The organism is Streptomyces sp. RLA131 (assembly GCF_056270125.1).
Map to the genome: position 1 here is coordinate 3941281 of NZ_JBWDOQ010000002.1, position 57671 is coordinate 3998951.

Annotated in this window: 49 protein-coding genes and 4 pseudogenes (2 of these 53 only partly in view); 25 read left to right on the plus strand and 28 right to left on the minus strand. The window is 69.8% G+C overall.

The window, feature by feature from the left end; translation table 11 throughout:
• The 8 genes from RWE79_RS18815 to RWE79_RS18850 form a co-directional block, all read left to right on the plus strand.
• On the plus strand, nucleotides 1-104 hold the final stretch of the coding sequence (locus RWE79_RS18815) for a radical SAM protein (RefSeq protein WP_475941242.1). It extends 1789 nt beyond the left edge of the window; only the last 104 of its 1893 coding nucleotides appear in the window; the start codon falls outside the window, past its left edge; its stop codon occupies nucleotides 102-104.
• Nucleotides 101-733, plus strand: a complete 633-nt coding sequence (locus tag RWE79_RS18820; RefSeq protein ID WP_475941243.1) for a hypothetical protein — start codon at nucleotides 101-103, stop codon at nucleotides 731-733. The genes RWE79_RS18815 and RWE79_RS18820 overlap by 4 nt, the downstream gene beginning before the upstream one ends.
• Nucleotides 730-1482, plus strand: coding sequence for a hypothetical protein (locus RWE79_RS18825; protein ID WP_475941244.1), 753 nt, complete (start codon nucleotides 730-732; stop codon nucleotides 1480-1482). Before RWE79_RS18820 ends, RWE79_RS18825 begins: the two co-directional genes overlap by 4 nt.
• 5 nt (nucleotides 1483-1487) lie before the next feature.
• The gene (locus RWE79_RS18830) at nucleotides 1488-2123 is read left to right on the plus strand and encodes a hypothetical protein (RefSeq protein WP_475941245.1); all 636 of its coding nucleotides are present in this window, start codon (nucleotides 1488-1490) and stop codon (nucleotides 2121-2123) included.
• A gap of 10 nt (nucleotides 2124-2133) precedes the next feature.
• A complete protein-coding gene (locus RWE79_RS18835) occupies nucleotides 2134-3033 on the plus strand; it encodes a protein kinase domain-containing protein (RefSeq protein ID WP_475941246.1) in 900 nt (299 codons plus the stop codon).
• 110 nt (nucleotides 3034-3143) lie between these two features.
• Nucleotides 3144-3287 carry a hypothetical protein gene (locus tag RWE79_RS18840; RefSeq protein ID WP_475941247.1) on the plus strand — a complete coding sequence of 48 codons (144 nt, stop codon included), beginning with the start codon at nucleotides 3144-3146 and terminating at the stop codon, nucleotides 3285-3287.
• 102 nt (nucleotides 3288-3389) lie between these two features.
• A complete protein-coding gene (locus RWE79_RS18845) occupies nucleotides 3390-4310 on the plus strand; it encodes an aKG-HExxH-type peptide beta-hydroxylase (RefSeq protein ID WP_475941248.1) in 921 nt (306 codons plus the stop codon).
• On the plus strand, nucleotides 4307-5635 hold the full coding sequence (locus RWE79_RS18850; RefSeq protein ID WP_475941249.1) for a serine hydrolase domain-containing protein: 1329 nt from the start codon (nucleotides 4307-4309) through the stop codon (nucleotides 5633-5635). Before RWE79_RS18845 ends, RWE79_RS18850 begins: the two co-directional genes overlap by 4 nt.
• Nucleotides 5636-6177: 542 nt before the next feature.
• Here the strand turns inward: RWE79_RS18850 and RWE79_RS18855 are convergent.
• Both RWE79_RS18855 and RWE79_RS18860 read right to left on the minus strand, forming a co-directional pair.
• On the minus strand, nucleotides 6178-7290 hold the full coding sequence (locus tag RWE79_RS18855) for a hypothetical protein (protein WP_475941250.1): 1113 nt from the start codon (nucleotides 7288-7290) through the stop codon (nucleotides 6178-6180).
• Nucleotides 7291-8027: 737 nt separating this feature from the next.
• Nucleotides 8028-9424, minus strand: a pseudogene (locus RWE79_RS18860) (ISNCY family transposase).
• A 214-nt stretch (nucleotides 9425-9638) separates the two neighbouring features.
• On the opposite strand from RWE79_RS18860, the gene RWE79_RS18865 reads away from it, so the two are divergent.
• Nucleotides 9639-10268, plus strand: a complete 630-nt coding sequence (locus tag RWE79_RS18865; protein ID WP_475941251.1) for a hypothetical protein — start codon at nucleotides 9639-9641, stop codon at nucleotides 10266-10268.
• On the opposite strand, the gene RWE79_RS18870 is transcribed toward RWE79_RS18865, so the two are convergent.
• From RWE79_RS18870 to RWE79_RS18890, 5 genes and pseudogenes are all read right to left on the minus strand, one after another.
• On the minus strand, nucleotides 10207-11172 hold the full coding sequence (locus RWE79_RS18870) for a DNA-methyltransferase (RefSeq protein ID WP_475941252.1): 966 nt from the start codon (nucleotides 11170-11172) through the stop codon (nucleotides 10207-10209). The two genes, RWE79_RS18865 and RWE79_RS18870, sit on opposite strands and share 62 nt — an antisense overlap.
• Before the next feature lie 1050 nt (nucleotides 11173-12222).
• The gene (locus tag RWE79_RS18875) at nucleotides 12223-13644 is read right to left on the minus strand and encodes an ATP-binding protein (protein WP_475941253.1); all 1422 of its coding nucleotides are present in this window, start codon (nucleotides 13642-13644) and stop codon (nucleotides 12223-12225) included.
• A gap of 434 nt (nucleotides 13645-14078) precedes the next feature.
• Nucleotides 14079-14246 (minus strand): annotated as a pseudogene (locus tag RWE79_RS18880) (LacI family transcriptional regulator); the annotation flags it as partial.
• A gap of 70 nt (nucleotides 14247-14316) precedes the next feature.
• Nucleotides 14317-14817, minus strand: a complete 501-nt coding sequence (locus RWE79_RS18885) for a hypothetical protein (protein ID WP_475941254.1) — start codon at nucleotides 14815-14817, stop codon at nucleotides 14317-14319.
• A gap of 20 nt (nucleotides 14818-14837) precedes the next feature.
• A complete protein-coding gene (locus RWE79_RS18890; RefSeq protein ID WP_475941255.1) occupies nucleotides 14838-15482 on the minus strand; it encodes a hypothetical protein in 645 nt (214 codons plus the stop codon).
• Between the two features lie 309 nt (nucleotides 15483-15791).
• Here RWE79_RS18890 and RWE79_RS18895 point away from each other — a divergent pair, with 309 nt between their 5' ends.
• From RWE79_RS18895 to RWE79_RS18910, 4 genes are all read left to right on the plus strand, one after another.
• The gene (locus tag RWE79_RS18895) at nucleotides 15792-16100 is read left to right on the plus strand and encodes a DUF7677 family protein (protein WP_475941256.1); all 309 of its coding nucleotides are present in this window, start codon (nucleotides 15792-15794) and stop codon (nucleotides 16098-16100) included.
• A gap of 158 nt (nucleotides 16101-16258) precedes the next feature.
• Nucleotides 16259-16831: a DUF6083 domain-containing protein gene (locus RWE79_RS18900; protein ID WP_475941257.1), complete on the plus strand. Its 573-nt coding sequence runs from the start codon at nucleotides 16259-16261 to the stop codon at nucleotides 16829-16831.
• Nucleotides 16832-17130: 299 nt separating this feature from the next.
• Nucleotides 17131-18090, plus strand: coding sequence for an ATP-binding cassette domain-containing protein (locus RWE79_RS18905; RefSeq protein ID WP_475941258.1), 960 nt, complete (start codon nucleotides 17131-17133; stop codon nucleotides 18088-18090).
• A gap of 90 nt (nucleotides 18091-18180) precedes the next feature.
• Nucleotides 18181-18996: an ABC transporter permease gene (locus RWE79_RS18910; RefSeq protein ID WP_475941259.1), complete on the plus strand. Its 816-nt coding sequence runs from the start codon at nucleotides 18181-18183 to the stop codon at nucleotides 18994-18996.
• 85 nt (nucleotides 18997-19081) lie between these two features.
• On the opposite strand, the gene RWE79_RS18915 is transcribed toward RWE79_RS18910, so the two are convergent.
• Complete coding sequence (locus RWE79_RS18915) at nucleotides 19082-22240, minus strand: AfsR/SARP family transcriptional regulator (protein ID WP_475941260.1); 3159 nt, start codon at nucleotides 22238-22240, stop codon at nucleotides 19082-19084.
• A 137-nt stretch (nucleotides 22241-22377) separates the two neighbouring features.
• Nucleotides 22378-22668, minus strand: a pseudogene (locus RWE79_RS18920) (ATP-binding protein); the annotation flags it as partial.
• 491 nt (nucleotides 22669-23159) lie between these two features.
• On the opposite strand from RWE79_RS18920, the gene RWE79_RS18925 reads away from it, so the two are divergent.
• Complete coding sequence (locus tag RWE79_RS18925; protein WP_475941261.1) at nucleotides 23160-24545, plus strand: prolyl oligopeptidase family serine peptidase; 1386 nt, start codon at nucleotides 23160-23162, stop codon at nucleotides 24543-24545.
• A gap of 169 nt (nucleotides 24546-24714) precedes the next feature.
• Here the strand turns inward: RWE79_RS18925 and RWE79_RS18930 are convergent, their stop codons facing one another.
• Nucleotides 24715-25521, minus strand: coding sequence for a hypothetical protein (locus RWE79_RS18930; RefSeq protein ID WP_475941262.1), 807 nt, complete (start codon nucleotides 25519-25521; stop codon nucleotides 24715-24717).
• Between the two features lie 309 nt (nucleotides 25522-25830).
• On the opposite strand from RWE79_RS18930, the gene RWE79_RS18935 reads away from it, so the two are divergent.
• The 4 genes from RWE79_RS18935 (at nucleotide 25831) to RWE79_RS18950 (ending at nucleotide 30764) form a co-directional block, all read left to right on the plus strand.
• The gene (locus RWE79_RS18935; protein WP_475941263.1) at nucleotides 25831-26706 is read left to right on the plus strand and encodes a hypothetical protein; all 876 of its coding nucleotides are present in this window, start codon (nucleotides 25831-25833) and stop codon (nucleotides 26704-26706) included.
• A 59-nt stretch (nucleotides 26707-26765) separates the two neighbouring features.
• Nucleotides 26766-26999, plus strand: coding sequence for a hypothetical protein (locus RWE79_RS18940; protein ID WP_475941264.1), 234 nt, complete (start codon nucleotides 26766-26768; stop codon nucleotides 26997-26999).
• Nucleotides 27000-27304: 305 nt separating this feature from the next.
• Nucleotides 27305-28804, plus strand: coding sequence for a methionine--tRNA ligase (gene metG, locus RWE79_RS18945; protein ID WP_475941265.1), 1500 nt, complete (start codon nucleotides 27305-27307; stop codon nucleotides 28802-28804).
• 148 nt (nucleotides 28805-28952) lie between these two features.
• On the plus strand, nucleotides 28953-30764 hold the full coding sequence (locus RWE79_RS18950) for a S9 family peptidase (RefSeq protein ID WP_475945918.1): 1812 nt from the start codon (nucleotides 28953-28955) through the stop codon (nucleotides 30762-30764).
• On the opposite strand, the gene RWE79_RS18955 is transcribed toward RWE79_RS18950, so the two are convergent.
• From RWE79_RS18955 to RWE79_RS18995, 9 genes are all read right to left on the minus strand, one after another.
• Complete coding sequence (locus RWE79_RS18955; protein WP_475941266.1) at nucleotides 30720-31547, minus strand: SURF1 family protein; 828 nt, start codon at nucleotides 31545-31547, stop codon at nucleotides 30720-30722. The genes RWE79_RS18950 and RWE79_RS18955 overlap by 45 nt on opposite strands.
• A 95-nt stretch (nucleotides 31548-31642) precedes the next feature.
• The gene (locus RWE79_RS18960; RefSeq protein WP_475941267.1) at nucleotides 31643-32674 is read right to left on the minus strand and encodes a hypothetical protein; all 1032 of its coding nucleotides are present in this window, start codon (nucleotides 32672-32674) and stop codon (nucleotides 31643-31645) included.
• The gene (locus tag RWE79_RS18965) at nucleotides 32671-33255 is read right to left on the minus strand and encodes a SigE family RNA polymerase sigma factor (RefSeq protein WP_475941268.1); all 585 of its coding nucleotides are present in this window, start codon (nucleotides 33253-33255) and stop codon (nucleotides 32671-32673) included. Before RWE79_RS18965 ends, RWE79_RS18960 begins: the two co-directional genes overlap by 4 nt.
• A gap of 403 nt (nucleotides 33256-33658) precedes the next feature.
• Complete coding sequence (locus RWE79_RS18970; RefSeq protein WP_475941269.1) at nucleotides 33659-34930, minus strand: aspartate kinase; 1272 nt, start codon at nucleotides 34928-34930, stop codon at nucleotides 33659-33661.
• Nucleotides 34931-35065: 135 nt separating this feature from the next.
• Nucleotides 35066-35716 carry a DUF5063 domain-containing protein gene (locus RWE79_RS18975; protein WP_475941270.1) on the minus strand — a complete coding sequence of 217 codons (651 nt, stop codon included), beginning with the start codon at nucleotides 35714-35716 and terminating at the stop codon, nucleotides 35066-35068.
• Nucleotides 35709-36308, minus strand: a complete 600-nt coding sequence (recR, locus tag RWE79_RS18980) for a recombination mediator RecR (protein WP_475941271.1) — start codon at nucleotides 36306-36308, stop codon at nucleotides 35709-35711. Before recR ends, RWE79_RS18975 begins: the two co-directional genes overlap by 8 nt.
• Nucleotides 36309-36324: 16 nt before the next feature.
• The gene (locus RWE79_RS18985; RefSeq protein WP_475941272.1) at nucleotides 36325-36660 is read right to left on the minus strand and encodes a YbaB/EbfC family nucleoid-associated protein; all 336 of its coding nucleotides are present in this window, start codon (nucleotides 36658-36660) and stop codon (nucleotides 36325-36327) included.
• 124 nt (nucleotides 36661-36784) lie between these two features.
• On the minus strand, nucleotides 36785-38857 hold the full coding sequence (locus tag RWE79_RS18990) for a DNA polymerase III subunit gamma and tau (RefSeq protein ID WP_475941273.1): 2073 nt from the start codon (nucleotides 38855-38857) through the stop codon (nucleotides 36785-36787).
• A 75-nt stretch (nucleotides 38858-38932) separates the two neighbouring features.
• Nucleotides 38933-39520 (minus strand): HhH-GPD-type base excision DNA repair protein, encoded by a 588-nt coding sequence (locus RWE79_RS18995; protein ID WP_475941274.1) that lies wholly within the window; start codon nucleotides 39518-39520, stop codon nucleotides 38933-38935.
• Nucleotides 39521-39615: 95 nt separating this feature from the next.
• On the opposite strand from RWE79_RS18995, the gene RWE79_RS19000 reads away from it, so the two are divergent.
• The gene (locus tag RWE79_RS19000; RefSeq protein WP_475941275.1) at nucleotides 39616-40176 is read left to right on the plus strand and encodes a helix-turn-helix domain-containing protein; all 561 of its coding nucleotides are present in this window, start codon (nucleotides 39616-39618) and stop codon (nucleotides 40174-40176) included.
• On the plus strand, nucleotides 40173-40712 hold the full coding sequence (locus tag RWE79_RS19005; RefSeq protein ID WP_475941276.1) for an N-acetyltransferase family protein: 540 nt from the start codon (nucleotides 40173-40175) through the stop codon (nucleotides 40710-40712). Before RWE79_RS19000 ends, RWE79_RS19005 begins: the two co-directional genes overlap by 4 nt.
• On the opposite strand, the gene RWE79_RS19010 is transcribed toward RWE79_RS19005, so the two are convergent.
• Nucleotides 40682-41953 carry an FAD-binding protein gene (locus RWE79_RS19010; protein ID WP_475941277.1) on the minus strand — a complete coding sequence of 424 codons (1272 nt, stop codon included), beginning with the start codon at nucleotides 41951-41953 and terminating at the stop codon, nucleotides 40682-40684. The genes RWE79_RS19005 and RWE79_RS19010 overlap by 31 nt on opposite strands.
• A gap of 10 nt (nucleotides 41954-41963) precedes the next feature.
• On the minus strand, nucleotides 41964-42296 hold the full coding sequence (locus RWE79_RS19015; protein ID WP_475941278.1) for a DUF1330 domain-containing protein: 333 nt from the start codon (nucleotides 42294-42296) through the stop codon (nucleotides 41964-41966).
• 212 nt (nucleotides 42297-42508) lie between these two features.
• On the opposite strand from RWE79_RS19015, the gene RWE79_RS19020 reads away from it, so the two are divergent.
• The gene (locus RWE79_RS19020; protein ID WP_475945920.1) at nucleotides 42509-44674 is read left to right on the plus strand and encodes a terpene synthase family protein; all 2166 of its coding nucleotides are present in this window, start codon (nucleotides 42509-42511) and stop codon (nucleotides 44672-44674) included.
• Between the two features lie 70 nt (nucleotides 44675-44744).
• Here the strand turns inward: RWE79_RS19020 and RWE79_RS19025 are convergent, their stop codons facing one another.
• A complete protein-coding gene (locus RWE79_RS19025) occupies nucleotides 44745-46775 on the minus strand; it encodes a phosphocholine-specific phospholipase C (RefSeq protein ID WP_475941279.1) in 2031 nt (676 codons plus the stop codon).
• Between the two features lie 129 nt (nucleotides 46776-46904).
• On the opposite strand from RWE79_RS19025, the gene RWE79_RS19030 reads away from it, so the two are divergent.
• Complete coding sequence (locus tag RWE79_RS19030; RefSeq protein WP_475941280.1) at nucleotides 46905-48053, plus strand: serine hydrolase domain-containing protein; 1149 nt, start codon at nucleotides 46905-46907, stop codon at nucleotides 48051-48053.
• Nucleotides 48054-48226: 173 nt separating this feature from the next.
• Here the strand turns inward: RWE79_RS19030 and RWE79_RS19035 are convergent, their stop codons facing one another.
• From RWE79_RS19035 to RWE79_RS19060, 6 genes are all read right to left on the minus strand, one after another.
• Complete coding sequence (locus RWE79_RS19035) at nucleotides 48227-48697, minus strand: hypothetical protein (protein ID WP_475941281.1); 471 nt, start codon at nucleotides 48695-48697, stop codon at nucleotides 48227-48229.
• A 69-nt stretch (nucleotides 48698-48766) separates the two neighbouring features.
• A complete protein-coding gene (locus RWE79_RS19040; RefSeq protein ID WP_475941282.1) occupies nucleotides 48767-50842 on the minus strand; it encodes a putative Ig domain-containing protein in 2076 nt (691 codons plus the stop codon).
• Between the two features lie 232 nt (nucleotides 50843-51074).
• A complete protein-coding gene (locus RWE79_RS19045; RefSeq protein WP_475941283.1) occupies nucleotides 51075-52211 on the minus strand; it encodes an SPFH domain-containing protein in 1137 nt (378 codons plus the stop codon).
• Nucleotides 52212-52222: 11 nt separating this feature from the next.
• Nucleotides 52223-52447, minus strand: a complete 225-nt coding sequence (locus RWE79_RS19050) for a hypothetical protein (RefSeq protein WP_475941284.1) — start codon at nucleotides 52445-52447, stop codon at nucleotides 52223-52225.
• Between the two features lie 155 nt (nucleotides 52448-52602).
• The gene (locus RWE79_RS19055) at nucleotides 52603-52968 is read right to left on the minus strand and encodes a DUF488 domain-containing protein (RefSeq protein WP_475941285.1); all 366 of its coding nucleotides are present in this window, start codon (nucleotides 52966-52968) and stop codon (nucleotides 52603-52605) included.
• Between the two features lie 92 nt (nucleotides 52969-53060).
• Nucleotides 53061-54542: an FG-GAP-like repeat-containing protein gene (locus tag RWE79_RS19060; protein WP_475941286.1), complete on the minus strand. Its 1482-nt coding sequence runs from the start codon at nucleotides 54540-54542 to the stop codon at nucleotides 53061-53063.
• A 595-nt stretch (nucleotides 54543-55137) separates the two neighbouring features.
• On the opposite strand from RWE79_RS19060, the gene RWE79_RS19065 reads away from it, so the two are divergent.
• The 3 genes and pseudogenes from RWE79_RS19065 to RWE79_RS19075 form a co-directional block, all read left to right on the plus strand.
• Entirely contained in the window at nucleotides 55138-55485 is a 348-nt protein-coding gene (locus RWE79_RS19065) for a helix-turn-helix domain-containing protein (RefSeq protein WP_475941287.1), read from the plus strand.
• A 320-nt stretch (nucleotides 55486-55805) separates the two neighbouring features.
• Nucleotides 55806-56009, plus strand: a complete 204-nt coding sequence (locus RWE79_RS19070) for a cold-shock protein (RefSeq protein ID WP_381780643.1) — start codon at nucleotides 55806-55808, stop codon at nucleotides 56007-56009.
• Between the two features lie 160 nt (nucleotides 56010-56169).
• Nucleotides 56170-57671: pseudogene (locus RWE79_RS19075) on the plus strand (DEAD/DEAH box helicase); it runs 29 nt beyond the window's last position.

The window sequence follows — 57671 nt, forward strand, 5'->3', positions numbered from 1 at the left end:
TTCTCACCGCGTTGCGCCGGGAGCGGCCGACGCCCGGCTCGGGCTGCGCCTGCCCCACACCCCCGGCCGCCGCCGACCGGGCGGCTCGGGAGGTGCTGGTATGACCGGCGCAGCCGACGCGCTGACGATTCACCAGTTGCTCGGGCGAATCGTGTACTTCCACACGCTGTTCATCGAACCCGCGCTCCGGCCTGCCACCGGGCACCCGCAGACCGGGTACATGTGCTGCAACCACAGCGCGGCCCTCAACACCCGCACAGTCGGGCAACTCCTGGTGGGCACCGCGTGGACGGCCGTCGTCGAGGTCGCCGCCACCGTACCGGCTCATCTGCGAGTCTGCCTCCGGCGGACGGCGGACTGCTGCGCGACCTGCCGCGTGATCGACTCCGGCGCCGCCATAGCGAAGGCCTGGGCGGAGACCGAATACCGCGCCTATCACGGCACCAGGCCCGCCGAAACGCTGCGCCGTGACTGCGGCCAGGCGGCAGCCGCGCGCCTGGGCCGCACCTTCGCCGCCCAGCACAACGCCCCCTGCGTAGTCCTGGATGTTGCCACTGCCGACCTCTTCCCGGACCTTCCGACCCGGGAAGAGCTGCCGCTGACCGGAGAGCTCCTGGGCCTGTGGGACGACCCGACCGCGACCACCCGCCACCCTGTGGCCAGCTGGCTCAATCACTGCACCGGCCTGGAGGACATCCGCCGCGTGCTGGAGACGAGGAGGACCAGTACGTGATCCACATCGCTGAGACCGTCGCCGTCGGCAGCGTCGAAGAGTTCCTCGACACCGACGAAAGGACCCGCCTCGCCACGATCATGGCGGACTTCTTCACCGCCGGAACACCGTCCGACTTCGGTGACGCCCGCACCACCTCCATCCACGAAATCCCCGGCCACACCGCCGAAGAAGCGATGGGCGTCTACGAACCGGCCGGACGCGTGGAGGTCCCGCACATTCCGGACGAGGCCGAGAAACTCCTGCAGCACGCCTTCGACCGCGCCCGCCCCGCCCTGGCACGCGTCATGCCCTCCATCACCACCTGCCGCCCCTGGACCTACGTCGAGTACGGCCCCGGCCAGCACATCACCGGCCACCTCGACGGCATCGCCCCCGACCCACTCGCCTGGCCACGGCAGATCGCCGGGATCAGCGTCGTGATCAACGAGGCCGTAACCGGCGGTGCCTTCCACGTCGAGACCACCTCCAGCGACCGTCTGTGGAACACCCGCCCCGAGGACACCACAGCGCACGGCTACGCGGACGGCATGTGGCTTGCCCACGACGGCGCAGACCACTCCGCCGACTGGTTCACCCAGATGCCCCGCACCCGCTGGACCGTGACCCCCGCCCCCGGCACGGCCCTGCTCTACGGCTCCCAGCTCACCCACGGCACCGAACCGGTGACCCATGGCCGGGTTGCCAAATTCATCAGCTGGCTGATCGCCGAGCCCGACCAGCCCACGACCCCACCCCCGCAGGAGTGAGCCCGGTGCTACTGGCCATCGAAGGAATTGCCGGCGCCGGGAAAAGCACCGTACGTGACCGCATCCTGGCCGCTGCCACAGCCGAGGACATCCCGGTCGGACACATCGGCCAGTTCTCCTGGCTGTCGCTGGACGCCACCCGCACCATCGTCGGCTTACGCGCCGGCCGCCCGGCCCCCGAACCCCGCGACGCCGTCGACGCGGTCCGCCGCGACCTGGAACTGCACGCCCGCTACAACCTCGCCCCCGCCCTGACCCTCGGCCCGGTGATCGCCGACCGACTCACCCTCTCCACGGCCTGCCTGCTGGCTCTGCTGCACCACCAACCGGTCGACTATTACATCCGGCACCTGGCCGACATCACCGTCCTGCGCCCGCAGCTCACCGTTCTGCTGAACACCCCGCCCGAAATCTGCGACACGCGGCTCGCCCGCCGGGCCAGCGGGCGGCGCTTCGCCGAAGACCCGGCCACCGCTGCCCGCCTCGCCGATCTCTACCAGCAAGCCGCAACGGCCTGGACACAGGCGACCGGCCTGCCGGTACTCCGGCATCCCTGCACCACCGAGCACGACATCGACCCGGTGGCCGGGGCCTGCCTGGACCAACTGCGTAAAGCCACCCGACCGCAGTCCCGAATATGAGGAGCTGGACATGGATCTGCATCCGCTGCACCCCGCCGCCTGGGTCCTTGACCAGGTCCGCGACACCGGGTGGCACGTGCACGACCTGCTCGCCTTCACCCGCGCCAGCACTCTGATCCTGGCCAGCCGCAGCGAAGAGCCCCCGGTCGTGCTCAAGGCTGGCTTCGGCAGCAACCACGTCCTGGCCGAACTCGACAATGACACCAGGCGGGCCGCCTACGGCTTCTACTGGTACGCCGAACTCACCGAGCAAGAGCGGGCCCTGACCCGCGAAGACTTCCGCCACGAGGTCGCCGTCACCCGCGACGCGTCGGCCGCCCGCAACGTCGTGCCCCTGCTGGAGCAGGGCAGCACCGACCGCTTCGACTGGTACACCATGCCGTACTGCTCCGGCGGCAACTTCCGGCCCCTGCTCACCAGCCCACCCGGCGCCAACTCCGAAGCCCAGAGCACCGGGCTCGGCATCCTCGCCGACGTAGCCGACGGACTCCAGGCCCTCCACGAGCACGGAATCGTGCACCGCGACGTCTACCAGGAGAACATCCTCATCCGCGACGGCCGGGGATTGATCACCGACCTGGGAGCGGCTCGCCGCACCGGCAAACGCCGAGGGCCCGCCGGACGCGGCCCCGAGGTTCACTGGCCCCCGGAGTACGCCACCGCCTACGACATGGCCACCGAAGCGGCCGACGTCTTCAGCCTTGCCGTCCTTGCCTACCGCTTCCTCTGCGCGGACATCCCCCGCCTCAGCGGCCACCACCGCCTGGCCGCCACCCCGGCGACCTTGCGCCCCCTGATCGTCGCAGCCCTCGCCCCGGCGCCGGGAGACCGGCCTCCGATGGGCGACCTGCGCGACGCGCTGCGGCAGGCGGCCTTCCCGGCCGCCGCGCCGGCCCAGCGCGGACGCTGACCCACCCGAACGGAAGGTACGCGGCGATGCCGACCGCACGCTCACCCCCGCACCCGGAAGCACTCGGGCACGTGCACGACCCCAACCGTCAACTGGAAGGACGAGCACCCATGGACACCAACGACCGGATCACCGACTTCCTCGCCGCCGTCGACGACCTGCGCGGCGACGACGACACCGTCCGCACCACCGCCCACACCTCCAGCGTCTCGGCCGAAGGCTGGCCGACCGCCGAGGCCGGCACCGTCGCGTAACACCGCACCGCCGGAGCGGCGCCAGCGCCGCCCGTGACAACCACCTGGGGCCGGACCACCCGGCCCGGCCCCAGGCCCACCCTCAACCCAGGAGGCCCACCCGTGGACGCACCGGCCGCCTTCCGCTTCGCCCCCATCCAGCACCTGCACCGATCCCGCACCCGCCGGATCCGAACCATCACCAGCCCCACCGCCCCGCCACCGGTCACCGCCTCCATCACCGGAGTGCCAGAAGCCGCCGAATACGCCTTGTCCCACCACGTCCTCGAAGGCGCCGAAGCTGCCGCCCGAAGCCGCGACACCGCCGCCTTCGACTGGTACGCCACCCACCCCGACGCGAACGCCTCAGCCCTGTCCACACCCACCACGGCCGGCCCCCGCGTCATCCTCGCTCCCGACCTCGCCCGACTGCCCCGCTCGGCAATCTCGGAGACGCCCTACTACGTGCTCGGCCCCGACACCGCCGCCGCCACGCGCGAGCTACAGGCCCTGGCCGACACCGCGTTCACCACAGCTGCTGAGACCGGCTTCGCCGACCTGCTCGCCGCCCACGCCATCGTCGTCTGCCTGCTGCGGCACAAATCCCTCGGCGACACCCTCGACAGCTGGACCATCACCCGGCTACCCGGCACCATCTTCTGCGACCACGTCGGCGCCCCGGTCGTCCTCGCCCGCGACCTCATCCACGAGGCCGGCCACAACTGGCTCAACGACGCCCTCACCGCCACCGGAAGCAAGATCAGCGAAGAGGCACAGTTCTTCTCTCCGTGGAAGAAGACCATGCGCCCGGCCTTCGGCTTCCTGCACGCCTGCTGGGCCTTCCCCCTCACCATGATCTACACCGCGCGCATCCTGGACTCCACCACCGGAGACCTCCAGCGATTCCTGGCCGCCTACCTCAAACAGCAGCGCGACCTCCTCGCCAGCACGTCTGAAGACCACGCCCAAGCCCTCACACTGGTCTCCGACACCGACCTTCGGAACCGCCTGCGCGCAGTCCACCAGGAGGCTCTCCGCCAATGAGCATCCCCCAGACTCCCCAGACCCCGCCGGCCAACAGCCCCGGAATATCCCTGCTCGTCCACCCGGCCGACCAGCCCCCGGTGCACCTGCACACGGGCAACGCCAATCTCGAACTGGCCGTCCCCATCGGGGAGACCACCGCCTTCAACGTCGGCTCGGTCGGCAAGCAGATCACCGCCCACCTCGTCATGCACACCGCCCGCCATGGCCTGCTCTCCCTCGACCAACCCGCAGCGCGCTTCCTTCCACGCCTCCGCGTTCCCGACGTCACCATCGCCGACCTCCTGCTCCACCACGGCGGCGTCCGAGACGCCGAGTCCCTGCTCTCCCTCGCCGGATTCCGCGACCTGGACCACTACACCGCCAACGACCTCGTCGAACTCGCCTACCGGCAGAGCGGCCGGGCCGTCCCGCCCGGACGCTTCCTCTACAGCAACACCGGCTACCTCCTGCTCGCCGAGATCCTGCGCTCCGTCCACGGCACCGACCTCGACGAACTCGCACGGCACATGGTCTTCACCCCCTTGGGCATGACCTCCGCCCATTTCAGGACCGACCCCGGCCAGGTCATCCCCGGCGCCGCCGCCAGCTACATCACGACGCACCACGGATGGAAGCACTGTGCCCGGCCCGTGACTCTTTCCGGTCCTGGTTCCCTGTGGTGTACCGCCGCCGACCTGGACCGCTGGCTCAGCCATGTCCACCGCGACTGGGCTGAGAAGCCGCAGACCCTGCCGTTCGCGAGCGAACTCCCCTACCAGCTCAGCGATCACGAGCCCTACCTGTACGGGCCCGGCCTGTACGCAGACCCCCGCCCCACACACACGGCCGTCTTCCACTACGGCCACGAACAGGGCTTCTCCGCAGCCACCCACCTCACCGAACAGGGCCTGCGGGTCATCAGCCTGTCCAACCACGCCGCCATCGCCGCCGACCACATCGCCGCCACCGTCCTCACCGCTCTTCACCGCGACCCCGGCCAGGACCTCGACAGCCTCCTCGCCCACGCGGTCGGCGCTCACCACCCGATACCTCCGGCTGCCCAGCCTCCCGCCCCGGACACCGACAGAGCCAGCGAGATTCCGCATACCATGCTCGGCACCTATACCTGCGACCAGGTCCCCGGCACGCTCCGGCTCTCCAGCCAGAACGGCGCACTGTACGTGTGGCGCCGAGGCACGCCTGACCGCCTCACTCCAACCAGCAGCACGACCTACAAAGCCGACGGCTACACCCTCACCCTGCAGGGACAATGGGGTACCCGACCCAACAGTTTCATCTTGGACCTCGAACGGGCGCCCGACCTTCTCTACCAGTCAATATGACGATCACGTCGACGGTGCCCGGAGGGGGATGCCGCAGCGAGCGGGATGAGACCCGCGTGTCCAGCAGCAGCGGATCGTCAGTCAACGGGAACTCGCCGGCCAGTCCTGTCCGTGTCGGCGACGGCTCAATTTGGGTTCACCCGTCGCCGTCAGCCCGCAGCCTGCGCCCTCCGGCCTCCGGCAACGGGAAGGAACCGATGCGACAGCCGGGCCACCAGCATTCCCATGGCCAGCCCGCAACAGCGAAACGGCCCGCTGGAAGAACCGACGGACCGTCATGAAGGATCGAGGTTTAGACGCTCTGCGGCTCCTGCACCAGACGTAAACCTGAATCGATTCTGCGGGAACATTGACAGAACCTCTCCCTTCAGATGGACCAAGTGAAATATTGATCGCAGACAGGCACTTGCCTTCCGCCAGAGTTCAACTAACTTGACCTTCTCGGGGCGCCAAGGAACTACTGGTCGGATGAATGCATAGTCAGCCAAACAGCGGCGTGATTAGTCAGGCTCGAACTGCCGGACTATCTATACTCAACCAACCTACTCACCACTGCCTCCAATGACCTCTTCACCATCAGATTTAGCAACATCGACAAGGCTTTGCAAGAAGAGGTCTACTCGTTCAATTAGCGCGGCGCTACGCTGGATCTGCCCGAGGAAGAAACGTACGGCACGCACGGCATTTTCCTGCTTAGGAACATCCCATAGGCTTACCGTTCTTATCATCAGATCAAGCGGAAATGTGCGCACTTGTACAGAATTGAGATGATCCTCGAGTGCAGGATCGAAGCTTCTGGCGAATACCACCGCATCCATATCAGGAAAAGCAGAGGATTCATTGATGAAGGTCGTCAGCTCGCTAATATCGCCCCCGTCAAGGTCCTTGTCCTTAGCCTCCGCTGCCAACACCACATGCTCCCCGAGGTATCCGCTAACATCCCCAACGACACCAGCCCGACGCGATCCGGTGTTAACGCGCTGAGAAATGACAGTTAGAGTCGGCGAGTCGGCATAGAGGTACGCATAAACAAGTGCCTGAAAAATGGCGCCCCCCGTACGCCCAGAACCCCGGTCAAGATGCTTCAGCATCTCCAGAAATGGGCGCGGCTGGCGAGTCCTACTAGCTGTACTGATCGTCAGAGGCTGCGCAAGTACTCCTGTCTCCCAAATCCAATTTGCAATTTTCAGGCGCCCACTCGGAAGCGCAGAGAACATTTCTTCAATGAACTGTCTGTACATCTCCCACTTTGACGTGGCATGAGCCGCAGCCGAGGGGTGCTCTCGATGCATATCGCCAATAATTACCCGCTCCGCCGCATTGTAATAGGGCCTTGTGGAAAATTCTATCTCCCCCACGAGCCATACTAGTTGATCAATCGCCCTATTGGCCGATGTACTTTTGCGCACGACCGACACGAAGGGGTTATCAACACGCGGTCTTTCTGTGGCCTTCAATACTGCTTCAGCTTGCCCAATAAAAGCAAGGCAGAGCGCCGGCCAAAAGCTTTGCCTCCGCGGCCGCTGGTATTCCAGCCATTCAATAGCAGCGTCCGCATGGGGATCTACAGATCCATTGGGGCGAGTCGTAAATCCCGCGGGCAGACAGAGAGTACTTTCATAATCCGAAAGCGGGTTCTGGAACTGTTCAGGCATGGCAAGCATGTTACCCGGCCTGAGCATGGCTGTCCGTTCGCCTGTGGCCATCGCAGCCAGCAAGTAGGGGCGGGCACGCTGCCGTAGCGGTGGCCACTGGCGGCCTTGCTGTCAACGGCCACCGACTCATCGTCGGCAGGATCGGTCACCAGCCAAGTCGGATCGGGCCGCCGGGACAAGCTAGGCCGAGGAGCCCCTGGATCCTAGGGGTACTGGGCGCGACGCCCACGGTCATCGCGTCTCACGGCAGGGCATCGAGCCGGACCGGGGGACGCTCCAGGACCGCTGGCCTACGGCCGTACAAGACCGTGCGCTGGCGGCCGAGACAGCGACCAGCAGCAGCACTACGAATGGGTATCACACCCGACGGCACCGACGCGGGTCGGGTAGCACCTGTACCCGCTCCGCCAGCGACTACCACGCCACGCCATCCAGGACGGGCGACTTGACCGGGCACACGATGGCAGGCTGACGGCGCATCGAAGTACCCGTGCTTCAGGGAGACTTCGGGAAGTCTCCCTGTGCAACCGGAGCTTCATCGCGTTCGTGGCGCCCTCTCTCACACCCCTCGTACCACTATGCCCAGCGTAGCCACGCGGTCACCCGGCTGTTGAGTGCCCTGGCTGCACCATGCCCTCGGGCGCAGCTAGCTACTTGCCCCTGAAAAGGGATTTGGCCTGGTGGGCGGGCTGTTGCTGACACCTGCTCCCGGGCGGGGCTGAGTTGTCCTTCCTTGTTCACCGGCCGAGGACTGTCATCCGGTGCAGGTTGTAGGCGAAGATCCCGAGTCCGGCCCAGGTCTGGGCGCCGGCCAGGCGGCGCAGTCGGGTGCGGCGGAAGCCGAAACTGCGCTTGAGGTGGCTGATGCGGGCTTCGATACCGACTCTCCAGTTGCGCATCCGTCGGAACGGGCGGCTGCGTTCGTACTCCCGGCGGGCCTTTCCCGGGGTGCCGGTGCGTTGGAGGCCGATCCGCCGGACCCGAATTCGGCCAATGCCCGGTCGTTGGCCGCAGTGCCGAAGCCGCGGTCGGCGACCACGGTTGCCGGAACACGACCGGTCAGAGCGGTCACCCGTTCGATCGCGGGCACCAACTGCGGGGCATCGGCCGGGTTCCCGCGGTTGACCTGGTGGTCGGCGACGAAGCCGTCTTCGTCCTCGGCCACCAGCGCGGTGTAGCCGAACTGGTGGGGTGCTGGGGCTTGCCCTTGCGGATCGGCCGGGCATCGGGCTCGGCTAACGACACCAGCCGGTCGGGGATCGTGCGGATCCCCGCCAGCCGTAGCGCGGTCTGTTCCAGCAGGCGCCAGGTGCCCGCCACCGTCTCGGCCAGCTCACCGACCAGGTGCGCCAGCCGCCCCGAGGGCCGCCTGCGCAGCGCGCGCCGCACGGTGCGCTCCACGGCGGCCACATTCCGCAGCGTCGCATTGGCGATGACGGCGACCTCGCCGGTGAGCCGGTCGATCTCGCCCAGGGCCTGGCCGGTGCTGCGACGCTGCACCGCCCAGGGCCTGGCCGGTGCAGCGTCGCAGCGTCTGGGAGATCTGCTTCAGGCGGCGTCCCGCTGATCGGCTGCGGTCCCGGAAAGGAGTGCGCCCGGCGGCGCCGGCGGCCTTGATCCGACGCACCAGCCTGCCCAGCTTGCAGACCCCGTGCTCCAGCAGGTCGGCGTCCGTGGGGTGGTCGATGTCGGCCTCGATCACCGTGGTGTCGATGCGCAGCTTGCGGCACCGCAGCAGCTTGTCCTCCACCAGCTTGCCCAGCAGTGCGGCGTTGAGCTGCTCGATGATCTGGGGGCCGCTGCGGCGCACGAGCTTGACCAGCGTGGTCGGGTGCGGCACCGGGGAGGTCAGCGGGATCCGGCAGAACCGCCGCCAGCTCAGCGAGTCCGCCACCTCACGGCAGAGCGTCTCGTAGCCGAGCTGGTACCGGTGTTTGAGGTACAGCAGCCGCAGCAACGTCTCGACCGGGACCGACGGCCGCCCCAGGCGTTCGGCGAACACCGCCCGCCACGGGGCGATGAACCGTTCGTCATCCAGGTACCCGTCGATCTCGGCCAGCTCTGCGGGCAGCCGCCGCGCTTGCTGCGGCAGCACCTCCCACCACGTGTCCTGTGGCCCAGACACACGCAACATCGCCACCACCCCCGGCCGCCTCAACCCACCACCACTGTGGCGGCCACGGACAGCCCGCACCAGCCCTCCGCCCAGGTCACCCCAGCGCAAGCCCCGACTTCTTCAGGGGCAAGTAGCTAGCCATGGGGGACAGAAGAACCGGAACTCGCTATACCGGTACGCGGATTTGCCTCGTGCGCACGTAGGTGCGTCCCGAGCATCTACAATGACGCTCATGTCTATCGTGCGCAACCAAGTAAAGACCGGTCTTTTTAATCCGGCACCAAGCCTGCCCTTTAAGCTGAGGATTATCGACTTCGAGTCAGCGATGCAGGACGTCTACGATTTCTTCTATGACGTGAATGTAAGTCTTCATGAAAAGGGGCTTCGGAGATTCGATGACATGCTGCGCCCCGCAGCATGCTCGGGGATCATTTCCGACATGTTGACAACGAGTCTCGCAAAGCATTCTCGCACGCTCTGTGAAAACGAGGCGTTCAATGGTCACCCCGGCCTCATTGTGGAAGGTCGCTATGCAAACAATGCAGTTGCCTCTGGTGAATTTGGAGTTGAGGTGAAGAGCACGCGGAAACGTGGCGGTGCAGTTGATACACACGGGGCCCGCACTCAGTGGCTTTGCGTCTTTGTATACACAATCGACACGAAGACGCAGCCAGCCTGGGAACGATTTCCGATCACATTCACCGAGGTGTACTTGGGCCACGTAGACGCTGACGACTTCAGGAAAAACGAACGCAGCGAGCTGGGAACTCGGACTGCCACTCTAGACAAAGACGGGATTTCTAAGCTTCGGCAGAGCTGGGTTTACCGCGATCTGAATCCTTCTTCGCATCCTCTAGTTTGAGCTCGGCAAGCTTTGGCATAGCCTCCTTTGCAATCTCAATGTAGGCTTGATCGAACTCAACTCCCACACTCTCGTATCCAACCGCCTCTGCGGCGGCGAGGGTCGATCCAGATCCTGCAAAAGGGTCCAAGATAATTCCCTCGCCAAGGGGCAACATCGCCCGAACTACTTGCCGCAGGAAATCCTGAGGCTTTAGGCTCGGGTGGTTCGCAATTTTCCGCTCTAGGGTGCGGGTAGGCGAGGAGCGAATTACATCACCAAATGGCTGTTTATCGCTGATTCGACGCAAACCACCCGTTTTCCACTTTCGCAGATTGTCTGCGATTGTCCCTTCGGGGAGTTTGCGGAAAAGAATCCATGGCTCCCATTGGGATCGAGGCATCACGCTTACGTCGGGAAATTCCTCATGAGCATTCTTTGGGCGGTCCCCTCCACGCATCGTCTGCACAAGGCGAACGACTTCACCTCGGCGTTCCAAGCCAGCCTTGTCCATGGAGACGCTGACGAAGTGGGAGACCAGTGGATTGGCTGCAACAATCACATGAGCGCCTGGAACTAGCACGCGCTTGATCGCCTCTGACCATTCCAGGAAGAATTTCTGCAAGTGTTCGAGGTCGGCGCTAGTTAGCGTCGTAAAGCGCGGAAGAGGTGAGCGAGTATGACCGTCGTAGGTCGGAGGAATCCTCCAAACTCCACCCTTGCGCGAGCGCAACTTTTTCTGCTCGTGAGCCGTATACTCCACCAGCCCGTAGGGTGGATCAGTGACACATCCATGGATACTGTTCTCGGGCTGAGCGGCTAGCCAGTCCAGGCAGTCAGCATGGTAGAGATTCGCCTGACCGTAAGTGAATGCAGGCATTGGAAAAATTGGCGCTTGAATATCGCCAGAATCGCTGTTCGTCACTTGGAGCTCAATGTGTAGTGACCGTAAGATGTTTTAGTGAATGTTCCTGGTACGTTTAGTCTCAAGTACGACCGAACGGATGACGTCGCCACATCGCTGCCCAATAGGGCGGAGACTGCCACACAGATCTCAGCAGCGCTCTGCGGCTGTGGATGTGTCGAAGAAAGATGCGCAATGATTGCATCCCGCACCGAACCAGGGCTACGTCGAGTCGTGCTCATTCCAGCCTCCAAAGACGTCCAGACGTCAGACGTTACAGCAAGCCGAGCTCGCTGTCCATTATCTGCCGAGTCCGTGCCCAAGATCGAAAATCGCGCCAGCCGACCTTTCTCGACATGACGGGTAGTCCCACTTCATCTCCACTGCTTGGTACGAAGCTGCGGATGCGATCCGCCGCTTCGCGGAGTCACCAAGCGCAGCAGGGGACTCCAGGGGCACGCATCCCCTTGATCACTGAGCGTCCTCGCCAAAGCCGTCCTCACCCTGGAGAGGCAACGCTGAAAACGCTCACTGACAACGCCGTGATCACTCTCGCGGCGCAGGCGCCGATGACTACGATCCACAGCAGTGTGTAGGAGAAGCGGTGTGGCTGACGGGGTGGCCCGTACTCAGGCTGCGCTAGACCTGCCTCAACGCGGCGGCAAGCCCTGCCAGGACTCCCGCCGGAGCGCGGTGGCCTCCAGTACAGCCCAGCACGGTGCCACCCACGGTCCGTGCCCATGTACCGCCGCCGAAAAGTACAGCAGCGAAGTACAGCAACCACCCCGACCTACAGTGACCGTCAACGACCCCAGTACGGCCTCTGACGTGCTTAAATGACCTCAATAACCGCTCTGCCCGTGATTCGGGACGAAGAGGCCGTGGGTTCAAATCCCGCCACCCCGACCCAGGTCAGAGGCCCTGTCCAGATCACTGGACAGGGCCTCTGACGTATTCGGGGCACTAAAGTACAGCAACCGCTTGGACCTCTCATGACCTTCATCGGCCTTCGGTCCTCTCGGTGAACCATCGCGCCAGCAGGGTCCACCGCCGACTTCGCGTGGCCTTCGGCTAGCGGGGGCGCCAGGCGCTGAGCAATTCTTCTGGCCCGAAAATTGCCTGGAGTCCGGAACAGCTGACGCCGCTTCGGGAGACCGCGACAAGCGGGATCGGATCGTCGGTGAGCGCGGCTCTGTGCTTGTGCAGGGCCGCCAGATCGTGGGCGTCGAACCGGGAGGTCTCCAGCCACTTGATCGACCCCAGGAACAACAACTGCTTGGCTACGGGCTGCCGGTCGGCGCCAACGAGATCGATCTCGATGTCGTTGCTGCGGGTCCAGTAGCCGCCGACGACGGGAACGGCAGGCAGCTCGCCGTCGGGCAGGATACGGGCGAGGGACTCCCGGATCAGCGGCTCGACGGCACGTCCTCGCCAACTGGTCCACTGATCCCTTACGCGGGCCAGGGTGAGGTCGCCTCGCATGCGCTCGATCTCTGCCATATGCGGATCGAGAAACGCCAGCCAGAAGCGCAGATAGGGGTCCGCCACTCGGTAGCGGCGCTCTTTCGAGGGGTGCAGGGAGATCGGAAGTTCGGCCGCCACGACGCGCTTGTCGATCAACAGATCAGCTGCCCTGGTGAGGGTGCTGTGGGCGATGCCACCGGCAGCGCGCGCGATATTGGTGAAGGTCCGCTCACCCGACCCGATCGCCCGCAGCACTTCCCTGCCCATCGCCTGCGGGGGAAACTCCGCGGCGAGCGACCGCTCGGCCGAGACCAGCAGAGCGGAGATCGGGTTCTCCAGCGCCGCATCAAGGAAGTCCCACATGGAGGTCCCGGGCTGCCACTCCCGGCAGACCAGCGGAAGGCCGCCGGTGATCAGTGCGGCGTCGAAGGCGGCGGCCGGCTCCAGGTCGAGCATCTCGCTGATGTCGGCCGGGTTCAGCGGACCCACGACCATCTCTCGCCCGCGCTGGTGGAACGGACGGTCGTAGCTGTTGAGCGCCTCCATCATCGACAGATCCGACCCCACCAGCAGCAACAGGACGGGCTTGCGGCTGAGCAACCGGTCCCAGGCACGCTGGAGCATGCCCTCGAAGGCATCGATGCGCTCCATCAGGTAGGGCACCTCGTCGATCACCACCACGCTCGGCGTGTCGTCGGGCAGGATCTCCGCCAGGAGCCGGAAGGCTGCGTTCCACTGGCTCGGCGTCTCCTCCGCGAAGAGCGAGTGATCCGGCAGAGTGGAGCCGGCCACAGCGTCGAGCAGTTCCGCCAGTTCGTCCTCGGCGGAACCGCCGCCGGCGGTGAAGAAAAGGTGTGGGACCGCCGCCTGCCGCAGGAACTCCTCGACCAGAGTGGACTTCCCGACACGCCGCCTGCCGCGCATGAGCACACACTGGCCGGGCTGAGCCGCACCGACGGCCTCGCGGACCTCGTCGATCGCGTTTCGCAGCGTGCGCAGTTCTCGATCCCTGCCGATGAAACGATGCATGAGGATAGATCCCGTCGTGGCAGCACAGCAATACTAGCGATAAAGATAGTAGTGCAAAGAATACTATCCCTGACACAAGTATCGACGGCGAGTCTCGCTTCCCTGGCCAGCTCACGGAGGACGGACTGACTGCACGACCACGCCGCTTCAGAAGTACAGCAGCGAAGTACAGCGACCATCCCGGCCAGCAGCGACCGTCAACAACCCCCGCACGGCCTCTGACGTGCGTAGATGACCTCAGCGACCGCTGTGCCCGTGATTCGGGACGAAGAGGCCGTGGGTTCAAATCCCGCCACCCCGACTTCGTAAGACCAGGTCAGGGGCCTGATCCACTCAGTGGATCAGGCCCCTGACTGGTTTTCATACCCCGTTGGAGAATTTTGGGAGACGATCAAGGAATTCAGGTCTCCCGGCAGCTCCCTCGACCGAACCCGGAGCAGCCGGCGGCGCATGTCCCGCGTCACGCGGGAGTACCGCGCCGAGACTGATCCGTCGATGTGGCCCATCCGCTCATCCATGAGCACGTGGGGTGTGTCGACGTCGTCCATCCAGGTCCGCCAGCAGGCACCCGCACGACAGCGGGAACATCTGGAGGGCGAAGGTCAGGAACGAGACGACGAGCACGACCGGTGTCAGCGGCCGGGCGGACCGCCGAGCAGGGCGCATGCGCCCTCAGATCCCCAGGCGGTCGAGGAGCTCGAAGTACAGCGCTTCCGCGAAGTCCGACTCCGCGATGGCGAAGACCTCGACAAGCCCCGGGAAGTCGGGCGTACCGCCTGCCTCGACCGACCAGGCCGCCGCCGAGCGGGCCGCTTCCTCGGCCGTGGGGAACTCGGCGGCGAAGTCCTCGTCGTCGTCCTCGCAGTAGGCCTCGGCCGCGTCGCGGGAGAGACAGGCACGCCAGTAACCGCCGCTCGCTGAGAAGCCTTCGACGTGGATCGTGTCGCTGTCCAGCACGAAGCCGGCCAGGGCCGGCGAGCCGGTCTCCGCTGCCAGTTCGGCCAGCATCGCGGGACCGTCGTCGGCCAGCTCAGCACCGGGGTACTGGCCGACCTGCCAGCCGCCGGGCCGGTGCGAGTGGTCTTCGATGCCGTCGTGGCGTTCGGTGACGGCCCGCAGGTCGTCGAGCGGCGTCTCGCTCCGGCACACGACGAAGGATTCCCAGAAACCCACAGGTCCGATCTCTTCCGTCGCTATCCGGTCGTACCGCGCTCGGCCAGCCGACTGCGGGCCCATGCGATGAACGGGGGGAAGGTTCCGCTGTTCTCGGCTTCCGACACGAGTGCCGCGACGTCCGCGACCGGGTCGTCGTCGATGCGCAGCATGACTTCGCACATCGGGAGCTTGTGCAGCCTCACCATTCCCTTGTTGGGATTGATGCGAATTTCCTCCAGCAGGAACTTGCGATCGAGCAGGCTCACCATTCGGGGGATCGACTCTTCCTTGAGGACCCGGGCCAGTTCCTGCCCGCAGCCGTCACGAGTCGTCGGCTCCGCGAAGGCCCACCTGGCCCGGAAGGGCATCTCCTCGTCGGGCTGGTGGGCAACCTCGGGCGGCGGCATGACCGGACAGATCACCATGGCTCCTGAGCTGTCAGGAGCACGGCGCAGCGGCTCAGGGTACTGCCGGTTCACCCACGCCCACAGGGCGGACGGGACCATGGTGAACTTGACGTCGAAGACGATCCTGCCCGGGTCGACGGCATGCGTGTGGAAGTCCAGCAGGGTGTGATCGCCGTTCTCGGCGGCCAGCCGGAAAGTCCGGCCCTTCTTGGAGAATCCCGCCGATTTCATGACCGGGAGCACATGCTGCCGGATCAGGGCGTCCAGTGGATTCATGCTGGGTGTTTTCCTTCCCGCTTCATCATCGCCTCACGCCGCCAGGGCGAACCGACTACTGGTGACACCGACGGTCCCCGCCACGCCCGCCGCCACCTCGCCCGGCCCCGGGGGTCGGTCCGGGGGTGGGATGCGGCACGGGCTGGGGCCCCTGGACCGCGTTCGTGGGAGCGGAGGACAGGACGCGCTTGTACTTCTTCGCACCCGGCCGGACGTAGATGACGGCGCCCTCGGCGGGACCCACCACCTGATCGCCGTTGCCCACTGCGTAGGAACCGCCTCGGACCTCATTCCTCCTGAAGGGATCTCGTGACACATCTTCCGACAGACGTGCGAGCCGCTCTCCGGTTCTTCGCGTTCTACCTGGGCAACGGCACGTTGGATGTCGATCTGCTCGATGGGATCGACTACCGTGCCCGCTTGCTCGAATTCGGCTCAGACCTCGAAATGGTCTTTGCGATCTTCGCCAACGTTCTCGAAGTCGATGGTCACGGACAAACACTGAACGATGGCGAGGCCCAGTACCGCGCCGCCCAGTGGATCCGCGGCCGCTGTGACCCCGGCTATCGGGTGGAGCCTCCGTTCGAGGCTTGGGAGACCGAGCTTCACGGCCCCTGAAGAGGCCTCCGAGTCAATACAGCAGCGGAGTACCGCAACCACGGCGATCGACGCCGATCCGGGTGGCTCGGCGCATACCGGGCCGACTCGTGCGTGTCTGCGATTGGGCGAAATCTCGCCCTACTACTCTCCGCGTATATCCGGTCACACTCAGAGGTATGGGGGCGACGAGGGACACGAAGCGGCAGCTCTGCCAGCGTTGCGGGGACGGGAGCCGGCCCGCACAGGAGCGGGGGCGCATCAAGCTGATGGCCGTGCTGTGTGACGGATGTTGGCGGGCTCTGGCCGACGAGATCGCTGCCGACGAAGGGGCGACGGCCCCGCGCAGGGTGGACCCGCATCCGGACGACATCGCATTGGCAGGCCCACCGCTTTGCGATGACTGCCACGCACCCGTGCGGCACTTGGCGACCAACTACGACAAGTGGGTGTACCTGTCGGCTCTGGATGTCCGCGCCAAGGACGTGCCCCGACGGTACCGCTGGCGGTTGGAGCCGATTCGGGCGCGGCACTCGGCCTTCGTCGTGGACGTGATCGCGGTGAAAATCAGTGGAATCGAGCCTCTGCCGAGCGACCTCGTCACGCCGGCGCACCGAGCGGTATGCAGCGGCCCTGACGCCGTGCGTGAAGTCGAGGAAGCCCGCCTTGCCGACCTTCTCCGAGGACAGCGCCACGAGCACGAGTACGACGAGGCGGACGTTCCCGATGAGCCCGATGAGCCCGTGTCCTGACCATGCCCCCTCGGCTGCCGGCCGTGCGGCCGGTGCGGCGGGCTCCCCACCGGAGCAGTACGCGACGAAGTCGCACCCGGCCACCGACCTCGGCCGACGGGGCTTCGTCTTCGACAGCGGGCATCGACCCGGCCCCGGGATGCGCACGACAGCACCTTCCAGGATGGGCGCGGAGTCCTCTGACAGCGCCTGACAGCTGCCGAGGACCGCTGTCAACGTGCTGTCCGCGGGCTGTCAGGGGGGCCCGGCATCGTCATGGGCGTCGAGAACGACGAGGACCTGACGAGGAGTTGTTGAACATGGCGTACGCGATCCGGGCCGAGGGACTGGTCAAGAGGTACGGCGACTTCACCGCCCTGGACGGCGTCGACCTGGAGGTCCCGGCCGGCAAGGTCGTCGGCGTCCTGGGCCCCAACGGTGCCGGCAAGACCACCACCGTGCGCATCCTGGCCACGCTGCTGCGCCCCGACGGCGGACAGGCCACCATCGGCGGCCACGACGTCGTCAAGGACCCGGTCAAGGTCCGGCAGCTGATCGGGCTGACCGGTCAGTACGCCTCCGTGGACGAGGCCCTCTCCGGCGCCGAGAACCTGGTGCTCATCGGGCGGCTGCTCGGCCTGTCCCGGCGTGATGCGAGGGCGCGGGCCGCCGGGCTCCTGGAGAACTTCTCCCTCGCCGAGGCGGCCCGCAAGCCGATCGCCACCTTCTCCGGCGGTATGCGACGGCGTCTGGACCTGGCCGCCTCACTGGTCGGCCGGCCCGAGGTGCTCTTCCTGGACGAGCCCACCACCGGCCTGGACCCGCACGCCCGGCAGGAGGTCTGGGACGTCGTAAGGCAGTTGGTCGCCGACGGCTCCACGGTGCTGCTCACCACCCAGTACCTGGAGGAGGCCGACCAGCTCGCCGACTCCATCACTGTCTTCGACAAGGGCCGCAAGGTCGCCGAAGGCCGACCCGGTGAGCTCAAGCGCCGCGTCGGCGGCCAGATCCTCCAGGTCCGGCCCACCGTGGCCGCCGAGGTGCCGCAGGTCGTCGGGATGCTCACCGAGCTGACCGGACACACCCCCGCCCAGGACTCCGGTGTACTCACCGTGCCGGCCGACGACCCGCTGATCGTCGCCGCGGTCGCCCGCCGCCTGGACGGCGCCGGCATCGCCGCCGACGAACTCGGCCTGCGGCTGCCCAGCCTGGACGAGGTCTTCCTCGCCCTGACCGGACACGCGCCCGCCGTCACCGACGACCAGCCCGTCACCGTCTGAGCCCCCCGAGCCCCCGGACCCCCCGAGCCCCCGAGCCCCCGGACCCCCGGCTTCCCCGTTTCGCGCGGACTTTCCCGAGAGGACCCCGTCATGAGCACCCAGCCCCTCAGCGCCCACGCCGAGCTCGCCGGCCGTATCGGCCTCGCGCAGACCGCCCGGCACAGCTTCGCCCTCGCCGGCCGCGGCGTCACCAAGTTCATGAAGTCGCCGATCCAGCTGGTCGATGTGATCCTCACCCCGATCATCAGCCTGCTGATGTTCATCTACCTCTTCGGGCAGGCCATGTCCGGCGGCAACACCGACCGCTACCTGCAGCTCGTCACCCCAGGCGTCATGGTCATGGCCGTCTTCCAGGCCAGCGTCGGCATCGGCGCCTCGCTCTGCGCGGACGTCAGTACCGGAATCTTCGACCGGTTCCGCAGCATGCCGATCGCCCGCTCCAGCCCGCTGATCGGCGCCGTCCTTGCCGACATCGTCCGCTACGTCGTCTGTCTGGGCACCCTGGTCGTCCTCGCGCTGGTCATCGGCTACCGCGTCGAGACCGGCCCGGTCGCCTCGCTCGCCGCGCTCGCCCTGCTCGTCGGCTTCGCCCTCAGCTTCTCCTGGATCTCGGTGTACCTCGGCATGCTGATCAAGAACCCCGCCTCCGTACAGGGCCTGATGACCATCCTCATCCTGCCGCTCACCTTCGCCAGCAACGTCTTCGTCCCCCGGGACGACATGGCCGGCTGGCTCCAGGCCTGGTCCGACGTCAACCCCGTCTCCCTGGTGGCCGACGCGGTCCGCGGCCTGCTCAACGGCGGCCCGGTCGCCGGTTCCCTGGGCGGCACCCTCGCCTGGATGGCCGGCGTGATCGCGGTCTTCTTCCCGCTGGCCATGCGCGCCTACCGCAGGAACGCCGGATGATCCTCCGGTGACGAGCCCGGCCGGGCGGGGTCCGCACCCACGGTGCGGACCCCGCCCGGCTGTCCGCACGACCACGAGCGTCTCGTCAGATCCTCGGCACCGCCCGCAAGGCCTCCCCCTCCAGCCACCGCAGCGCGTCCTCACGGGAGTACGCGGCCCCTTCCTCGTACGCCTTCTTGAAGCCCTCCTCTCCCAGCGTCGCCACGATGCGGTCGACCAGCTCGCACCACTCCGGCTCGCCCCAGTCGAAGGCGCCGCGCATCACCTGGCTCATGCCGAGCGACCTGGCACCCTCTTCGGGAGCGCCCTCCAATGTCCTCAGACTGCCGAGCAGTTCGGCCACCCAGGCGAGCGCGGCGCCCGATCCCTGGCCGAACAGGGCGCCGGACGCCACGGGCAGCAGGGCCCTGGCCCGCACGGGGTCCCCCTCGGCGAGACGGTTCTCGATGCGGGTGCTGACGATCAGGTCGCGGGCCAGTTCTCTGAGGGAGCGGCGCCGGGCGCTCAGCGCCTCAAGACGGTCCAGGGTCGCGTCGGACTGCGCCAGCTCACCGGCCCTCCGGTGCACATTGGCCAGACCCACGAGGATGTTGGCCTCCAGGCGCAGCTGTCCGCGCTCGCGAGCCTGCCGGTGCGCGGCGTGCAGATCGCGGAAGGCGCCTTCCAGGTCGCCGCTGCGCCGGCGTTCGCGGGCGAGTCTGGCCTTGCTGAGGTAGAGGTAGTCCTCGGTGCCGAGTTCGGAGCTGAGTGCCACGGTCCGTTCGAAGGTGGCGATGGCCTGGGGGTACTCGCCGCGCAGGGAGTGGTCGCGGCCGATCGGGAGCAGGCTCATCACGAGCCCCCAGCGGTCGCCCACCTCCTCGAAGCCGCGCAGGGCCTCGATCCGGGAGTCGGCGCCGGTGACCAGGTCGCCCTGTTCGGTGAGGGCGAAGTCCCGTGCCAGGTGGGCGCTGGCCCGCACCCAGGGGTCGGGCGAGTCGAGGGGGTCCAGGTCCCCGGTTCCGCCCGGTCCTGACGCGCTCGCGGGGAAGGAGACCTGGGACATCCGCAGGAGCAGTCCGGCCGGGTGGAACTCACGTGCCGTCGCCGACTCGCCCCCGGCGGAGGGACGTTCGCCGCCCCCTGGCCGTACGGAATCCCCTGCCCGTACGGCATCCGGCCCGGCGGTCTCCGCCAGATATGTGTCGAGCCGAGCGCTCATCCCCCTGATCCCCCAGTACCAGAACATCGCCCCGGCGAAGCGTGCGGCCAGGTCCCCGTTCCCGGCGTCGACGACCGAGCGCAGCGCGAGGACGAGGTTGTCGTGTTCGGCGTCGAAGACCTCGATCGCACGCAGCTGTTCGCCGGTACGAAGGCGGGATTCGTACTCTTCCGCGAGGGCCAGGAAGTACGCGGCATAGCGCTTGGTGACGGCGTCCCCGGACTCGGCGTCGGCGAGCTGCCTCGCCGCGTACGCGCGTACCGTCTCAAGCATCCGGTAGCGCGGCTCGTCCGCCCCTTCGTCGACGGCGTCGACCAGCGACTTCTCCACCAGGGCGTCCAGGACGTACGGGATGTCGGCGGCCGGGAGCGACGAGTCCGCGCAGACCGCTTCGAGCGCGGGGACGGTCGCGCCGCCCGGGAACACCGCCATTCCGCGGGCGAGGATCCGCTCGGGTTCGTCGAGCAGGTCCCAGCTCCACTCGACGAGCGCGAGCAAGGTGCGCTGGCGGGGCAGGGCCGTGCGGCTGCCCGAGGAGAGGAGGCGGAAGCGGTCGTCGAGGCGGCGCGCGATCTGCTGGACGCTCATCGAGCGGAGCTTCGCCGCGGCCAGTTCGAGGGCGAGCGGTATCCCGTCGAGCCGCCGGCAGACCTCGACCACGGCGTCGAGGGTCGAGTCGTCGAGCGTGAAGTCCGGCCGGACTCCGACGGCCCGGTCCACGAAGAGGCGGACGGCCGGCGACTGCGCGGCCTCGGCGGGCTCCGGTGATCCCATCGGTACGGCGAGGGGGCCGAGGTGGCACAGGGACTCGCCGGTGATCGCGAGGGCCTCGCGGCTGGTGGCGAGGATCCGCAACTCCGGCAGACAGTCGAGGAGTTCGGCGGCGAGTCCAGCGGCCGCCTCGACGAGGTGCTCGCAGTTGTCGAGCAGGAGCAGGGCATCGCCGCTGCCGAGGAGCCCGGCCATGCGCTCGACCGGGGTGGCCCGCTGCCCCTGACCGGCGTCGTAGAGGCGGCCGTCGGTGGAGCTGAGGGCACCGAGTACCGCGTCGGCCAGCTGGTCCGGTGCGCTCACACCGGCGAGCGGCACGAACCAGACCCGGCCGCGCGCGTGGGCGCGGTCCCGGGTGGCCGCTTCGAGGGAGAGCCGGCTCTTGCCCGCGCCGCCGGGGCCCACGATGGTGACAAGCCGGCCGCGGGCCAACTGCGTCGCGAGCCGGTCCAGTTCGACGTCGCGGCCGACGAAGCTGGTGAGCCGGGCCGGGAGACGGCTCGGGGCGGCCTCGGCCCGCTCGGCGGGCGTCTTCAACTCGCCCCGCAGCAGGGCCAGATGGATCTCGCGCAGCTCGACCGACGGATCGACGCCGAGCTCGTCGCCGAGCCGCTCCCGTATCGCCTCGTACACCGCGAGGGCGTCGGACTGCCGTCCGGCCGCGGACAGCGCCCGCATCCGCAGCCCGGCGACCCGCTCGCTCAACGGCCGCTCGGCACCGGCCGTTTCGAGGTCGGCCAGCACCTCTCCGTACCGTCCGAGCCGCAGCTCGGCATCGCAGCGGTCCTCGGCCGCCGCGGTCCGCAGATCGTCGAGCCGGGTCGCGACGGGCCCGGCGAACGGGGCGTCGAGGACATCGGCGAGCGCCGCGCCCTGCCACAGTCCGAGCGCCGTTCCGAGCAGCGAGGCCGCCTCGCCGGGCCGCCCGGCCGCGAGTTCCCGCCTGCCCCGAGCGGTCAGATCCTCGAAGCGGTGGACGTCCACGTCCTCGGCCCGCACCGAGAGCCGGTAGCCGCCGGACGCGGACTCCACCGCGGCGAACCCGCGCAGCGCCCTGCGCAGCCGGGACACCAGCGCCTGCAGCGCGTTGGCCGCGTCGGCGGGCGGCTCCTGCCCCCACAGGCCGTCCACGAGCGAGTCGACGGGCACCGTGCGGCCCTCTTCGAGGGCGAGCCTGGCCAGGAGCATCCGCAGCCGGACGCCACCCACCTCGACCGGCGTCACATCATCGGCGTACACCTGAATCGGTCCAAGCAGCACTACGCGCACCACGGCGGCCTCCCCCTCCGTACCGACTGTCCCTACCGAGTCGATCATCGCTCCAACGCCGGTTCAGCATCACCCGGTTGACGCCCCCGGTACAGGGCCTCCGGCACCGGACGGCATCCCGGTGCGCTGTGACCGTCCGCTCAGCGGGAGCGCCAGGCGCTGAGCAGATCCTCCGGCCCGAAGGCCGCCTGGAGCCCGGAGCAGCTGACGCCGCTTCGGGAGACCGCGACGAGGGGGATCGGATCGTCGGTGAGCGCGGCTCTGTGCTTGTGCAGCGCGGCAAGGTCATGGGCGTCGAACGGTGATGTCTCCAGCCACTTGACCGAGCCGAGGAACAACAACTCCTCGGCGACGGGCTGCCGGTCGGCGCCGACCAGGTCGATCTCGACATCGTTGCCGCGGGTCCAGTAACCGCCGACAACGGGTGCGGCGGCCCGGTGGGAGCGCCGGATCCCAGCAGGGCGTCGGCGTGGCGGCAGGGGATGGGAAGGCGGCCGACTCGCGCCTCATCTGTTCACCTATGAAAATCCCCTGAGAAACGGACGTGTCAGGTGTGATTTTCGTTAGGAATTTCTTTGACTTCTGCGACGAGGCGCTGGGCGACCCGTCAGTTTCATTCCGCGGTGCTTATTCTGTGAACCGGTATGCGAGAAGATCTCGCACGCAAACCTGCAAGGTATTGAGCGCGGCGCAGATAAAGGTGGAATAAAGAATTGAAGCGCAGGAGTATTTCGCCGGAATCGCCGCGACAACTGTCGTCCCCGTAGCCGGTGGGTGTTCCACACACCCGCGCATGCGCCGCGACCGCCGGTCTCGACGACGGCCGGCAGGGCCCCCACCGGGCTTGACGCACCCACCTGCGCGCGACTCGTCCCTGCCCAGCGGGTAATTCTGGCAATCACTCTCGAAGGAGTTCACTTTTATGAACAGGCGTAAGTTCATCGCCGGATCCGCGACTGCGACAGCCGGGGCCCTGGCCGTGTTCGGCAGCGCGGCGCCCAGCTCAGCCGCTGCCTCCAGTGGGACGGCATCCGGGGGTGACCACGTGCGGAGCGTCACCGCTATCACGCAGGTTTTCGGCTACGGCCAGAAGCTCATAGCGGTGGCGGTCGAGTACGACAGTGCCATCGACAACGCGACCCTTTCAACGTCGACGTTCGCAGTCACCGGCCGTACGGTGACCAAGGTCTACGCGAACAGGACGGCGGACCTCGCCGAGCGGGGCAAGGACGGCCGCTACGTCATCGTGGAGCTGTCACCCGACGACGCGGCGGCGTTGCTGTGGGGGGCGCAGAGTTCCGACGGCGGGTCGGGCGGTACCGGCGGTACCGGCGGTACCGGCGGTACCGGCGGCGGGACCATGCCGGGGATGGGAGGAGTCGGCGACAGCCCGGCCGGACAGACCCTCGCGGAGGCCAAGGCCTCGCTGACCCAGACGGGCACCGTCACCACGACCCGCCGCGTCCGCTACCCGGCGGACAGCACGACGCTGACCACCAGCGCGGTGGTGAACCTGATCGTCGACGACTTCCAGCAGTTCTCGTTCACCGATCCCGCGACCGGGCAGACCCTGGACTACAACCTGTTCGTCCCCAAGAACTACGACCACCGCAAGCAGTACCCGTTGGTGCTGTTCATGCACGACGCCAGCGTGGTCAACGCCGTGACGGTGGGCCCCCTGGTCCAGGGCCTCGGCGCCGTCTGCTGGGCGAGTCCGGAGGACCAGGCCAGGCACGAGTGCTTCGTCCTGGCACCCGAGTACGGCTCCATCGTGATCGACGACGACTACGAGCCGTCGACGCTGTTCGACGCCACGGTCAACCTGGTCCGGTCGCTGACGCAGGAGTACAGCATCGACCGGAAACGGCTCTACGCGACCGGGCAGTCGATGGGGGCGATGATGTCGCTGGGCATGAACATCAAGCACCCCGACCTGTTCGCGGCGTCGTTCGTCGTCGCCGGCCAATGGCCGGCCGAACAGGCCGCGCCGCTGGCCGCGAAGAAGCTGTGGATCGTCGTCGCCGAGGAGGACACCAAGGCCTATCCCGGCGAGAACGCCATCGTCGAGGTCATCCAGGACCAGGGCACGAAGGTCAGCACCGCCGTGTGGGACGGCCGGTCCACGGCCGCGCAGTTCGCCGCGGACGTCAGGAGCATGAAGGCTCAGCGGACCCCGGTGAACTACGTCGCCCTCAAGACCGGCACGGTCGTGCCGGCCGGCTCCAACACCATGGCGCACATGGCCACCTGGCCCATCGCCTACACCATCCCCGGCGTCCGGGACTGGATCATGCGGCAGTCCCTGTAAGCCGCCGGCCCCGTTACCGGCGAGCGACCGTCCGGCCGGGACGGCAGACCGGCGGCAACCCGCCGGTGACCAGTGCGGCGTCGAAAGCGGTGGCCGGTCGTCGCGACCGCGACCACCGCGAGGGGCCTGATCCGCGATCCGGATCGGGCCCCTGCTGGTCCGGGACCGGTCAGCGTACGTCGACCAGGTCGGCGGCGGAGGTGGCGGCGCCGGTGGTGGAGGTGGCGGTGGAGACCCAGCGCCAGTAGCCGTCAGCGGATGCCTTGACCGTGGTCCTGAGGGCGCCGGTGGAGCCGGAGGTGACCGTTTTGACGGTGGTGTAGGCCGAGCCGCCCTTCTTGCGGAACTGGAGGCGGGCCGACTTCCCGGCGAAGCCGGTGTACTTGTGCTTGACCCGGTCCGCGCGGGGGGTGAGGGTGCCGGACACCGTGAGTGTGCTGCCCTTCTTCACCGGTTCCGGCGAGGCGTTGACGGTGGCCTTCGCCCACCGCTCGACCCGGACGGTGCCGGACGCGGTTGTGTACTCCTCGGCCTTGAGGTTGCCGTCGGACTTGAAGAGCCGGGCCACCACGCCGATCTTCCAGGTCGTGGCGTCGGCGTTCGAGCCGAGGTCGTAGCGCGGGTCGATGGTGAGTTCGCCCTCGCAGTCGGCCGCTCGCGTGCCGTCCTCGTAGCAGGCGTAACCGCCCACGTAGAGGCCGCCGCTGTCGGCTCCCTTCTTGGCGGTGGTGCCGTGGTACAGGAAGGGTTCCGCCTGGTAGCCGTCCGGATCGTCGGTGCTGTGGCCGGAGGGCAGCGTGATACGGAATGTGACGGACGGGGTCTTCTCGTCGGAGGTGCCCACCACGACGGGGTCGCCCGCGTTCACGACCACCTTCGAAACGGTGATGCCGGTGTCGGCGGCCTCCGCGGTCGGGGCGGTGAACACCCCGAGGGCCAGGGCCCCCGCGAGGACGGCAACGGCTCCGGTTCTCATGCCTGCTTGCATGCACACCTCTGGTCCCGCGTACGGATACGAGGCGGCAGGCTGTCAGCGTGACGCGCGCGGCCCACCGGGCCGTGGCCGGCGGGGTACCGGGGGGTCACGGGCCTCCTAAAGGACCTGGGGGAAGAACCACCTACCCTCCCTCCCCTCCCGGCATGTCACTCCCAGGAGTGACATGGTTGCGCAGGGTGGTCGCCGGGGGTTACGTTCTGCGCGACAACCCCACAACAGAAGACAGCCCCCGGCCAGGACGGCAATCCCGGGCGAGGGCCTGACCGATCAGGAAGCAGTACCTTCCCAATGGCTGAGCCGAAGTCTAACGCGCGCCCGGGCGCCGATGCCGGAGCACCGACCTCCGGCGTGATCCATGTCCGTACCCGACTCACCTCCGACTTCACCGTGATCGCCAACGCCCTCGCGCAGCGGCGCGGCAGCGCGGTCACCATCGGCGTCGCGACGTACATCCTCTCGCTGCCGGACGGAGCTCCGGTGAGCATCGCGGCGCTGTGCAAGCACTTCACCGAGGGCGAGATCCTGATCTCGCGGGCTCTGAGGGAGCTGGAGGCGGCCGGATATCTGGAGCGGCCGCGCCGGCGCGAGGACCGGGGGGTGATCCGGACCCGGACGTACTTCCATGACGTACCGGTGCAGGGCTCGCCGCCGGGCACTCCACGACCGCCCGTACCGCCCGGGCCACCGCCACCGCCTGTGCCGCCGCCAGCTCCTGCGGCGCCCGCGCCCGCGCCGCCCGCGCCGCCCTCGGCGCCCGCGGCGTCGCTTGAGGAGGCCGATCCGGAGGCGGTCGTCATCCTGGCCTCGCTGCGCATCGCCGACCCGCGGCTGATCCTTTCCGGGCCGGAGGTGGCGCGGCTCGCCCCGGCCGTCGCGCAGTGGCTCGACGTGGGTGTGGGGGCCGCGCAGATCACGGACCTGCTCACCGCCCCGCTCCCGGCCCGGCTCAGGGGGCGGCCGGCCCACATCCTGGCCTACCGGCTCCGGGACCTGCCCCTCGCCGTACCGGCCGCGCCCGCCGCGCCCGCCGTGGCGGTGCTGCCCTGGCAGACCTGTGACGGCGGCTGCGAACGGGCCTTCCGCGCGGCGGGGCCCGGCCGCTGCCGGGACTGTCCGCCCGAGGACGGGGCCGACGGGCCCGGAAGCCTGCCAGCGGCTTCCTGAGCGGAGCGGCCGCGGGCCCTGCGCTTGCGCGTACGGCGCCGTAAGCGCAGCGTGGAGCCATGACCGAGAGTGAGACGCCGGCGTTCGTGACCTCGCCGATCATCGTGTCGCCCGTGGAGCGGGGCGAGCGGCCCTTCCGGCTGGTGCAGATCAACGGGGAGACCGTGGGAGTCGCCCGGGACATGGTCGACGTGCTGCGGCTGGCGCACGCGTCGGGCATCCACCACTGCGATCTGGACGACCCGGCGGTCGTACGGTGGGTCGGTGGCGGCAAGTACAAGTGGGCGCCCTGACCGGGCGGTCTCCGGGGAGACCCGGCTGATCGCGCGGTGCGGGAAGGCCGTTCGAGGAGACCGAACGGCCGCTGCGTCCTGTGCCGGAACCGCCCTGTGCGCGCGAGGAGTTCGGCGCGGCCGCCTCGGCATCCGCTAGCATCACGGCATGAACACGTCCGCACGTCAGCAGCCGCAGCAGCACGAGGTGATGATGCCCCGCTCGCGGGGTTGCTGACGCTGGACGTACGACGTTCACGAGGCCCCGGAGACGGGGCCTTTCGCATGTCCGGACCGGTCCCGGCTCCCTCACCACAGGAGTACCCATGGACCGGCACCGCTACTACGTCACCACCACCATTCCGTATGTCAACGCCCGCCCGCATCTCGGCTTCGCCCTGGAGCTGGTGCAGGCGGACGTACTGGCCCGGCACCGCAGACAGCGCGGTGACGCGGTCCGCTTCCTCAGCGGGACGGACGACAACTCGCTGAAGAACGTGCTGGCCGCCGAGGCCGAGGGCGTGCCCGTGCAGGAGCTGGTGGACCGCAACGCCGCCGCCTTCGAGGCGTTGCGGGAGCCGCTCGGGCTGTCCTTCGACGACTTCATCCGTACCAGCCGGGACCCGCGCCACCGGGTGGGGGTGGAGCGGCTCTGGCGGCGGTGCGCGGCGGCCGGGGATCTGTACCGCAGGCATTACGAGGGGCTGTACTGCGTGGGCTGCGAGCAGTTCCGGGTTCCGGCGGAGCTGGTGGACGGGCGGTGTCCCGAGCACGGCACCGAGCCGCAGCCCGTCGCCGAGGAGAACTGGTTCTTCCGGCTCTCCCGCCACGCCGGGCGGCTGCGCGAGCTGGTCGAGAGCGGCGAGCTGCGCGTCGAGCCCGCCTCGCGCCGCAACGAGGTCCTCGCCCTCATCGACGGCGGGCTGCGGGACTTCTCGGTCTCGCGTTCCCGGGCCCGGGCCCGGGGCTGGGGGATCGAGGTGCCGGGGGACCCGGGGCAGGTCGTGTACGTGTGGTGGGAGGCCCTCGCGAACTACGTGACCAGCCTGGGCTACGGCACCGGGGACGCCGCGTACGACGCCTGGTGGGGGCGCGGGGAGAGCGGCCGCCGGGTGCATCTGGCGGGCAAGGGGGTGCTGCGCTTCCACGCCGTCCACTGGCCGGCGATCCTGTTGTCGGCGGGGCTGCCGCTGCCGACGGACATCCTGGTGCACGACTACCTGACGGTGGGCGGCGCCAAGATCAGCAAGTCGGGCGGCAACGCGGCCGCCGCCGGCCCGGCCGCTCTCGTGGAGGACTACGGGACCGATGCCGTCCGGTGGTGGCTGCTGCGCGAGGTGGCGCGTACCGGCGACACCGACTTCACCGCCGGGCGGCTCACCGCCCGCGCCGACGCCGACCTCGCGGGCGGCCTCGGCAACCTGGTGCACCGGGTCACCACGCTGGTGCACCGGCGCCTGGACGGACGGGAGCCGGAGGCGTCGCCGTACGTGCTGCCCGGCCTGGCCGCCGTCTGCCGCGAGGTGCCGGGGCTGGTGGACGCCGCGCTGGAGGCGTACGACTTCCGGCGGGCGACCGCCGCCCTGTGGAGCATCGTCGACGAGGCGAACCGCGCCCTCGACCATGCCCGCCCCTGGGAGCCGGCCAGGTCCGGGGGCGCCGGATCGGTGCTGGCCGCCCTGCTCGACGCCTGCCGGGTCCTCGCCGACGAGCTGCGGCCCTTCCTGCCCGGGACCGCCGCCCGGATCGCCGTCCGGTGCACGGCGGTTGACGGGGTCCTGCCGGAGCCGCGCCATCTGGCCCGGCGTATCAACGGGGCAGGCTGACGGCATGGGATCCGTCGCCTTCATGACGCTGCCGGGACTGGTCCGATGCCGCCGTGGCGGGGCGGTGCGCGGCAGCGCCGGACATCTGCGCCCGGCTTCGGGCAGCCGCACGCGACCTTCGGTCCGCCGGGGCGGGCGATCCTGTTTCATGGACGGCATGAGCATCAGCAGCAGCGAAGCCGGAGCCGGCATGCCGGACTGGGAGAAGCGCTTCCGCGCACCGCGCGTCGGACTGCCCGAGTGGGCGCAGGACGCGCCTGACCGCGGCCTGTTCGTGTCGAACGTCACAGGCACGTTCGAACTCTACGCATGGGACCGGGTGACCGGGGAGCGGCGGCAGGTGACGGACCGGCCGAACGGGACGTCGGAAGGGACGCTGTCACCGGACGGGGCCTGGGTGTGGTGGTTCCGGGACAGCGACGGTGACGAGTTCGGGGTGTGGGTCCGGCAGCCGTTCGGCGGGGGCGCGGACGAGGAGGCGGCGCCGGGGCTGGAGCCCTCGTACCCGGCGGGGCTGGCGCTGGGGAAGGACGGGACGGCGGTCGTGGGGCGGTCCACCGACGAGGAGGGGACGACGATCCATGTCGTACGGCCCGGGGCCGCGCCGGTGGAGATCTACCGGCACGCGGAATCGGGCGGGGTCGGCGATCTGTCGGAGGACGGGACGCTGATCGTGATCGAGCACACCGAGCACGGGGACGCGATGCACTCGGCGCTCAGGGTCGTGGCGCCGGACGGTTCGACGGTGGCCGAGCTGGACGACACCCGGGGCGGCCAGGAGGAACTGGGCCTGGAATGCCTGGGCTTCGCGCCGGTGCACGGGGACAGCCGGCTGCTGGTGGCGCATCAGCGGCGCGGGCGCTGGGAGCCCATGGTGTGGGACGTGGCGACCGGTGAGGAGACCGCGCTGGCCATCGACCTGCCGGGCGATGTGGCGGCGGAGTGGTATCCGGACGGCTCGGCGCTGCTGGTGGTGCACTCGTACCAGGCGCGGAGCGAGATCTTCCGTTACGAGCCGGCCGACGGCACGCTGACCCGGCTGGAGACCCCCGCCGGGTCGGTGTCCGGAGCCACCGCCCGGCCCGACGGGACCGTCGAGTTCCTGTGGTCGTCGGCCGCGCAGCCGCCGGTGGTGCGGTCGACGACCGGTGCCACGGTGCTGGAGGCCCCGGGCTTCAAGGCCCCCGGCTCGCTGCCGGTCGAGGACGCCTGGGTGGAGGGTCCGGGCGGGCTGGTGCACGCGCTCGTCCAGCGGCCCGCGACCGGCCAGGGGCCGTTCCCGACGGTCTTCGAGATCCACGGCGGCCCCACGTGGCACGACTCGGACGCCTTCGCGGGCGGCCCGGCGGCCTGGCTGGACCACGGCTTCGCCGTCGTACGGGTCAACTACCGCGGGTCGACCGGCTACGGCCGCGAGTGGACGGACGCGCTCAAGCACCGGGTCGGCCTGATCGAGCTGGAGGACATCGCGGCGGTCCGCGAATGGGCCGTGACCAGTGGGCTCGCCGACCCGGCGAAGCTGGTGCTGTCGGGCGGTTCCTGGGGCGGTTTCCTGACGCTGCTGGGCGTCGGCACCCAGCCGGACGCCTGGGCGGTCGGCCTGGCGGCGGTGCCGGTCGCGGACTACGTCACGGCGTACCACGACGAGATGGAGGCCCTGAAGGCACTGGACCGTACGCTCTTCGGCGGCTCGCCGCAGGAGGTGCCGGAACGGTACGAGGCCTCGTCGCCGATCACCTACGTCGGGCAGGTGAAGGCGCCGGTCTACATCAGCGCCGGGGTCAACGACCCACGCTGCCCGATCCGGCAGATCGACAACTACGTGGAGCGACTGGAGGGCCTGGGCAAGACGCACGAGGTCTACCGCTACGACGCCGGGCACGGCTCGCTCGTCGTGGAGGAGCGGATCAAGCAGCTACGACTTGAGCTCGACTTCGCGCGCCGGCACCTGGGCGTCTGACGTCTGCGGCGGAAGCCCGAGCGCGGCGTCGCGCAGGGCTTCCGCCTCCCGCCGGAAGAGCCGGAACCACATGAAGACCACGAAGCCGGCGAAGACGAACCACTCGCCGGTGTAGCCGAGGTTCTGGAAGGCCTTCAGGTCCAGCCCGGTGTTGGCGGCGGCAGCCGGCGGGACGGCCTTCAGCGGCGCCGTGGTGTCGCTCTGGGTGATCCAGCCGCTGTAGACGTCGTACGGGAGCAGGTTGACCAGCGAGGCGGCGCTGATCATGCCGAGCTGCCCCTCGGGGAGGCCGCCGGTGGAGATGACGCCGTCCGTGGAGGTGCTCTCGGGGGCCTGGACGGCCCCGGTGACGGTGACCTCGCCCGAAGGGGCGGCCGGGACCCGGACCGCCGAGGCCTTGCCGGGGAGCCAGCCGCGTACGACGGGCAGGGCCGCGCCGCCGGTGACGCGCAGCGGGGTGAGGACGTAGAAGCCGGTGCGGTCGTCCAGGGTGCGGCCGGGGACGAGGAGCTGGTGGCCGCTGTCGTAGCGGCCGGTGACGGTGACGGCGCGGCCGGAGGACTCCGTGGTGACCGGGGACGAGGCGTCCGGCAGCAGCGCGGACAGGGCGACCGGCTCGGCGGCGGTCGCGGACCTGCTGTCCTTCTCGATCGTGCGGTGGCTCTGGACCCGGTCCTCGAAGCGGCTGAGCTGCCAGCTGCCCATGAAGACACAGAAGACGACGGCCAGCACCACGAAGAGGTGGCCGGCGAGCCAGCGCGGGGTCAGCAGGAACCGGTACACGCCTCAACGGTACGGGGGGCGGGTACGGCGGCCGGACCCGGCCCCCGTACCCGCCCCCCGTACTCGCCCGATCCTCTTCCGAGCCGGATGGAGTGCTACGAGGCCGCGACGACGCCGGTCCGGTAGACGGTGCCCGCGCAGGCGTCGGGGAGGGTGACGCTGACGGCCGGGCCGCCCGCCGCCGGGGTGTAGGTCAGCACGATCGACGCCGTGCCGCTCTCGTCGGCGGCCGAGTCGAGGCTGGTGGTCGTGCCGCCGTCACCGGACGTCGTACCGCTGGAGGTGTCGTCGGCGGACGTGGTGGGGCTCGGCGACGGGCTGCTCACGCTCTCGCAGCCGCTCGTGCCGCCGCCGGCGGCCGCCACCCAGGCGAACCGCACCTGGAAGCTCTGCCCCTGCTGGAGGATCAGCGGCTCACCGGTGGAGTCGGGCAGCGAGGTGCCGTCCCCCGCCGTGTGGTCCACGACGGAGATCCGGCTCGCGTCGGCACCGCCCTGCGCGCTGAAGGTGACGCTGCCGCCGCCCTCGACGGTGCAGGGGCCGGTGGAGACGTTGCCGAGCTGGAAGTACCCGGCGGCACTCGATGCGACATTGCCGAGGTCGGCCGACGTACAGGCCGGGGCGGTGGCCGCCAGGGTGCCGGACGTGTCGGGTTTGCCGGTGGCGCCGGTCGAGGGTTTGGAGGCCGACTTGCCGCCCTTGCCACTGCCCTTCTTGCCGTTGGAGACGCTGCCGGCGGGCTTGTCCGAGTCGTGGCCGCCGGTCTTGTCACCGGTGTCGGTGTCACGGGAGCTGGAGGCGTTGGCCGGGTTCGGATTCTGCGAGTCGGCGGTGTTGGCGACATGCAGGGCGGCCGGGACGGCGGCCACCGCGAGCAGGCAGGCGGCGGCCGCGCCGACCAGCAGCTGCCTGCGGCGCGCCCGGCGGGCCGGGACCGCGCGCCGCAGGTGGTTCAGCGTCTCGGGGCGGGGCTCAAGGTCCTGGACGACGTCGTGCAGCAGCCGGCGCAGGGCCAGCTCGTCGTCGTCCAGACCGTCCTCGAAGCCGATTCCGAGCGGGCTGTCGCCATCCGGGTGTTCGCGGTTCTTCTGGGTATCCATGCCGTGAGGGAAGTCGGGGGTGGTCATGCCGGGGCCTCCATTGCGACGCGGAGCGCCGCGAGCCCGCGCGAGCCGTACGCCTTGACCGAGCCTACGGATATCCCGAGGGTCTCGGCGACCTGTGCCTCGGTCATGTCGGCGAAGTAGCGCAGAACGAGCACCTCGCGCTGCCTGCGCTGGAGTTTGCGCATGGCGGCCTTGAGCTGGTCGCGTTCGAGGATCTCGTACGCGCCCTCCTCGGCGCTGGCCATGTCCGGCATCGGTTTGGACAGCAGCCGCAGTCCGAGGATGCGGCGGCGCAGGGCGGAGCGGGACAGGTTGACGACGGTCTGCCGCAGGTAGGCGAGGGTCTTCTCCGGCTCGCGGACCCGGCTGCGCGCCGAGTGCACCCGGATGAAGGCCTCCTGGACGACGTCCTCGCAGGAGGCCGTGTCGTCGAGCAGCAGGGCGGCGAGCCCCAGCAGCGAGCGGTAGTGCGCCCGGTAGGTCTCGGTGAGGTGGTCGACCGTGGTCCCGGTGGCTCCGGTGGTTCCGACTGACATCTTGCCGTCAGCGTCCCCCCGGTCGGAGGGTGCCTTGACTACCGGCCAGGGCGCGATCACCGGCATACCGCCCGGATTCCGACTGCCGCCCGGCCGCCTGGCCGATGGGCGTGCGGGTGCCGCGACGCCGGTCCGCCCGAACGCCGCCTCGATACCGAATGCCCCAAGTGCCTCTGCCACGACTGTTGGACACGTTGCCCCCCGTCAGGGTTGTACGCGCTAGGCACCGCTTTTAACGGTGTAGCAAATATCCCCATGCGTACCAACTCTTTCCCCAATGCCCCTTTTGCCTGGCACTTTTGTGCGGTGAAGTGCGCTGACACAAAGACGCTCCCTGTGAGCTGCCGGTTGCAGCACACAGGGAGCGAAATTGTCCGACGCGCACCCGATGATGATCAAGAGGTCCAGACCAGCGACTTCGTCACACGGCGCTCGCGACCCCGATCACCCGGGGCGGGAAAGCGGCGGGTCAGCGGCCGCTGCCCCCGTAGACGACCGCCTCGTCGCTCTCGCTGTCCAGACCGAAGGCGCTGTGCACCGCCTGCACGGCCTCCTTGACGTCGTCGGCCCGCGTGACGACCGAGATCCGGATCTCGGAGGTCGAGATCAGCTCGATGTTCACCCCGGCGTTGGACAGCGCCTCGAAGAACTGCGCCGTGACACCCGGGTTGGTCTTCATCCCGGCGCCGACGAGCGAGATCTTGGCGATCTGGTCGTCGTAGCGCAGCGACTCGAAACCGATGACGGCCTGGGCCTTCTTCAGGGCCTCGATCGCCTTCGGGCCCTCGTTCTTGGGGAGGGTGAAGGAGATGTCGGTCAGACCGGTGGCGGCGGCCGACACGTTCTGCACCACCATGTCGATGTTGATCTCCGCGTCCGCGATGGCACGGAAGATCACCGCCGCCTCGCCCGGCTTGTCCGGCACACCCACGACCGTGACCTTGGCCTCGGACGTGTCGTGTGCGACTCCGGAGATGATCGCGTGCTCCACGTTCTGGTCCTTCCGGGGCTGGTTGCTGACCCAGGTGCCCTGGAGGCCGGAGAACGACGACCGGACATGGATCGGGATGTTGTAGCGGCGGGCGTACTCCACGCAGCGGTGCAGCAGCACCTTCGAACCGGAACTGGCCAGCTCCAGCATGTCCTCGGAGGAGATCCAGTCGATCTTCCGGGCCTTCTTCACCACCCGCGGGTCCGCGGTGAAGACACCGTCCACGTCGGTGTAGATCTCGCACACCTCGGCGTGCAGCGCCGCGGCCAGCGCGACCGCCGTGGTGTCCGAGCCGCCCCGGCCGAGGGTCGTGATGTCCTTGCTGTCCTGGCTCACGCCCTGGAAGCCGGCCACGATCGCGATGTTGCCCTGGTCGAGCGCGGTGCGGATACGGCCCGGCGTGACATCGATGATGCGCGCTTTGTTGTGGACCGAGTCGGTGATGACACCTGCCTGGCTGCCGGTGAACGACTGGGCCTCGTGGCCCAGGTTCTTGATCGCCATGGCCAGCAGGGCCATGGAGATCCGCTCTCCGGCGGTCAGCAGCATGTCGAACTCGCGCCCGGCAGGAATCGGGGATACCTGCTCGGCGAGGTCGATCAACTCGTCCGTCGTGTCGCCCATCGCCGAGACCACGACGACCACCTGGTGGCCGCTCTTCTTGGCATCGACGATCCGCTTGGCGACGCGCTTGATGCCCTCGGCATCAGCGACGGAGGAGCCGCCGTACTTCTGCACGACAAGGCCCACGTGCGCTCCTCAAGATGTGTACTGCGGTCGGCTCAGTCTAACGAGCGGGCCCATGGCGTCCCCGCACTACCACATGCTGAGACGCTTGGCCCACTCCACGAACCGGAACCCTGCCCACGCAGCCGCGCGGCAACCTCACTTCGACGAAGGACGCAGACCCAGGGGCGCGGCGATCTCGGCGGCCATGACCCGGCCGGCCTCCTCGGCGAGCTTCTCCTCGTCACCGCTGTCGTCGTCGGTGTCGAGACCGTCGAGGGCGACCAGCGGACTGTCGAGGCGTACGTGGGCGACCAGCGACTGGAGGGCCCGCAGCGAGGCGGAGGCCGTGGAGCCCCAGTTGGAGAGATAGGAGAACTGCCACCACCACAGGGCCTCGGTGACCCGGCCGGCGCGGAAGTGGGCCAGTCCGTGCGCGAGGTCGGTGACGACGTCGGCCAGGTCGTCGGAGATCCGGCAGGCCACCGGGGTGGAACGGGGGACGTACGGGTCGAAGACCTCGGAGTAGACGTCGATCGGCTCCAGCAGCACCGCGAGGCGCTCGCGCAGCTGGTCGGCGTCGGGCTCCGGGCCGATGTCCGGCTCGTAGCGCTCGTCGGGAAGGATGTCCTCGTGCGCGCCGAGGCGGCCGCCGGCCAGTAGCAGCTGGGAGACCTCCAGCAGCAGATACGGCACGGCACTGTCCGGGTCGTCACCCTTGGCGACCTCCCGGACCGAGAGGATGAAGCTCTCGATCTGGTCGGAGATCTGGACAGCGAAGTCGTCGGGGTCCAGCGCGTTGTCAGACATCAAGCAGCCGCCTTCCTTCAAAGGCCCGTCCGAGCGTGACCTCGTCGGCGTATTCCAGATCGCCACCCACCGGCAGACCGCTGGCCAGGCGGGTGACCTTCAGCCCCATGGGCTTGATCATGCGGGCGAGGTACGTCGCTGTCGCCTCGCCCTCCAGATTCGGGTCGGTGGCGATGATCAGCTCGGTGACCGTGCCGTCGGCGAGCCGGGCCAGCAGTTCACGGATCCGCAGGTCGTCCGGGCCGACGCCCTCGATGGGACTGATGGCGCCGCCGAGGACGTGGTACCTGCCGCGGAACTCGCGGGTGCGCTCCACCGCGACGACGTCCTTGGGTTCCTCGACCACGCAGATCACGCTGGGGTCCCGGCGGGGATCGCGGCAGACCCGGCACTGGTCGGCCTCGGCGACATTGCCGCAGATGCCGCAGAAGCGGACCTTGGCCTTCACCTCGGCCAGGGCGTGGGCGAGGCGGCGTACGTCGGCGGGGTCGGCCTGCAGGATGTGGAAGGCGATCCGCTGCGCGCTCTTGGGACCCACGCCGGGCAGCCTGCCCAGTTCGTCGATCAGGTCCTGAACCACGCCTTCATACACCGGACGTAACGCCTTTCTAGAACGGCAGGCCGGGCATGCCGCCCAGACCCTGGGCGAGCGGGCCGAGCTTGCTCTGCTGAAGCTCCTGCGCGGTCGCGTTGGCATTGTGCACGGCGGCGAGGACCAGATCGGCCAGCGTCTCCGTGTCCTCAGGATCGACCGCCTCGGGCGCGATGACCAGTCCCAGGAGCTCACCGGCTCCGGTCACCGTGGCCTTCACCAGCCCGCCGCCGGCGCTCCCCTCGACCTCGGTCTCGGCCAGCTCCTGCTGGGCCGAGGCGAGGTCCTGCTGCATCTTCTGCGCCTGCTTGAGCAGCGCCTGCATATTGGGCTGGCCACCACCGGGGATCACGGTCTCGCTCCTGCCGTACGACAACGATGTGCGGGTAAAGCGAGCCTACGTGTTCCCAACGCCCCGCGCCCTACACCCCAGGGAGGAGACGGCTTGTTTTCCCGGGGCCCGGTCGTTCAGTCGTTCAGTCGTTCGAGATCTCCTCGATCACGGTCGCGCCCAGTTCGCGGACGAACAGGTCGTGGCCGCTCAGCGCGGTGTCGTCGAGATCGGGGTCGTCGTCCTCCGGGATGTCGTCCTCGATCGGAGGCGGCTCCGGAGTGTGCTGCGGGCTGTGCTGCGGCGGCTGCGCGGCGGCCTGCGGGCTGTGCTGCGGGGGCTGCGCGGCGCCGGCCTGCGGCGGCGGGGCGTACTGCGGCTGCGGCTGTGGCTGGGCCGGGGCGTAGGCCTGGGGCGAGGGCTGCGCGGGCGCGGGGCGCACGGGGGCTCCGCCGCCACCGCCACCGCCACCGGCGCCTCCGGAGGGGTCGACGATGGCCTCGATACGCCACTGCACACCGAGGGCGTCACCGATGGCCTGCTTCAGTACGTCCTCGCTGCCGCCGCTGACGAAGCTGTCACGGGCGCCGGGGTTGGCGAAGCCGACCTGGAGGGTGGTGCCGTCGAAGCCCACGACCTGGGCGTTCTGGCTGAGCAGTATCCAGGTGAAGCGGCGCCGGTTCTTGACCGCTTCCAGGATCTGCGGCCACATCTGCCGTACGCGGGAGGCGTCGCCGCCGACGGCCGGCGGGGCGGCGGGCACGGCCGCCTCGGGGACCGGGACCGGGGCGGCGGCCGGGGCGGGGGCGGCGGGCGGTGCGCCGGCCGGGGTCGCGGTGGGCCAGGCACCGGGGCGCCGGGCGGCGGGGGCGGCGGCTGGCGCGGGGGCGGCCGGGGCGGGCGCGGGGGCCGCCACCGGGGCCGCCACCGGGGCGGGCGCGGGGGGCGCCGGGGCAGGCGCAGGGGCCGGGGCCGGGGCCGGGGCCGGGGCCGCGAAGTCTTGAGCAGCAGGTGCCGGGGCCAGGCCCGGGGCGGCGGGCGCCGACGCGAAGGCGCCCGCCGCGGCGCCGCGCTCCAGCTTCTCCAGGCGGGCCTGCACCGACCGCTCGTCGTCGTACGCGGCGGGCAGCAGCACCCGGGCGCAGATCAGCTCCAGCTGCAGCCGGGGCGAGGTCGCGCCGCGCATCTCCGTCAGGCCGGTGCTGACCAGGTCGGCGGCACGGCTCAGCTCGGCGGCGCCGAAGACCGAGGCCTGCGCCTGCATCCGCTCCACGACGTCGGCCGGGGCGTCGATCAGCCCCTTCTCCAGCGCGTCCGGCACGGCGGCCAGGATCACCAGGTCCCGCAGCCGTTCCAGCAGGTCGGCGACGAAGCGGCGGGGGTCGTTGCCGCCCTCGACGACCCGGTCGACGATCTCGAAGGCGGCGGCGCCGTCACCCGCCGCGAAGGCGTCCATCACATCGTCCAGCAACGCGGCGTCGGTGTAGCCGAGCAGGGACGTGGCCATGGCGTAGGTGACGCCGTCCTCGCCCGCGCCGGCCAGCAGCTGGTCCATCACCGACATCGAGTCCCGCACCGAGCCGGCGCCGGCCCGGACGACCAGCGGATAGACCACGGTTTCGACCGGGATCGCCTCGCGCTCGCAGACCTCGGCCAGATAGTCCCGCAGGGTGCTGGGCGGGACGAGCCGGAAGGGGTAGTGGTGGGTGCGGGAGCGGATGGTCCCGATGACCTTCTCGGGCTCGGTGGTGGCGAAGATGAACTTCAGATGCTCCGGCGGCTCCTCGACCACCTTCAGCAGGGCGTTGAAGCCCGCCGAGGTGACCATGTGCGCCTCGTCGATGATGTAGATCTTGTAGCGGCTGCTCGCCGGCCCGAAGAAGGCCTTCTCCCGCAGGTCGCGCGCGTCGTCCACGCCGCCATGCGAGGCCGCGTCGATCTCGATGACGTCGATCGAGCCCGGCCCGTTGCGCGCCAGGTCACGGCAGGACTGGCACTCCCCGCAGGGCGTCGGGGTCGGCCCCTTCTCGCAGTTCAGACAGCGGGCCAGGATGCGGGCGCTGGTCGTCTTGCCGCAGCCGCGCGGACCGCTGAACAGGTACGCGTGATTGACCCGGTTGTTCCGCAGCGCCTGCTGCAACGGGTCGGTGACGTGCTCCTGTCCGATGACCTCGGCGAAGGACTCGGGACGGTAGCGGCGGTACAGAGCGAGGGACACGCTTACGACGATATCGGGCCCCACCGACACTCGGCGCCGCGTGCCGCCGCCGGGCCTTCGCGCCGGGCCTTCGCGTCAGGCCTGCTTCGGCGCCTTCGCCGCGCGCTTCATCTCCTGTTTGTGGGCACGGACCTTGTCCAGCGACTCGGGCCCGGTGATGTCGGCCACCGAGCGGTAGGAGCCGTCCTCGCCGTACGCGCCCGCCGCCTCGCGCCAGCCGTCGGGGCGGACGCCGATCCGCTTGCCCAGCAGGGCGAGGAAGATCCGGGCCTTCTGCTCGCCGTAGCCGGGGAGGGCCTTGAGGCGGCCGAGGAGTTCGCCGCCGGAGGGCACGTCGCGCCACAGGGCCTCGGCGTCACCGTCGTAGTGCTCGACCAGGTACTGGCAGAGCTGCTGCACGCGCTTGGCCATGGAGCCCGGGTAGCGGTGGACGGCGGGCTTGGCGGCCAGCAGGGCTGCGAAGGCCTCGGGGTCGTACGAGGCGATCTCGTGGGCGTCCAGGTCCTCGCGGCCCAGCCGCTCGGCGATGGTGTGCGGGCCGGAGAAGGCCCATTCCATGGGGACCTGCTGATCGAGGAGCATGCCGGTGAGCAGGGCCAGCGGGCTGCGCCCGAGCAGTTCGTCGGCCTCCGGCCGCTGGGCGAGCCGAAGTGTGGTGTCCATGATTCGCATGCTACGCAACGGGCCGTGAGAACGCCCGGGAGCCGTGCTGGATGGAGGCCTCCCGTATCTCTCATATCCGGGATACAGTCCCGGATATGAGAGATGACATCGACGCCCGGCTCGCCGCCCGCCTGGCCGAGCTGCGCGGGGCGCGCGGCTGGTCGCTGGAGGAGCTGGCGCAGCGTGCCGAGGTCAGCCGGTCCACGCTGTCCCGACTGGAGCGGGCCGAGATCAGCCCGACGGCGGCCCTGCTCGGGCGGCTGTGCGCGGCCTACGGGCTGACGATGTCGCGGCTGCTCAGCGAGGTCGAGGCGGAGCCCGCCCAACTGGTGCGCGCCGCCGACCAGTCGGTGTGGACGGACGCCGAGTCGGGCTTCGTACGGCGCTCGGTGTCCGCGCCGCATGCCGGGCTGCGGGCCGAGGTGGTGGAGGCGACGCTGCGGCCCGGCGCGGTGATCGAGTACGACGCGCCGCCGGTGCCGGGCCTGGAGCAGCACATCTGGGTGCTGGAGGGACGGGTGGAGATCGGCGTGCAGGACGAGACGTACGACGTGGGGCCGGGCGACTGCCTGCGGTTCCGGCTGTGGGGGGCGACGCGCTTCGTGTGCCCCGGCCCCGCACCGGCCCGGTACGCGATCGTGGTCGTGGCGCCATGACGACCGGTACGACGATCACCCGGCTCACCGCCCCGGCGCTGCTGGCCGGGGCCGGGGAACTCGCCGAGGTGCTGGTGGACGCCGTGGACAGCGGCTCCTCCCTCGGTTTCCTCGCTCCCCTGGGCCATGACACGGCAGCCGCCTGGTGGGAGGCGCTGGCCCCGGCCGTGGCCGACGGCCGGCTCCTGGTCTGGGCCGCCCGCGGCGACGGCCGGCTCACCGGCACCGTGACCCTGGCCCTGGAGGCCAGACACAACGGCGGCCATCGCGCAGCCGTCGGCAAGCTCATCGTCCACCGGGACGCGCGCGGCCGGGGACTGGGGCGCGACCTGCTGGCGGTGGCCGAGCGGGCCGCCGCGCGGGCCGGGCGCACCCTGCTGCTCCTGGACACCGAGACCGGCAGCCCGGCCGAGCGGCTCTACCGCTCGGCCGGCTGGATCGAGACGGGCGTCGTCCCCGGCTACGCGGCCGACCCGTGGGGCGAGCCGAGGCCCTGCACCTTCTTCTACAAGCCGCTGGGAAGCGCCGGGAAGTAGCTGTCGATCAGCTCGTTGCGGAACCTGCCCGCCGGGTCGAAGCGCCGCAGCAGCTCCCGGAAGCGGTCCGCGTACGGGTACGAGGCCGCCACCGCCTTCGGGTCCATGGAGGAGAGCTTGCCCCAGTGCGGGCGGACGCCGAAGGGCGCCAGGGCCTCCTCGATCCGGACCAGGACGGGCGCGACGGCGGCCGGGTCGGCGATCCAGGTGAAGTGGAAGGCGACGCTGTCGCGGCCGTGGCTGGGGCTGAGCCAGGCGGTGTCGGCGGCGATCGTGCGGATCTCGCTGACCTGGAGCACCGGGCCGATCAGCGTCCGCAGGCCGCGCAGCGCCCGAATCGCCGGCGCGGCGTCGGCGCGCGGGACGAAGTACTCCGACTGGAGTTCGTCGCCGACGCTGGGCACGAACCCGGCGCGGAAATGCGGCAGGCGCTCGTCCCACGGACCGGGGACGCCCAGCTGCTCGGTGGCGTTGGCGACGGGCATGCCCGCGATGGGATGGCGGGGCCCGTCGGCCGGGCGGGCGCCGGTCCAGGCCAGGTCGGGCAGCGGATCGCCGGTCCGGCGCTTGACCCACAGCCGCAGCGGGCCGTCCCAGTCGGTGAAGGCGCTGACGCTGTACGCGGCCGAGAAGACCGCGTCGGCGTTCTCGGTCAGGACCGGCCAGCCCAGGTCCTCGTACACGTACTGCTCGACGTCGAACCGGGGCAGCAGGTCCAGGGTGAGGGCGGTGACGACGCCGAGCGCGCCCAGCGAGGTCACCGCGCCCTCGAAGCCGTCGTCGCCGCGGGCCAGGACCGTCTCGGAGCCGTCGGCCGTGACCAGTTCGACGGTGCTGACGGAGGCGGCGAGCGTGCCGTTGGTGTCGCCCGAGCCGTGCGTGCCGGTGGCGAAGGCGCCGGCGACCGAGAAGTGCGGCGTGGAGGGCAGGTTGGGCAGCGCGAGGTCGTGGCGCCGCAGTCCGGCGGCGAGTTCGGCCAGCGGTACGCCGCCGCCGACCCGGACCGTGCGGGACGCCGGGTCGACGTCCACGACGCGCGGCAGCAGCTGGTCGAGGGCGACCAGCACGCCGGAGGTGTCGGCGATCCGGTTGAAGGAGTGCCCGGCGCCGAGCGCCCGCACCCGGTCGTTGGCCAGCACGACGTCGCGCAGCTCCGCCACGGTGGCCGGGCGGTACAGCCGCCGGGCCCCGAACTCGACATTGCCGGCCCAGTTCGTCAGCCTCGTCACTTCCGCAGTCATCGCGCCTCTTTCACCTCGGAAGTCCGGCAACCCCGCCCGCCGGATCGTAGCCCGGCCGCACGCCCTCGACCAGGATCACATCCCCGGCGATGTGCCGGGTCCGCAGCGGCAGTATCTCCAGATAGGCAGGTGAGGCGTACCAGGCCCGGGCCCGCGCGGAGTCCGGGAAGCCGATGAGGACCACGTTCCCGGGCCAGCTCCCCTCCAGTACCTCGAAGTCGCTCCCGTGGGCGAGGAAGCGGCCGCCGAAGGGGTCCAGGGTGCCCTGGACCAGTCGCAGGTACTCGGCGATGTCGGGGTGGTCGCTGCTGTCCTGCAGGTGTGCGAGGGCGTAGGCGGTCATGTCTCCTCCTGGGCGGGCCGCTGGCGTTCTGTCCGAAGGCTGCTGCTTGCTCCGACGACTGTGCCCGCGCGGCGGCCCGGGGTCGATTACCTGCCAGGTCATGAGCGGTCCGGTGTGGTCGTATGACCATTTCGTGACCCGGATAGCCCTCCCCGGCCCCGGGTAGTCCTTCGCCTGTGCAGCAACAGCCCTTTGAACTGCCCGAGTTCTACATGCCGTATCCGGCCCGACTCAATCCCCACCTGGAGGAGGCGCGGGCCCATTCCAAGGAGTGGGCGCGCGAGCTGGGGATGCTCGAAGGATCGGGTGTCTGGGAGGAGAAGGACCTCGACTCCCACGACTACGCCCTGCTCTGCTCCTACACCCACCCGGACTGCGACGGACCGGCGCTCTCGCTGGTCACCGACTGGTATGTGTGGGTCTTCTTCTTCGACGACCATTTCCTGGAGCTCTTCAAGCGCACCCAGGACCGCGAGGGCGGCAAGGCCTATCTGGACCGGCTGCCGGCCTTCATGCCGATGGACCTGGACGGCGGGGGCCCGGTCCCCGAGCCGACGAATCCCGTCGAGGCGGGCCTGGCGGACCTGTGGGCCCGCACGGTGCCGTCGATGTCCATGCGGTGGCGGGAGCGGTTCGCGGAGAGCACCGAGAACCTGCTGAACGAGTCCCTGTGGGAACTGTCCAACATCAACGCCCACCGGATCCCCAATCCGGTCGAGTACATCGAGATGCGCCGCAAGGTCGGCGGCGCCCCCTGGTCCGCCGGGCTCGTCGAGTACGCGGCCGGGGCAGAGGTGCCGCCGGTGATCGCCGGCTCCCGGCCGATGCGGGTGCTGCGGGACGCCTTCTCCGACGGCGTGCACCTGCGCAACGACCTGTTCTCGTACCAGCGGGAGGTCGAGGACGAGGGCGAGAACAGCAACGGCGTCCTGGTCCTGGAGACCTTCCTGGACTGCACGACGCAGCAGGCCGCCGACGCCGTCAACGACCTGCTGACCTCACGCCTCCAGCAGTTCGAGAACACCGCGCTCACCGAACTGCCGCCGCTGCTGGCCGAGCACGCGCTCGACCCGGGTTCCTGCGCCGATGTCGCGGCGTACGTCAAGGGGCTCCAGGACTGGCAGTCCGGCGGCCAGGAGTGGCACATGCGCTCCAGCCGCTACATGAACGGCGGCGGGGCCCGGGCCCTGCCGGGGCCGACCGGCCCGGGCGTGTCGGCGGCGAACATCACGCTGACCACCCGGCGGGCCGAGGCCGCCCGGCTGCGGGGCTTCACCCACGTCCCGTTCCAGCGGGTCGGCCCGTCGCGGCTGCCGGACTTCCACATGCCGTTCCCCACCACGCTCAGCCCGCACCTGCCGGGGGCCCGCCGCAATCTGACCGAGTGGTCGCACCGGGTCGGCATCCTCGAAGAGGGCGTCTGGGACGAGGCCAAGCTCATCGACTACGACCTCCCGCTCTGCTCCGCCGGCCTCGACCCGGACGCCACCCCCGCCGAACTCGACCTGTCCGCGGCCTGGCTGGCCTGGGGCACCTACGGCGACGACTACTTCCCGGTGGTCTACGGCGCCGGGCGCGACCTGCCCGGCGCGAAGGTCTGCGACGAACGCCTGTCCCACTTCATGCCGCTGGACGCCGCGACCTTCACCACCGCCCCCGTCAACGCGCTGGAGCGGGGTCTCGCCGACCTCTGGGTGCGCACGGCGCGGCCGATGGAGGAGGACGCCAGGCACCGCTTCCGTACCGCCGTGGAGAACATGACCGCCAGCTGGCTCTGGGAGCTGGCCAACCAGGCCCAGAACCGCATCCCCGACCCCGTCGACTACATCGAGATGCGCCGCCACACCTTCGGCTCCGACCTCACCATGAGCCTGTGCCGGATCGGCCACGGCCGCCAGGTCCCGGACGAGATCTACCGCAGCGGGCCCATGCAGTCACTGGAACACGCCGCCGCCGACTACGCGATGCTGATCAACGACGTCTTCTCCTACCAGAAGGAGATCGAGTTCGAGGGCGAGGTCCACAACGGCATCCTGGTCGTCCAGAACTTCTTCGACTGCGACTACCCCACCGGCCTCGCCATCATCAACGACCTCATGACCTCGCGGATGCAGGAGTTCCAGCATGTCGCCGCGCACGAACTGCCCGTTCTGTACGACGACTTCGGCCTGAGCGACGAGGCCCGCGCGATCCTCGACGGCTATGTGGCCGAGTTGCAGGACTGGATGGCGGCCATCCTCAACTGGCACCGCGACTGCCACCGCTACCACGAGGCCGCCGTACTCCGTCACCACCGCACCGGGCCCGCCCTGCCCGGCCCCACCGGGATCGGCACCGCGGCCGCCCGGCTCCCGGCCCTTCTCGGCATGACCGGTTGAGCCGGTTGGGCCGGTTGAGCCGGTTGAGCCGCGGTCCGCCCGGTGCCGGCCCCCCGTGGCCGGCACCGGGTCACAGCCGTGGGTCGCTCAGCCCGGGACGGCCGGTCTCGACGTGGCCGGCCAGCCGGCGCAGGAAGGCGCCGTCCTCGCGGGAGGTCACCGACAGGTCGTACCAGCCGTGGCTGCCGCTCGGGCGGGCGGTGTGCACGGCGCGGCCTCCCGGGCGGAGCCGGTAGGTGGCCGGGCGCTCCTTGCCGTGGCCGTCGGTGACGGTGAGGTGGACGGTGCCGGAGCCGGCGTTGGTGAGGACCAGCCGCACCTGCTGCCGGGCCCCGTCGTGCCGGGCGACGGCCTCGGGCCCGGCGGCGCCACCGGTGTACCGGCGGAAGAAACCGGCCGGGCCGTGGACGGAGAAGTCGTACGCGCCGGGGCCCCAGCTGCCCGACAGCGACCGGCCCGCCCCCGCCGTGTACGTCCACGGGCCGTCCGGGTGGGTGGTGGAGGTGACCAGGAAGTTCGCGCCCACCGTGCCGTGGCTGGCGAAGGTGAGCGCGAACCCGGCGGGCCCGGAACCCGGGCCGGCCGCGTCGGCGGACAGGTCGTACGGCAGCGGACGGGTGGGCCTGGCACCCGGCTCCTGGCGGGGCAGGGCGGGGTCCGCGGGCGGGGTCGGCACATAGTCGTCGTGCCGGTCGCCGTCGGCGGGGGCGTAGCCGCCGGTGGCCGGCAGCGGCGGAACCGCGGCATCGGCGCGGCCGAAGTCGAACGCCGAGGTCAGATCGCCGCAGACGGCACGGCGCCAGGGCGAGATATTGGGCTCGTGGACGCCGAAGCGGCGCTCGATGAAGCGGATGACCGAGGTGTGGTCGAAGACCTGGGAATTGACGTAACCCCCGGTGCTCCACGGCGAGACGACGAGCATCGGGACCCGCTGGCCGAGCCCGTAGGGGCCCGCGACATGCGGGTCGGAGCCGGTGGGGGTGAACAGCTCCCCGGCCAGGTCGACCGTCGAGCGCCCGGCCTGCGGGTGGGGCGGCACCACGTGGTCGAAGAAGCCGTCGTTCTCGTCGTAGGTGATGAACAGGGCGGTCCGGCTCCACACCTCGGGGTCGGCGGTCAGCGCGTCGAGGACCTGGGCGATGTACCAGGCGCCGTAGTTGGCGGGCCAGTTCGGGTGCTCGGTGAAGGCCTCGGGGGCGACGATCCAGGAGACCTGCGGCAGGGTGCCGGCCGTGACATCGGCCCTGAGGAGGTCGAAGAGGCCGTCGCCCGCCTTGGCGTCGGTGCCGGTGCGGGCCTTGTCGTGGAGCGGGTCGCCGGGCCCGGCGTCGCGGTACTGGTCGAAGTAGAGCAGGGAGTTGTCGCCGTAGTTGCCCCGGTAGGCGTCCTCGATCCAGCCCCAGGAGCCGGCGGCGTCCAGGCCGTCGCCGACGTCCTGGTAGATCTTCCACGACACCCCGGCCCGCTCCAGGCGCTCGGGATAGGTCGTCCAGGAGTAGCCGGCCTCGTCGTTGCCCAGGACCGGGCCGCCGCCCTTGCCGTCGTTGCCGGTCCAACCGGTCCACAGGTAGTAGCGGTTGGGGTCCGTGGAGCCCAGGAACGAGCAGTGGTAGGAGTCGCAGACGGTGAAGGCGTCGGCCAGCGCGTAGTGGAAGGGGATGTCGTCGCGGTTCAGGAAGGCCATGGTCGTGGCGGACTTCGCCGGGACCCAGCGGTCGTATCTTCCGTGGTTGAAGGCGTCATGGCCGTCGTTCCAGCCGTGCGGCAGGTCCTGGAGGAACCGCAGGCCGAGATCGTCCGCGTCCGGGTGGAAGGGCAGGATGTCCCTGGTGCCGTCGGACTGGTACCACACCGGTCTGCCGCCGGGCAGGGTCACCGGATGCGGGTCGGCGAAGCCGCGTACGCCGCGCAGCGAGCCGAAGTAGTGGTCGAACGAACGGTTCTCCTGCATCAGGACGACGATGTGCTCCACGTCCCGCAGGCTGCCGGTACGGCGGTTCGCCGGGATCGCGGCGGCGCGGGCGATGCTGGTGGGGAGCACGGACAGGGCGGCGGTGCCACCGGCCAGTTGCATGAATCCACGACGGTTCATTGCGGTCATGGGCCACAGTTTCACCAGCCGTGGCCGAACTTCCCACCCTTCCCAGGCGAATTCCGGCCGTCACCCGGGTGGCCGTGCACGGCCACCGACCGGTCGCCGCCACCCCCGACCCGACCTACGTTCGCAGACATGACACGAAGGATCGCGGCGGCACTCGTCGCCACCACACTGTCTCTGGCCCTGGCCGCCCCCGTGGCGGCCGCGGCCCCCACCACAACCAAACGGCTGGACCCCTCCGTCACGAAGAAACTCGACAAGGCGATAGCCGGCGTGATGCGCCGCGCCTCCGTACCCGGCGCCGTCGTCGGACTCTGGATGCCGGGCAAGGGCGACTACGTCAAGGCCTTCGGCATCGCCGACAAGAAGACCCGGGCGCCGATGACCACCGGGCTCAACATGCGCATCGGCAGCGAGACCAAGACCTTCACGGTCACCGCCCTGCTGCGCCTGGTCGACCAGCACAAGGTCAAGCTGGACGACCCCGTCTCCCGCTATGTCTCCGGGGTGCCCGGCGGCAAGAAGATCACCCTGCGGCAACTCGCCGAGATGCGCAGCGGGCTGTTCTCGTACTCGATGGACCCGGCCTTCGACAAGGCCTTCGTGCACAACCCGCGCCGCTCCTTCACCCCGCGGCAGCTGCTGGGCTACGCCTTCAAGCACCGGCCGCTGTTCAAGCCGGGGGCGAAGTTCAACTACTCCAACACCAACCTCATCCTGCTCGGTCTGGCGATCGAGAAGGCGGGCAGGCAGCCGCTGCGCGCGTTCCTGCGGCAGCAGGTCTTCGGACCCGCCCACCTCCAGCACACGGTCTTCCCGGTCGGCGCCGAGTTCCCCGCCCCGCACGCCCGCGGCTACACCAACCAGACGCCGAACGGCAGGACGGCCGACGCCACCGACTGGAACCCCTCCTGGGGCTGGTCGGCCGGGGCGATCATCTCGAACCTCCAGGACCTGCACTCCTGGGCCGGCGCCGTTGCCACCGGTACCGTGCTGAGCCCGGCCACCCAGAAGCAGCGGCTGCGTTTCCTGCCGACCGGCTTCCCCGGCACCGGCTACGGGCTGGGCATCTTCGACAACCACGGCTGGATCGGCCACAACGGCTCACTGCCCGGGTACCAGACCGTGGTCGTCTACCTGCCGAAGACCAAGGCGGTCCTGGTGGTGCTCATCAACACGGACGCCTCCTACCGGGGCAGCGAGCCGAGCACGCTGTTCGCGCAGGCGATCACGAAGATCGTGACCCCCGGCAACGTCTACTCACTTCCGACGTCGGGCTGACCCCGCGGCCGCGGACGTTCCCCGGGTGCGCCCGGTGGGCGTTTCGTCCTCAAGCGCCGGACGGGCTGAATTCCAGCGCCCCCAGCTACCGCTGGGAGGTGCCCCCCGTCCGGCGCTTGAGGACACGCGCGGCCGAAGGCCGCACAACCCGGTGAACGTTCGCGGCTACGCCGCTAACGCACCGTGACCCGGGCCGTCCAGGTCTGGAGCCCCTTGCAGGACATCTTGCCCGGCACCTGGGCGCACATCGGGCGCGACGAGGTCAGTACGGCCTTCCCGGCGGTCACCGCCCGGAAGGCCGCCGCCGCGTCTCCGGGCTTGAGCCGGACCCCGGCGTTTGTGGCCTCCAGGGCCTTGCCGGTCGCCTCGACGACCGCCCAGGGCCGGGTCTTGGACCCGTCCAGGGCGAGGGTGATCCTGCCGTCCGTGGCGACGCAGACCGTACGGCCGTTGTCCGCGGAGTCGAGCGTCACCTCGGACGGGCAGCCCGCGGACTGCGAGGCGGAGGTGGAGGTAGGGGTGGAAGGCGAGGGCGCGGTGCCCGCCGAGGCTGAGCCGGTCTTCGTTCCGCAGCCGGCCAACAGCAGTGCGGCCAGGGCGAGTCCGGTGAGAGCGGGTGTGGTGTGGGGGGTCGAACGACGCATGGGTTGGGCCTCCTTTCCGCTTTGACGTGCCACACCCGCATCAGGATCCACATCCGGTACGCGACGACGTCAGCCGGTGGTGACCGCGGTGTCGTCGATGACGAAGCTGGTCTGGAGCGAGGAGTCCTCGACGCCGCTGAACTTCAGGGTGACGGTGGTGCCGGCGAAGGCGGACAGGCTGAACGACTTGGCGACGTAGCCGGTGGCCGCGTTCAGGTTGGAGTAGGTGGCCAGGGTGGTGGAGCCGGCCGTGACCGTCAGCTTGTCGTACGCGGTGCTGGTGCTGGTCTCCGCGGTGTCGACGTGGAGGTAGAAGGTGAAGGTGGTGCCGGTGCAGCCGCTGGGGACGGTCACCGACTGGGACAGCGTGTCGGTGTGGGTCGAGCCGTAGCCGTCCAGCCAGGCCTTGTACGAGCCGGTACGGGCGGCCTCGCTGGTGGAGCTGGTGATGACGCCGCTGCTGGCGGTCCAGGTGGTGGCGCCGGACTCGAAGCCCGCGTTGCCGAGCAGCTGCGTGGAGGTGCAGGTGCCGCCGCCGCCGGAGGAGCTGACCGTCCAGGTGAAGGTGGCCGAGCCGGAGGCGCCGGTGCTGTCGGTCGCGGTGACGGTGGTGCTGTAGGTGCCCGCCGTGCTCACGGTACCGGTGATGGCGCCGGTGGAGCTGCTGATCGACAGGCCGGTGGGCAGGCCGCTCGCGGCGTAGGTGAGGGTGGCCCCCGCGCTGTCGGTGGCGGAGATCTGCAGGCTCACCGAACTGCCGGTGACGGTGGACTGGCTGCCCGGGCTGGTGACGGTCACCGTGTTGCCGGTGCTGGTGCCCGAGGCGAAGGCGGTGGTGCCGTTCGGGGTGCCCCAGCCGGTCGGGCCGTCGTAGCCGGTGGCGGCGGTGCAGTAGTAGGACGTGGAGCAGGTGCCGTTGTTGCCGCTGGTCACGTCGTACAGGTTCGAGGTGTGGGAGTAGGGGTACTTCGCGGGGTAGTCGCTGCTGCCGGGGGTGCCGGCCAGGGCGTAGACGCCGGCGATGATGGGCGCGGAGGCGCTGGTTCCGCCGTAGACCGCCCAGCCGGAGCCGCCGTAGGTGTCGTAGACCGCGACACCGGTGGCCGGGTCGGCGACGGCGGAGACGTCGGACTCCATGCGCTTGGTGCAGCCGGTGTCGGTCTGCCAGCTCGGCTTGGTGTCGTACGCGGAGCAGCCGGAGCCGGTGCCCTCGGTGCTGCTGGTCTTCCAGACGCTCTCGGTCCAGCCGCGGGTGCTGGAGGAGGTGCTCAGCGCGGTGCCGCCGACGGCGGTGACGTACTGGGAGGTCGCGGGGTACTCGGCGCCGTAGCCCTCGTCACCGGAGGAGACGGTGATGGCGACACCGGGGTGCTTGAAGTACGAGGTGTCCTCGCTGGTCTGGGACGAGGACTCGCTGCCGCCCCAGCTGTTGGAGACGAACTTGGCGCCGAGCGCCACGGCCTCGTTCTCGGCCGCGCCCAGGTTGGCGTCGGTGGCCGAGGTGGCCTCGACCAGGATGATGCTGCAGTTCGGGCAGATGGCGCTGACCATGTCGATGTCGAGCGCCTCCTCGCCGGCCCAGCCGGTGTCGTTGGAGGGCAGCGAGGTGGTGGAGCCGGTCTGGCTGACCTGCTTGAAGCAGCCGTTGGCCACCGTGCACGCCGACAGGCCGTACTGCGAGCGGTAGGTGGCCAGGTCGGAGGCGGCGTTCGGGTCGTTGTACGCGTCGACGACGGCCACGGTCATCCCGGAGCCGCCGGTCGAGGGCAGGTTGTAGGCGCTGTGCAGGTTGGTCGGGCTGAGACCGGAGGGCGTGGCGTCGGGGGAGACCGCGGCGGCCAGTCGCTGCGCTATGTCGGTACGCCGTTGCGCGAAACAGGACATGGTGTGGCCGGAGGCGGCCGTACCGCACAGGTGCGTGGTCGGCACCTTCTGGCCGGCCTTGCCCGTCGGGTGGACGGTCTGCCGTGCCGGGTCGGTCAGGGCGTGGGCGTTCCTGGCGACGGTGGCCGCGCGGGCGGTCTGGGGGGAGTGGGCGGCGGGCACCGGCTGTGCGCCGGCCGGCGGGGCGGCCAGCAGGCCGACGACCGCGAGGGCCAGCGCGGGCAGGGCGGCGACAAGGGTTCTTATCCGTTCGCGACGCATGGTTGCGCCTCCATCCGGAGCGGAAGTGGGGTTCCTGACATGTGCATGACATGTTGGACGACGCGCGTAGACACAGAGGACCTGGAGATCCGCCGTGAACTTCCGCGCGATGGCCAGAACCTAGCCGAGCGCCGTCCCGACAGAACAGGCACGGCCCAAGACCTTTGCCGGTCCTTGAGCCGTGCCTGACAAAACCATCACGCTGACGCGTCCCGCCATTACCCCGGCTCGACTACTCCAGCTCGACCCGGCCGTTGTCGGCACGCGGCTGCTGCGCCGCCGGCTTCGGCGGGGCGCCCAGGTTCTGCCGTACCGAGTCCAGGATCGTCAGCCCCTGCCCGACCAGACCGGCCGCGATCTCGCCCAGACCGTCCGCGCCGTTGAGCACATTGACGTTGGCGCCGGCCAGACCGCCCGCCGCCTCCTTGACGATCAGCGGCAGCTGGTCGATCAGCATCCGGTCCAGCGCGACCCGGTCGTACGAGGCCGCCGCCTCAGCCTGGATCTTCATCCGCTCGGCCTCGGCCAAGGCCAGCACCCTGATCCGCTCGGCCTCTGCCATGGCCGGCTTGACGATCTCGGCCACCAGCTGCTGCTGCCGCAACTCGGCCGCCCGCTCGGCCAGTTCGGTCTGCGCCGCCAGCACCTCCTGCTGGGCGTGCGCCATCGCCAGCGGCCCGGCCTGCGCGGCCTGCGCCTGCACCCGGTCCACCTCGGCCGAGTACTCCGCCTGGACCACCGCGGTCTGCCGGGCGTACTCCGCCTGGTTCCGCGCGGCCACCTGCTGGGCCTCGACCGACGCCTGGGTCGCCTGCGCCTGCGCGATCTGGGCCGCCCGCTGGATGGCCGCCTTGTGCGGGGCCGACATCGCGTCGATGTAGCCGGTGTCACCGTCGTCGATCGACTGGATCTGGAACGAGTCCACACTCAGGCCGATCTTGGCCATCTCGGCCTTCGAGGTCTCCAGCACTTCCCCGGCCAGCTTCTGCCGCTCGGTGACGATCTCCTCGACCGTCATCGAGCCGATGATCGCCCGCAGATGACCGGAGAAGATCCGGCCGGTCAGCACCGACATCTGGTCCTGCTCCGACAGGAAGCGCTGCCCGGCGTTGACGATGCTCTCGGTGTCGTTGCCCACCTTGAACGCGATCACCGCCCGCACGGTCAGCGCGATGCCCTGCCGGGTCACGCAGTACTCGGTGACCTCCGACTCGCACATCGACAGGGTCAGAAAGCGGACCTTGCGGAAGACCGGGACCACCCACTTGCCGTGACCGGTCACCACCCGGAACGGCGCACCCCCCAGCCCACGCTTGCCACCCGAGATCAGCATCGCCTCGTCAGGCGCGGGAACGCGGTAACCGAACATCCTTCATCTCCTCAACCGGCCAACGGATCGGCCCATTCCATGACATAGACCTGGCGGGCACCCCGGGACTCGATCACCAGCACCGAGGCCCCCTGCGGAAGGGGCTCGTCGGACCAGGCCAGAAACGTCTCCGAACCACCCCTGACCCGCACCAGGACCTCCCCCGGCCCGGCGGCTCCACGGGTGCCGATGACCATCACCCCCGTACAGCCGATCACGGCGTCGTCCGGCACCATCCCCCCGGATGCCCCCTCATCGTTCCGATCCTGAATTGCAGACCCCTAGCTCTATCACCGGCGAGCACCCGGCTCCGTCCGCGGGATGCTGCGATCCGGTCACAACCTCGTACGGATGTTCCGGCAGTACAGCCGCGTGCCGGGCCGCTCACGACTCACTCGCGCAACAGCGCCAGCAGCACAGCGGTGTGGCTGCTGCCGGGATCCCGGACCGCCGTGAGCAGGGTGAGCGTCCCCCCGGCGGCGAGGCCGCGCAGCCGGTCGAGGGCAGCGGCGGCCTCGGGCGCCGCCAGTTCGCTCTCGTACCGGCGGCAGAACTCCTCGAATCTCCCGTCCCCGGCGTGGTACCAGCGGCGCAGCTCGGTGGAGGGGGTGAGGGACTTGGGCCATTCGTCGATGTGCGCGTCCGCCTTGGACAGGCCGCGCGGCCAGAGCCGGTCGACCAGGACACGGACGCCGTCGTCCGGCTCCGGCGGATCGTAGATCCGGCGGACCCGGAGGCGGGGGCGGCTGGTGGTCACGCTGCCAGCATGCGCGCGGCGGCGGCGCCGCGGGAGTGCGGCGCCGCCGTCCGGGGGAGTGCTGTGGCTCGGGGCCGCTCGGGCCGGTCTGCCTAGTAGGGGGCGTACAGGTTCGGCCCGTTCTCGTTGCCGAAGTTGCCGCCGAACCGGGCGGCGGTGGCGGGGGCGCCCAGTGCGGTGGGGCCGAAGGCGACGGTGGCGGTGGTGGTGAGGCCGGTGGTGGCGCCGCGCAGTGACCAGATGGCGCCGGTGCCGTTCTCCTCGGGGGCGGAGACTGCGAGGTCGGCCCGGGCGTCGCCGGTGACGTCGAGCAGCCGTACGGCGCCGCCGAGACGGTCGCCGGTCTCGGCGACGCCGGGGACGCCGGGGCTGTCCTGGTTGAAGGCCTGGGCGCCGGTGCCGGTCAGGCCCGCGGAGCCGCCCTTGAGCAGGATGACGGAACCGGCCGCCTGCCGGCTGCCGATGGCCTCGAAGGGCACTCCCACGGCGAGGTCGTCGTAGCCGTCGCCGTTGACGTCACCGGCGTCCAGACGGGCACCGAACTGGTCACCCGTCTCACCGACCCCGGGCACACCGGAGGTGGCCTGGGTGATGGTCCTGGTACGGGTGGTACTGGGACCGGCCGAGGTGCCGTAGTAGATCTTCACCGTCCCCGGGTCGTACGGGATGTCCTCGGTGATGAGGTTGGGGACGATCCGGGTCGCCAGGTCGGCCTTGCCGTCGCGGTCGAAGTCACCGACGGCGGCGGTGGCCGCCGAGGGCAGCGCGGTGGGCGCGGTGGACAGGCCGGAGGCCGTACCGCGCCAGAACTTCCCGCCCTCGGCGTGGTTCTCGTACGCGTAGAAGGTGGCGAGGTCGTCGATGCCGTCGCCGGTCATGTCGCCCGCCGCGAGCGTCGTGATCTCGTTGTCGGTGGAGAACATCGTGACCTGCTGCTCCCCGGCCGGGACGCCGGCCCGGGTGAACGGTCCCCGCAGTACCGAGCGCACCTCCCAGTTGTCCCCGTACCGCAGTACGAGGTCGGCGGCGCCGTCGCCGTTGAAGTCGCCGCCGGTCAGGTCCTCGCCGACCTCGTAGCCCGCGCTGCCGGCGGGGGGCGCGATGGTGACCGCGCCCTCGCCGGTGAGCCCGCCCGCGCGGCCCCACAGGACGGTGACCGAGCCGTAGCTGCTCGGGGTGGCGACACTCTCACCCGAACTGTGGACGGCCAGGTCGGTGAGTCCGTCCCCGTCGAGGTCCCGGGCGACGATCCGGTCCCCGAAGCGGTCGTCCTGCTCCGGGGTGCCGGGGACGCCCGCCGTCCGCTGGCTGACGACGGTGCGCGAGGCCGGGTTCAGGCCGGTGGCGGAACCGTAGGTGACGGCCACATAGCCGGCCCGGGCCTGGCCGCCGACGGTGGCGGCCGGCGCGGCGACCGCCAGATCCTGGTAGCCGTCACCGTTGAAGTCCTCCGCCGCCGGGGCCGCCGCCGGGGCCGCCGCCGGGGCGGCACTCGCCGGGGCGGCGCAGACGACGCCGCCCGCGAGCGCGGTGGCAAGACAGACAGTGGTGACGCCGACTCCGCGAACACCCACGGTTCCTCCAAGGATTCACCCGAAGACCGGACAACGGGAGCGAAACGTCAGACCCGCACCGCGCACCAATGGTTGTGCGGCGAACGCCCCCGTCCGGTCGCGGACCGCCTCCGGCCCGTCACCGCCCGCTCATTGCCTGGTCATGCACAGGTCAGGGCCTTGGTCACCTGTCGCGGATGAACCGCCCACGGTCCGGAGCCGGTTAAAAACTCCCCCTCCGACACGGAGAAATCTATCGTCGTCACAGTAGACATCGGGCGGCAGTGTGGCTAGGGTTTCTCTCATAACCACGGATGTCAGCAGGACGTGGCGGAGACGCCGCCACGAGCACGACGACAAAGGAAACATGACCAGGAGAGGAGTAGGCGCCATCAGGATCGCCCGGGCGAGGATGCAGGTCCGCCCGGGTATCGCAGGCCCCAGGATTGGAAGGTGGTCCACGGTCAAGCGTTCACGATCCCCGTACCCCCGGCCGCTCGGTCGGGTCCGCGGAAGACGAAGGCAGGCGCCGAGCGCCGCCAGATGGTGTTGAAACCCCGGGGCCCCGGTGCCGTAAGGCATCGGGGCCCCTCGACGCGTCCCAGAAGAGGTGCAAGTGACCGCAGAGACCCCATCGAACGCCGCCGACCGGTTCGACGATGACGACTACCCGGCCTACACGATGGGCCGCGCCGCGGAGATGATCGGTGTCACGCCCGGCTTCCTCCGCGCCATCGGCGAGGCCCGGCTCATCACTCCCCTGCGCTCCGACGGCGGCCACCGCCGCTACTCCCGCTACCAGCTGCGCATCGCCGCCCGCGCCCGCGAACTCGTCGACAGCGGCACCCCCGTCGACGCCGCCTGCCGCATCGTGATCCTGGAGGACCAGCTGGAGGAGGCCCTGCGGCTCAACGACAAGCTGCGCCGCGTCGAGGCCGAGCCGGGTGAGGCCGCCGACTCCTGAACCTTCCCGCCCGAGCCGGAGCGCCGGCGGACGCGGACGAATATCTACCGCGGCGGGTACAGAAATTTTTGCAATGCGCAGTGAGGGTTTATGACGCAACGGGCGGAGTGAAATTACTTGCCGCGCCCGGACGCATGCACCGTGCTACGGTTCATCTCAGTTGCAGTTGTGGTTCCCAAAGACTTCAAGTGCTCTTGCCGGCGTTCTGCGCCAGTAGGTGCGCTTTTGTATTTCCGGTGCATTCCGGACGGGGCAATCATTACGGCGACGCGGGGTTCGCACAGTGCGATCCCCGGGTAATGCCCCTAAGGAGATATGACATGGCTACTGGCACCGTGAAGTGGTTCAACGCGGAAAAGGGCTTCGGCTTCATCGAGCAGGACGGCGGCGGCGCCGACGTCTTCGCCCACTACTCCAACATCGCCACCTCTGGCTTCCGTGAGCTCCAGGAAGGCCAGAAGGTCAACTTCGACGTCACGCAGGGCCAGAAGGGCCCGCAGGCGGAGAACATCGTTCCCGCCTGACGTCGGAGCGCAACAGTAGCTGGGTCCGCACCCGTGGGTGCGGACCCTGGCTCATTTCCGGCTTTGTTTTCATTTTTTCTCCGGCTCGTTCTTGCGATTCTTTGTGCGGCTCCTCGCTGCCAATAACTCCTCGATACGTGCCGCATCGAGGAAGGTTCGCATGAACCGCACAGCTCGCACCAACGACCGCTATTCCCGTACCCGCACGGGCGGATCCGCCGGTTCCGGCGGCTCTTCGGGTACCTCGGGGTCCGGCCGGGGCGGTTACCGCTCGCAGGCCCCGAGCCGCTCCGGCGGTCCCTCGCGGTCCGGTGGCCACAGCCGCCGTCCCGCCTCGCCGCAGGGCGAGTTCGCCCTGCCGGTCACCCTCACCCCCGCGCTGCCCCCGGCCCCGAGCTTCGCCGAGCTCGACCTGCCGGCCGCGCTGCTGACGACGCTCACCAGCCTCGGTGTCACCGAGCCGTTCCCGATCCAGGGTGCGACTCTGCCGAACACTCTCGCGGGTCGTGATGTGCTGGGCCGTGGGCGTACCGGTTCGGGCAAGACGCTGGCCTTCGGTCTGGCAATGCTGGCCCGTACCGCCGGGCAGCGCGCCGAGCCCCGCCAGCCGCGCGCCCTGGTCCTGGTCCCCACCCGTGAGCTGGCGCAGCAGGTCACCGATGCGCTCACCCCGTATGCCCGGTCGCTGAGGCTGCGGCTGGCCACCGTGGTGGGCGGCATGTCGATCGGCCGGCAGGCCAGCGCGCTGCGTGGCGGTGCCGAGGTCGTCGTGGCCACCCCGGGCCGGCTCAAGGACCTCATCGAGCGCGGTGACTGCCGACTGGACCAGGTCGCCATCACCGTCCTGGACGAGGCCGACCAGATGGCCGACATGGGCTTCATGCCCCAGGTCACCGCGCTGCTCGACCAGGTCCGCCCCGACGGCCAGCGCATGCTGTTCTCCGCGACCCTGGACCGCAACGTCGACCTGCTGGTCCGCCGCTACCTCCACGACCCCGTCGTGCACTCGGTGGACCCCTCGGCCGGTGCGGTCACCACCATGGAACACCACCTGCTCCACGTCCACGGCGCCGACAAGCACGCCACGACCACCGAGATCGCCGCCCGCGACGGCCGCGTGATCATGTTCCTGGACACCAAGCACGCCGTCGACCGGCTCACCAAGGACCTCCTCAACAGCGGAGTACGCGCCGCGCGCCCTGCACGGCGGCAAATCCCAGCCCCAGCGCACCCGCACCCTCGCCCAGTTCAAAACCGGACACGTCACCGTCCTGGTCGCCACCAACGTCGCCGCCCGCGGCATCCACGTCGACAACCTCGACCTCGTCGTCAACGTCGACCCCCCCACCGACCACAAGGACTACCTCCACCGCGGCGGCCGCACCGCCCGCGCAGGCGAATCCGGCAGCGTCGTCACCCTCGTCCTGCCCAACCAACGCCGCGAAATGACCCGCCTGATGGCCGACGCCGGCATCACCCCCCACATCACCCAGGTCCGCTCCGGCGAAGCCGAACTCAACCGCATCACCGGCGCCCAAACCCCCACCGGCGTACCCGTCACCATCACCGCCCCGGTGGCGGTGCGCCCCGAGCGCAGCGCCTCCTCGACCCGCGGTCGCCGCAGCCGCACCGCCCAGGCGCGGCGCTCTTCCGGCGCGCCGC

Coding starts and splice junctions, on each gene's coding strand:
- RWE79_RS18820 (WP_475941243.1), top strand. CDS start 101: ATGACCGGCGCAGCCGACGCGCTGACGATTCACCAGTTGCTCGGGCGA.
- RWE79_RS18835 (WP_475941246.1), top strand. CDS start 2,134: ATGGATCTGCATCCGCTGCACCCCGCCGCCTGGGTCCTTGACCAGGTC.
- RWE79_RS18840 (WP_475941247.1), top strand. CDS start 3,144: ATGGACACCAACGACCGGATCACCGACTTCCTCGCCGCCGTCGACGAC.
- RWE79_RS18850 (WP_475941249.1), top strand. CDS start 4,307: ATGAGCATCCCCCAGACTCCCCAGACCCCGCCGGCCAACAGCCCCGGA.
- RWE79_RS18855 (WP_475941250.1), bottom strand. CDS start 7,290: ATGCCTGAACAGTTCCAGAACCCGCTTTCGGATTATGAAAGTACTCTC.
- RWE79_RS18865 (WP_475941251.1), top strand. CDS start 9,639: ATGTCTATCGTGCGCAACCAAGTAAAGACCGGTCTTTTTAATCCGGCA.
- RWE79_RS18875 (WP_475941253.1), bottom strand. CDS start 13,644: ATGCATCGTTTCATCGGCAGGGATCGAGAACTGCGCACGCTGCGAAAC.
- RWE79_RS18890 (WP_475941255.1), bottom strand. CDS start 15,482: ATGAATCCACTGGACGCCCTGATCCGGCAGCATGTGCTCCCGGTCATG.
- RWE79_RS18900 (WP_475941257.1), top strand. CDS start 16,259: ATGGGGGCGACGAGGGACACGAAGCGGCAGCTCTGCCAGCGTTGCGGG.
- RWE79_RS18905 (WP_475941258.1), top strand. CDS start 17,131: ATGGCGTACGCGATCCGGGCCGAGGGACTGGTCAAGAGGTACGGCGAC.
- RWE79_RS18910 (WP_475941259.1), top strand. CDS start 18,181: ATGAGCACCCAGCCCCTCAGCGCCCACGCCGAGCTCGCCGGCCGTATC.
- RWE79_RS18925 (WP_475941261.1), top strand. CDS start 23,160: ATGAACAGGCGTAAGTTCATCGCCGGATCCGCGACTGCGACAGCCGGG.
- RWE79_RS18930 (WP_475941262.1), bottom strand. CDS start 25,521: ATGAGAACCGGAGCCGTTGCCGTCCTCGCGGGGGCCCTGGCCCTCGGG.
- RWE79_RS18935 (WP_475941263.1), top strand. CDS start 25,831: ATGGCTGAGCCGAAGTCTAACGCGCGCCCGGGCGCCGATGCCGGAGCA.
- RWE79_RS18940 (WP_475941264.1), top strand. CDS start 26,766: ATGACCGAGAGTGAGACGCCGGCGTTCGTGACCTCGCCGATCATCGTG.
- metG (WP_475941265.1), top strand. CDS start 27,305: ATGGACCGGCACCGCTACTACGTCACCACCACCATTCCGTATGTCAAC.
- RWE79_RS18950 (WP_475945918.1), top strand. CDS start 28,953: ATGGACGGCATGAGCATCAGCAGCAGCGAAGCCGGAGCCGGCATGCCG.
- RWE79_RS18960 (WP_475941267.1), bottom strand. CDS start 32,674: ATGACCACCCCCGACTTCCCTCACGGCATGGATACCCAGAAGAACCGC.
- RWE79_RS18965 (WP_475941268.1), bottom strand. CDS start 33,255: ATGCCGGTGATCGCGCCCTGGCCGGTAGTCAAGGCACCCTCCGACCGG.
- RWE79_RS18975 (WP_475941270.1), bottom strand. CDS start 35,716: ATGTCTGACAACGCGCTGGACCCCGACGACTTCGCTGTCCAGATCTCC.
- RWE79_RS18995 (WP_475941274.1), bottom strand. CDS start 39,520: ATGGACACCACACTTCGGCTCGCCCAGCGGCCGGAGGCCGACGAACTG.
- RWE79_RS19000 (WP_475941275.1), top strand. CDS start 39,616: ATGAGAGATGACATCGACGCCCGGCTCGCCGCCCGCCTGGCCGAGCTG.
- RWE79_RS19005 (WP_475941276.1), top strand. CDS start 40,173: ATGACGACCGGTACGACGATCACCCGGCTCACCGCCCCGGCGCTGCTG.
- RWE79_RS19010 (WP_475941277.1), bottom strand. CDS start 41,953: ATGACTGCGGAAGTGACGAGGCTGACGAACTGGGCCGGCAATGTCGAG.
- RWE79_RS19015 (WP_475941278.1), bottom strand. CDS start 42,296: ATGACCGCCTACGCCCTCGCACACCTGCAGGACAGCAGCGACCACCCC.
- RWE79_RS19020 (WP_475945920.1), top strand. CDS start 42,509: ATGCCGTATCCGGCCCGACTCAATCCCCACCTGGAGGAGGCGCGGGCC.
- RWE79_RS19025 (WP_475941279.1), bottom strand. CDS start 46,775: ATGACCGCAATGAACCGTCGTGGATTCATGCAACTGGCCGGTGGCACC.
- RWE79_RS19030 (WP_475941280.1), top strand. CDS start 46,905: ATGACACGAAGGATCGCGGCGGCACTCGTCGCCACCACACTGTCTCTG.
- RWE79_RS19035 (WP_475941281.1), bottom strand. CDS start 48,697: ATGCGTCGTTCGACCCCCCACACCACACCCGCTCTCACCGGACTCGCC.
- RWE79_RS19040 (WP_475941282.1), bottom strand. CDS start 50,842: ATGCGTCGCGAACGGATAAGAACCCTTGTCGCCGCCCTGCCCGCGCTG.
- RWE79_RS19045 (WP_475941283.1), bottom strand. CDS start 52,211: ATGTTCGGTTACCGCGTTCCCGCGCCTGACGAGGCGATGCTGATCTCG.
- RWE79_RS19050 (WP_475941284.1), bottom strand. CDS start 52,447: ATGGTGCCGGACGACGCCGTGATCGGCTGTACGGGGGTGATGGTCATC.
- RWE79_RS19070 (WP_381780643.1), top strand. CDS start 55,806: ATGGCTACTGGCACCGTGAAGTGGTTCAACGCGGAAAAGGGCTTCGGC.